Origin of the sequence: Phormidium tenue FACHB-1050, from assembly GCF_014696925.1 — a bacterium.
Classification (GTDB): Bacteria; Cyanobacteriota; Cyanobacteriia; order Pseudanabaenales; family Pseudanabaenaceae; genus Pseudanabaena.
Genome location: NZ_JACJQY010000042.1, coordinates 1 through 51,105 on the forward strand (window position 1 = coordinate 1; position 51,105 = coordinate 51,105).

A 51,105-nucleotide genomic window follows, 5' to 3' on the forward strand; every position below is an offset into this window, starting at 1 on the left:
TCTGACAGCCAAGGTCGTGTCGTACCTAGCTGGGCAGACGTAATCAACCGCGCAAACTTGGGTATGGAAGTAATGCACGAGCGCAACGCTCACAACTTCCCTCTCGATTTGGCTGCTGTTGATGTAGCTCCTGTTGCAATGGCTGCTCCTGCTATCAATGGTTAATCGACTAATCTAGTCTTCTCGAAATAAAAAAGCCTCTCCGCAAGGAGGGGCTTTTTTATTGAGATAGCTAGAACAAATCAAAACCCAAAAGATAGGTGGCGGCGCGAAGCGGCGCTACTCATCTTTTGGGTTTTATGTCCTAAAACTTACATTGCTATAGCTTTATACCAAAACTGGCGACAGCTAACTGACCATTGATTAACCATGTCTATCTGAGATAACTTGATTGTACTTTTTGCGACTACAATCAAGATCAAAAAATGTGAACAATAGTTTCATAAGACTAACCTCATTAAACTAATTATTTTTGATTGATCGCTTTAATCGATCACTATTTTCTAAACTATGCAATATCACTCTATCAAAGGATTTCGAGCCAGTTTTCTAGATACGATCGCCGATCCATTCTATGCTCCAGAAGCTGACTGTATTCGCTACTTTCCTGATGGTTTGCTGATAGTTGAAAATGGCAAAGTCAAAGATTTAGGTAACTACCAAGAACTGCAAGCTAAATATGCAGATATTCCGATTACAGAGTATCGCGATCGCCTAATTGTCTCAGGATTCATTGATACGCATATCCATTTCCCACAGACAGAAATGATTGCGTCCTATGGCGAGCAGTTATTAGAATGGCTAAGTACCTATACATTCCCGACAGAGCGAAAGTTCGCTGATCGTAACTATGCCCTAGAGATTGCCTCTATTTTTCTCAATGAGTTATTGCGAAATGGGACTACAACTGCCTTGGTGTTTACCGCTGTATTCCCACAATCAACGGATGCTTTTTTTGAAGAAGCACAGCGACGTAATTTGCGGATGATTGCTGGCAAAGTAATGATGGATCGTAATGCTCCAGAGTTTTTAAGAGATACAGCATTATCTTCGTATCTAGAAACTAAGCAGTTAATTGAGAAATGGCATAAGTGCGATCGCTTACTCTATGCTGTTACCCCAAGATTTGCGCTGACATCAACCACAGAACAATTAACTAATATCGGTAAACTCTTGCAGGAATTTCCTGATGTTTACCTACATACGCATCTTTCAGAGAATGTAAAAGAAGTGGAAGCGGTTGTTGCTGAGTTCCCTGAAAGCGATGGATATCTAGATGTCTATGATCGTGCAGGTTTAGTGACTGAAAGATCTGTATTTGCTCATGGAGTCCAACTTACCGATCGCGAATTTACCAGATTATCAGAAGCAAAATCGGCGATCGCCTTTTGTCCAACTTCCAATCTATTTTTGGGGAGCGGACTATTCAAACTAGGGAAAGCTAAATCTTTAGAAACTCCTATAAAAGTCGGTTTAGGAACCGATGTGGGTGCAGGAACCAGTTTTTCGATTTTAAAAACTGCTAGTGCCGCCTATCAAGTTGCCCAGTTGAGATCTCAAAAGTTGTCAGCGTTTCAAGCATTATTTCTGGCGACTTTGGGGGGAGCAAGAGCGTTATGTCTTGAGGATAAATTAGGTAATTTTGAGATTGGGAAAGAAGCTGATTTTGTGGTGCTAAATCTGCGCTCAACACCAATTATGGCGTTAAGAAATCAATCTTCAGAAGCGATCGCCCCAACACTTGCCGAAATCTCCGATCAACTATTTGCGACGATCATTATGGGTGACGATCGGGCGATCGCCGCGACTTACATCATGGGCGAATTAGCTCACGAAGCATAAAGGGTGCAACGCGCCCTTTATGTTGCCTAAAACTCTGCACTTTGAGGAAATCGAGGAAAGGGAATTACATCTCGAATATTTCCCATCCCTGTAATGAACTGCACTAGGCGCTCAAAGCCAAGCCCAAAACCAGCATGAGGCACAGTGCCATAGCGACGTAAATCTAAATACCACCAATAATCTTCAGGATTTAGACCAACACTGCGTATTCTGGCTTCCAATACATCAAGGCGTTCTTCTCGCTGAGAACCGCCAATAATTTCTCCAACTCCAGGGGCAAGAATATCCATAGCTCTTACTGTCTGGCGATCAGTTGCTGTATCTTCATTCACCCGCATATAAAATGCTTTGATGCCCAGTGGATAGTCCATGACAATCACGGGCTTTTGAAAATGTTCTTCTGCTAAAAAGCGCTCATGTTCCGATTGCAAATCTAATCCCCACGACACTGGAAACTCAAAGGTTTTACTGCTCTTTTCGAGAATGGCGATCGCCTCTGTATAGGTAATTCGCTCAAATTTTTCATCAATGATTTTGCGAGCATTGGTCATTACTTGATCGTTTACCCGTTCTTGGAAAAACTCCATATCTTCTGGGCAAGTTTCCAAAACATAATTGAAAATATATTTGAGAAAATCTTCGGCTAGATCAGCATCACCTTCGAGATCGCAAAAGGCGACTTCTGGCTCAATCATCCAAAACTCGGCAAGGTGGCGCGAAGTATTTGAGTTCTCAGCGCGAAAAGTAGGGCCAAAAGTATAGACGTTAGAAAAGGCGGTTGCCATGATTTCGGCTTCTAGTTGACCACTGACTGTCAAAAAAGCTGGCTTCCCAAAAAAATCTTGGGAAAAATCAACGGGCTTACCCGCTGCCGCTACTTTATTTAGGTCAAATGTGGTGACCCCAAACATCTCGCCCGCACCTTCACAATCGCTAGCAGTGACAATTGGTGTATGTACCCATAAAAACCCCCGTTCTTGAAAAAATTTGTGAATTGCAAAGGCACAAGCATTTCTCACGCGAAATACAGCCCCAAACATATTTGTACGGGGACGCAAATGCGCGATCGTGCGAAGAAATTCGATCGAGTGACGTTTTTTCTGCAAAGGATAAGTCTCAGGATCGGCGACACCAAAAACAGCGATCGCTGTAGCTTGCATTTCCACCCTTTGTCCTTTGCCCATGGACTCAACTAAAGTCCCAGTCACCTCAATCGACGTGCCTGTAGTGATTTGCTTAATTAGAGTTGCATAGTCATCAATCGTTTGCGGCAAAACTATTTGAATTCCCTGTAGCGATGAACCATCATTTAGTTCTAAGAAAGTAATTTCCTTCCCTTCACGCTTTGTCCGTACCCAACCACGGACAATATAGGATTGACTAGTTAAACCACTACGTAATAAATCAATGATTCTTGCAGATGACATACGCTAGAAATAATTGCTAGAAATAACTGTAAATAGTTTGTAGAGCAATGAAACCAGCGATCGCATAGCTCAGGCAAGTATCCTAACATTTTGGCGGATGGTACTGTCAGAAATCTGAGATGTTCCCATTTAGAACTCCCCCCCTAAATACCCCTATATATAGTTAAGCTCTCACAAATCAAAATGTAGTACTTGAAAAGTGAATGTGCTTAAACCAAACTCAAAAAACAGAATAAAAAGTAGTATCTTAAAAAACCTTATAATTAAACGAAACCCTAATGAGTCGTCTTCAGTCGAACTAATTTTGATATGCCATTTCTCGGATTAAGGGCAGGCGATTGCTGATGTAGTTACTGAGATCGTTTTGTTGATGGGAGTCGAGGGATGAGCGTTGTTGAACCTGATCAACCAACCAGCTCATTAGCCCATCATCATCAAGATTTAGGAGTAGATTTGGCTGTGCTTGGCTGACTGAGTCCCAGAAGAGGCGTATGATAGCAGGTGTCATGACTATTTACCTTAACCTTAATATTGTTCTAACATTTTATAGGTTAATACATTTGCTCGTTAGTACTGTCAAAAATCACACAAAATGAAATAAAAGACACCTCTCTTAAGATTGATTGATAAATATTGATGAATATTGATCAAAATTGATCAAAAAATATACAAAATGCATCATTAGTTCATTCTCACCATTTTTTTCGCTACAGAGGTATTTTTTATGGCTAGACAAGTAGAAATTTGGAACGATCGCGCTGAAATTGCCTCAAGAGCATTGTTATTGTGTCAACTTGCCTATGATGAAGCAATTTCTAAAGACGCACGCTTCACCATTGTTGCCGCAGGTGGGAGTACACCCCGTGTTTTGTATGAACTCTTAGCAAATAAAGAATGGGACTGGTCAAAGGTACATGTTTTTTGGGGAGATGAGCGCTATGTACCTGTTAGCGATCCGCAAAGTAATGAGGGGATGACTCGCCAAGCATGGCTTAATCATGTCGCTATTCCTGAGTCAAATATTCATGCAGTGCCAACTGATGCTGATGATCCTGCGATCGCCGCCGCAAAGTATGAACAGCATATTCAAGAATTTTTTGGTGTCAGTGGAGGAGAATTTCCCCAATTCGATCTGATTTTGTTGGGAATGGGGGACGATGGACATACAGCCTCGCTATTTCCACATACCAAAGCTCTCAAAGTTGGCGATCGCCTTGTAACCGTTGGCGAAAAAGATGGACAACCTCGGATCACTATGACTGTTCCTTTAATTAATCAGGCGAAAGAGATTATTTTCATGATCGAAGGTGCTGCTAAGGCAAAAGCTTTAACTGCGGTGTTAGCGCCTCAAGGTGATGTTAATCAATATCCATCACGACTGATTACTGGTAACACTATTTGGCTATGCGATCGCACAGCTATGAAGTCCAAATAATCAAGCTCATTCAGGCTTCAAGTAATATGAAGGTGGATGCATAGCGCCCACCTTTATGACAGTCAATAAAATCGTGTCCAAACTAAATTCTGAACAGTATGATCGCCTAAGACGTGAAGCCAAAGCGCCCTACCGTGGACTCCGCATATTTATTTATATAGCTTTTTCAGGTTCGGGATTTATTGGTGCAGTGATCTTTTTCACAAGATTAATTGCTAGAAATGGAGATTTGGAGACTAACTTAGGAAATTTAGCTATACAAATTGGGGTATTAGCTTTGATGCTATGGCTATATCGTATTGATAAGAACAAGAATTGATATGAATTTGATCTTTTTTGTAAGTATTATGTCAATTGCTATAATGTCTAAATCATTTTAATTTTGATTTCTTTGCAATTCCAAAAAAATTTGCAATTAGTTTAAACTAATAGTTTTCCATTTTAGAAACACTTCAATTTCATATTGGGTTTGGGACGGCTTGATATGCAAAGTTGCAAAAATGCAATAGAGGAGATGGTAATTGCAGAAATTGATTTACAAATCTCTCACTTACCTCAATACCGACGTGATCAGATTAACTTAAGTGAAGTCGCAGCTTATGCGCTCAATCGTCTGCCCCCGATGTATGCCACATCGAAAGTAGGATGGCTGAGGCAACGCAAAAAAGCAGCTACCGAAATGCGATCGCAAATTGAATCCGCAGTGCGACGGGCGCTCGTAAGTGTCAAGCCTGACGCACTGAGAGACGCAAGACCTCTACCATCGCAGGAGGTGGCTAGTCATGCGCGATCGCTTGCGGCACTCCAACAAGTTTTAGGCGCAGAAAATGCCTCTTGGAAGGATATTCCTACCGCTTTAGAGAATGCCTTGATTACAGTCAAGCTCAAAAGTGCAGTGAGTAATACCTACATAGTTACAGGTAAACGCGAGGCAATTGCTGGCCGCGATGAAACTGCTTTGGGTCGAAAATCTTCAGAAATATCTTGGAAAGGTAGACAGGTTCAAACCTCAATCAATTCTGATCGGGATGAGCAGAAGGCTAAAGATTTTCAAACCTATATGGTTGATGTCAATTATCAATTTAGTAATGTACTAGAAAAATTAGTATTGTCACTTGCCTATCATCAAATTCAGAAATTACATCCTGCGATCGCTGAAACCGTCGATCTAGGAGAAGCTACAGCCTATGTATTAAATAGACTACCTCCAATGTATGCAACCTCAGAAAAAGGCTATAAATCCTTGAGACTAAGGGCGCGAGAAGTCTATGGCAAAGAAGTTGTGGCAGTTCTCAAAGAGGCGATCGCTGTTTGTGTAGAATCTCCAAATTTAGAAAAAATCCCTCTACCTTTGGCTCGTTTTGAGGCAGAACTAGAAGAATCTCTGGAGCAAGTGAGTTGGATTTTGCAACGTGATGATATTAATTGGCGCAATGCTCCATTTATTGTTGAGGAATGTCTATATAAAGTTGTTAACAATGAAATGGAATGGCGTAAACGCAGCGATTATAACTATCCATATTCTACATAGGGCGATGCCCCACTCTCGTGAAGTAATTCTCATTATAAAATCATTTTTTAGCAAGTTTTTTGAAAGCTCGCCAACGGCGAGCTTTCAAAAAACTTACTTTGCTTAGGACATAAAACCCAAGAATCGAGTGGCGGCGCTTTGCGCCGCCACTCGATTCTTGGGTTTTGGTTTGTACTAGCTAACTCTTTTTTTGCTATACCAAAATCGTTCTTGTAATTAGAATTGCTAACTCTCGTAACGGGACATCACCACAATTATCTTGATGGGCTATATTTCATGATTTGTAGTATTGATTGTTTGGAATTAATTAGGCTTGAATTGTTGACGTTATATTTGCCCATACATTTCTTCTTAGGATACCTTTTCATTAATTGATCCAACATTGCTAATCGCTCTTGTAAAGCATCTTTATCATTAGGATTTATATCAATCCATTTAGTGTATGCATCGAAAGCATCATACCAATAAAGATTTTCTGCAAAGATTCTCGCCTTTTCTAAATGTGTAGAAGCAGCTTGTACTTTCTTGATGACTGAAGGATTACTTTCTCGCTTGACAATTGCTCTAATGTCTATTTGATTAGTAACGTCACTCTGATCATGAGCGCTAGGTTGCATATAACGAATATGCCAACTATAGATTTTATTTACTTCCAGTGAAGGTGCATTTGCTGGAAGCTCAAATCGATATAGACCAGACTTGACTTTAGGAGTTACTTCTGACCGAGAACGAAAAATTGACTTTGCATTACGAGCAAAGCCAACTCTAATGAAAAAATCCATATAAAAATTATTGCTATTATAACTTACTGGCTTTGAATTTTTTGATGCTAGTGATTTATGCTCGACATACCAATAAAAAGTTGGTCGCTCTGAAAGTGTTCTTGCTCCATCGTCTGGAGCGATGAGATCGATAGAGACGAGATTAGTTAAATCTCCACACCTTACCTGTCCTTCAGGAAATTGATTTGGTAATGTGCCCAGACCATAAGAACTATTACTTTTTGATTGTCCTGTAACTTGCCCACACCAACTAATCGTGCTGAGAAATATTGTCACAAAGACTAATTTAGGACATTGGAATAGAGGTTGCCAAATGTAAAGTTTCATCTTTGCTTATTCCCTAATAGTAAATATAGTCTTTTATAAGCAAGCGAGGTACAAAGGTTTGTTTCACAAACCCGTACTTCACTAGACTGATAAACGCTATATTCTTTATTTACTAACTACTATTGGCAAATTATACCAATTTAAAACTTTTGCCTAAGTAAGTAGACATAATTAAATATAAACCTCTAAAACCTGTACAGCTTGATAGGTGAGCTATAGATGTTTTAAATTTGTTGCTTAATTACGCCAAATCACTTAGATATAGTTGCAAACCAGAAGAGGAATGGTGGCGCTTCGCGCCGCCATTCCTCTTCTGGTTTTTGATTTTTCCTAACTAATACCCATTTATGAAAGTGTGACAATACTTTTATAAATTAAAAAACAAAACCCAATAATTAGTGGTGCGGCGCTTCGCACCGCACCACTAATTATTGGAGTAAGGAAGTATATGGGTTTATATTGTTCCCGATCGCAGCTTAGTCCAAAGCTCCTTATATTGTGTAAGTGTTGATGGAGACAAAGGAGCGATTAACTCACTTTTAGCGAGGATATCCTGTGAGAAAAACTTGATCGGATCAGCTTTGACACTAGCAGGAACTTGATCTAACTCACTAGATGCGCTAATTGCCTCAGTCAGAGATGTAATTTGAGCGGCAATCTCAGGCGTTAGACAAAAATTCATCCATTCCGCCGCCGCGATCGCGGCTTCGCCCTTAGGTATTACCCAAAGATCACTCCAGAGAGATGTGCCATCTTGGGGGATTACTACTCTCAGATTAGGGTTTTGTCTTTGGGCTTTATGCATATCACTCGTCCACCCCACTGCGGCGAATGTATCGTCTGCTAGTAGAGACTGCAAATAATTATCAGAAGAATAGGTTAAGACCTGCGAGTTAAGGCTTTTTAGTTCTTGTGTCAGTGTGGCAAAAACATCTTGACGTTCAACTAAGTTTTCTAGTTGATAGGATTGCCCCATCTTTTTTAAAACTAAGCCGATCACTTCACGGGCATCGTCGGGTAGGGATAGCTTTAGTTTTAATTCTGGCCGCCATAGGTCTGACCATTGAGTAATCTTAAATTTCAGTTTGTCACTACGGTAGGCGATCGCTGTTGCTCCCCAGCGATAGGGAATGCCCCACACTTGATTATTGCGCGTAACACTCTGTCGCCAAAGGGGAGATAGTTTTTGCCATTTCGGAATTTTTTCTAGTAGATTGGGAGTGATAGGTTGGATTAAAGAATTAGCGATCGCTCGATCTAGCCAACTGTCGCCAATACTGATGAGATGTGGTGCTTTTTCTTTAGCGATATTGGGATAATTTTGTAGTTCTTGCCAAAGTTTTGAAGGGGCATTTTCAGCTTTAAATTCAATTTTTGTTTTAGAGGCGGACTCAAATTGATTAATAACTTTACTGGGTATGGCTCCTAGTAAACCCGTGATCCTTAAGTGATCGCGCTGATCAAAAGGATTTGATACTTGACATCCCCCAAGTGCAGCGATCGCCGCCCCACCTACAACTAAAAACTTACGTCTATCCATGACCTAATTTTATACCCATATCCCATTAATACCAAAACACAAAATGGCTATGCCATTTTGTGTTTTAAAACCCTTGCTGGGTTTGGTTTTTAATTTACAAAAATAAAGCGGCGCTTTGCGCCGCTTTGACCCACAAGCAATTAAAAAAGGAGCAAAGCTCCTTTTTTAATTGCTTAGTTTTTACTTTACAAATGGACGCATCAGCAAATAACCAGCGCCAAACGAAGTTAGCACGATCGCTATGATCGTTGCAGTTAAGACCCAACCACTTAAGCCTGTAGACTCATTTGCCTCCTCCATCGACTCAGTACGAAGAGGTCGAGAAGATATTTCTTCACGAATTTCTAACTTGGGCAATACTTTTGTTTTTGGGGTCGATGTAGGAGCGGGCGCTTCAAAGGCTGCAAAAGAACTATCGTAATACAGAGCTTCACTAGCCATCGAATCGCTATCCATGGGTTGTACTGGCTCAGTAGCAAGTTGTCTCGCCCTAGAAATTGCTTCCTGAATAGCGTTGGTTGTCTGCTGTACAGCAACTTTACGAGGACTAACCTGTGTGGGCTTTTCCACAGAGCGGGGCTTAGCGGCAGGAGGACGACCTTGAGGTTGAGGATTACTTCTTGATGGTGCAGTATTAATTTGTGAAGAAGCACGGATACCTGCTAAAACATCAGTTAGCTTAGAATCAGGTAAATTAGACTGGGTGAGAATTGCTTGAACTCGATCTGTAGATTGGGCGATCGCTTCAAACTCTTGCAACAGCATTTGATTTTGCTTAGTTAGTTGCTCATTTTGCAACTGAAAAAATGAGAGCTTTGCTTGAGTAGATTGCAACTCCGCAGCCAATTCTCGATACACAGTCACAGGTACTGAGGCTTGATAACCAGAGTGAGAGGTCTGATAACCAGAGTGAGAAGTTGTAGGTTTAAAGACTGGATTGGCTTGCATAGGCGACAGCACCGATAGACCGTAAAAATTTAGTCGAGACTATACCATATGATTTACTACTTTTTTGCACTAAAATCCAAAATACATAGCGCTCCTAAATGAGTTGTAAGATTTTGAGTGTTGTGAGAGTGCGCCCTGAAGGGGCGCACTCTCACAATCTATTTAGGATTGCTATAGTTGACAAGCTAAGCTCGCCAACTATGTTTTGGATTTTAGTGCAAAGCGAGAGTTAGCTAGTACAAACCTAAAACCCAGAAGATAAGTGGCGGCGCTTCGCGCCGCCACTTATCTTCTAAGCAAAACTTGATTTGCTATAGCCGCCCAATTTGTTTAGTTTGCTAATTTTAAAGCTTTAAAGCCATGCTTTTATTACAATTCAGTACTTCTCACTATTGCCGTAAAGCTAGGCTGGCTCTTGGCTATAAGCAAATTCCCTATCAGGTTGAAAATCTCACCCCTGCTTTGCACATTTTACGAGTTAAACCTCTTTCGGGTTCACATACTGTGCCTGTACTATTGCCTCAGCAAAAAAACTGTCCCGCAGTAGTCGCCGACTCTACCGAAATTATTCGGTTTCTGGAAGCCTATCAACCTGATCCACCTCTGTATTTGGAAAATGATATGCAACAAAAGGAAGCTTTACGATTGGAAGATTATTTTGATGAATTTATTGGTACGGCGGCGCGGTTTGTGTACTACCAGTTTCGTGCTAATGAGGGCAAACAGATCGATTCTTCTTGGATGAGTCAAGCTGTGATTGCGATTGTCCGATCGCAATATGACATTAATGCCGACTCAGCAAAGATTGCTGCTCTGAAAATTGCTGATGCGATCGCGATGCTCAGTGAATTTTGGCAAGATGGCTATTTGGTGGGCGATCGCTTTAGTGTTGCTGATTTGACTGCGGCAGCTTTGTTGTCGCCATTAGGTTTAATTCCTACTTATCGGCAAAATTATCCTTGGCTATTTGAGCGAATCACCGAAATTCATCAGCTTTGTAATGAACCATTACCCAAAAATTGGCAAGCTGGACTTGATGGTTTATCAAGTTATAGCAATGCAAAAGTGAACTAGTACAAACCAAAACCCCAGAAGAAGAATGGCGGTGCGAAGCACCGCCATTCTTCTTCTGGGGTTTTATGTCCTAAGCAAAACTTGCTTTTCTATAAGGTAGTGAACAAGATGACAAGGGTGGCGCAAAGCGCCGCCCTTGTCATCTTGTTCATAAAAGTGGGGCTTTTAAATTTCGTTACTTTTGAGATTTTGTGCTTAAACATTTTCGGTGTTAGCTGATTGATGTTAACTTAGAGGATATTTAAAAAGTCTAAAAGCTGAATTTTTCCAATACTTCAGAGTCTAAAAAACAGGTTTTCAGATAGGTTGTTAAAGGCGATTAGTGCGAGTAGTTTTATGACTGTCAATGTTAGCGAATCTTTGTTTGAGCAGATTCTCGAATATCTTCGAGCAAGGACTGAAGCGAGCGATCGCGTTGCTGAAAGTTTGCTCAAAACACTTGAAACTCTGACATCTAGCAGTACTACAAGTTCTGTTACTAAGTCCAATAGCGATCGCGACGCTGATCTAGAATTGCAGTTTGGACAAAAACTATTTGACGCTTGGAAAGAGCTAGCTGACCTACAAGTGGGCGAAAACTATTGGAGCTATCCAGTCATGTTTGAAGACCTTGCCGAAGCAATGGAGATATCTGTTGATCGCTTTGTGCAGTATTTATCAAATGTTCAGATTGGCAGTTTGCAGCTTATTCAAGGTCGTGGCTACAATTATCAGGTAAATGGACAGCAATCTGCTTCCTTGACTTTCCATTCTGCCCCAACTCTCAAAAAAGCAGCGATTCCCAATGTTGCTGATAAAAAACAAGGTGCGGATCATAAATCTCTAAGCAAAACTTTTAAAGTAGGCGATCTCGTAGTTGTAAATGCGAACCGTCAACAGTATGCCAACCATAAAGGTGTAGTTGAGCAAGTGATTAGTGTTAGCTGTCGTGTCAAATTAGACAATGGCTGGACAGCCTTTTTACCTAATCATTGTTTGGATCACATTCCATAAATTGCAAAAGGGGTGCTTAGCGCCCCTTTTGCAATTTATGGAAGAGTCGCGCCGAGACTCTCACTAGACTATAGACCTAATATAAAAAGCATTGAGAATATGACCTTTGAAGAAGCGATCGCTCAGTTTAATAGTGGTGATTATTATGCTTGTCATGACACTTTAGAGGCGATTTGGAATGATGCTTGGCAAAGCGATCGGGCTTTTTATCAGGGTATTTTGCAAATTGCTGTTGGTCTATATCATCTCAAAAGTCAAAATTGGTATGGTGCGGCAATTCTCCTAGGTGAAGGTACGAGTCGTTTACCAGCCTACCTTCCCGATTATCAATCCATTGATGTGGAAACTTTATTGGAAGATAGTTTACTCATCTTGCGAACAGTGCAACTGAGTGGAAAAGAAGGTATAGGGAATCTCTTGAAAAATCTTGAGAATGGAGATTTGAAAACCCCGAAGATCTATATGCTCTAAGAATTATGGGATTTACTCAAGAACCAAATTCTTGTGACGTGGCTTTGCCACGTCACAAGAATTTGGTTCTTGAGTTTGCTACGCATTCCTAATCTTGTTATCCCAATCCACGAAAGTGTGACAACACTTTCGTGAATTAAAAGCTCAACCCTTACAGGGTTTTAAAAACACAAAATGGCGCAGCCATTTTGTGTTTTGGTATTACACCAATTCACGAAAGTGTGGCAACACTTTTGTGAATTAAAAACCTACTCCAGTAAGGATTTTCAAAGCACAAAATGGCTACGCCATTTTGTGCTTTGGTATTAGATGATAGAAGTATTGCTTTGCGATGCTTCTATCATCAAGGTTTATTAATGACTTGGGAACTCTCCGATCTGCTACGAGCGATCGCAACCACTATTGTGATTGGCATTCATGCTTCTCATCACTGGTGGTTTGGTGTAAATGATGTAACTACTATCACTCCTGAAATCTTTATTGATACAATCATTAACCAAGTAGGACGCTTTACCGTACCGTTATTTGTGATTTTGTCAGGTTTTGCCCTAGCTAAATCGGAAGAGAATCGTCCATTTAATTTAAAAATATTTATCCAACGCCGCCTCTGGCGGATTGTACCGCCCTATTTTCTATTCACTTTATTCAACATTGTCGGGCAATCGCAATTTCTTACAGCAGATTGGCTAGAGCGGGGACAACAGTTTTGGCAAGCCATCTCTACGGGCATGGGTGACTATCACCTCTATTTCCTCGGAATTATCTTCCAATGCTACATAGTTTATCCATTGCTACGGCGCTTTAACTTTTCTTTGCAAAGACTGATTGGATTAGTTCTCATTACTTTTGCTCTGGTGAGTTTGCGGTGGGGATCGGCGATCTTTGGATGGCTGCCAAATATGACAAATTTTCTGCCTAATGGCGATCATGTAATCTATTGGTTATCCTACTTTCAAATAGGAATTTGGTTAGCTAAAGATCACGGTTGGACTAGCCTATTTGTAACAAATTGGCGATCGCCTTCATGGGGATATTTATTTGCGATCGCTGCAACTATTGAATTAAGCGAATTCTATTGGACCGCAATACTCAAAAACTCAGCTGAAGCAGTCGGTCATTATACCCGTCCCACTGTGCTTTTCTTGACTTTCTCTTTCTTATTATGGTCAATTTCTTGGCAAAATCCAGAATCCAAAAGTGAGAGTCAGAGCTTTGTACTGTCTCCCACTTTTGGAATTTGGCAGGCAATTCAACCGCAGATTAAGACATTATCTAGGGCAAGTTTTACTACTTATCTAGTCCATGTTTGGGTGCTACGGGCGATCGCACCTTTAGAAATCGTTGGAGGAATTCTATTTATTCCGTTAGCAGCAAGTTTATCTTGGTTGGCAGGGCTAATCCTATGGCAAATTTTACAGCGTAAAGCGTTGAAGTAAAGCCAAAACACAAAATAAAGACTACGGATGATTATTGTATAAAATACACGTAAAAATAAGACCGATCTAGAGTCAGTAAATATCATCTGTCGCCCTACCTAAGTGATTTGGTATAACAATACTGGCGACAGCTATAGTCACAAAAAAAGTAGGAGCAGTTCATGAACTGCTCCTACTTTTTTAGAAATAGATTTTAGATTTGAGGGACAAAACGTTCCTTAACAGGAAGCGGAGTGTACTCAGAAATAATGCGACGGAACTCTTCACCGTCGAGAGTTTCATTCTCAACTAGAAGGTCAACCACGCGATCAATCGCTGTGCGATTTTCATACACAATTTGAAGAGCTGTTTGATAACATTTCTGCACGATTTCGCGAACTTGCTGATCGATCTTGGCGGAAATATCTTCCGAATATTGAGAGCCACCACCCATGCTGCGTCCGAGAAATACCTCAGAGCTTTGACCTTCGAGGGCGAGTTGACCAATATTCGACATGCCAAAACGAGTGACCATTTGACGAGCCATGCCGCTTACTTGTTGTAAGTCACCACCTGCCCCTGTAGTTACTTCCGCAGCACCAAATACCGCTTCTTCCGCAGCACGCCCACCAAGAGCCGCCGTGATCCGTGCGAGGATTTGACCACGAGAGATGAGAGTTTGTTCTTCGTCGGGAGTGAACCATGTCAAGCCAGCCGCTTGACCTCTGGGAATTAGAGTTACCTTCTGAACAGGATCGTGATCCTTCATCAAAGTACCGACGATCGCATGACCAACTTCGTGATAAGCAATCAAACGCTTGTTACGACTATCAACGAGAGCTTTACCTTCCAGACCAGCAATAATTCTATCTACTGCATCATCAATTTCCGCCATCGTCATCGCATCCTTACGACGACGAGCAGTTAGGATGGCAGCTTCATTAAGCAAGTTAGCGAGGTCAGCACCTGCAAATCCTGGGGTACGTCTTGCGATCGCTTCTAAAGAAACTTCAGGGCTAATCTTTTTATCGCGAGCATGAACATTCAAAACTTGCAGACGACCTTTGATATCAGGTGGATCAACACCGATTTGTCGATCGAAGCGACCGGGACGTAACAGTGCCGAGTCAAGTACATCGGCGCGGTTAGTTGCGGCGATGACAATTACGCCAGAGTTGCCTTCAAAACCATCCATTTCCGTGAGGATTTGGTTGAGGGTCTGTTCTCGTTCGTCGTTACCGCCACCGATACCAGCGCCACGTTGACGACCGACAGCATCAATTTCATCAATAAAGATGATGCAAGGTGCATTTTCCTTTGCTTTCTTAAACAAGTCACGCACGCGGGATGCACCGACACCGACGAACATTTCGACGAATTCAGAACCTGATACGGAGAAGAAAGGTACACCAGCTTCACCAGCGATCGCTTTGGCTAGCAAAGTTTTGCCAGTTCCAGGAGGACCAATTAGCAAAACGCCTTTAGGAATCTTTGCGCCAACTGCCGTAAAGCGTTCGGGCTTTTTCAAGAAAGTCACAACTTCTTGCAGTTCTTCCTTTGCTTCTTCGATGCCAGCGACATCATCGAACATTACGCCCGTCTTTGCATCCATCGCAAAACGAGCCTTGGATTTACCAAAGTCCATTGCTTGTCCAGGTCCACCCATTTGATTAGAGCGACGGAACAAGAAAAATAAACCAGCAATCAAAGCGATCGGGAAAATTAAGTTACTGATAAAGCCCCAGATTGCACCATTGTTACTAGGTGGATAAATAGCCAAATCTACACCGCCTTCGTTGATCTTATCCATCAACTCAGGTGCATAGAGCGGCAAATCAACTCTAGCGCGTTGCTCTTTACCTTCAATTTGGGGATCGCTTGCTACGATTACCGCCGTGCGACCACCATCAAAAATATCAACCTTGCGTACCCGATGTTCATCAAGATATTCAAGGAATCTTCCGTAGGCGATGCGGGTATTAGCCGCGTTCACAGTAGGGCGACTAGGGGCAGGACGAGCAATTAAAGTTTGCCATCCAAAAAAGCCGATGATCGCTATGGGTAGTAACCACAGCAGTGCAGTTCTCCAAGAGGATTTCATATAGCAAAGAGCCTGATGTTCAAAATAATTTCTTAACTAAACTTAACTTACCATGTTCCTTAATCAATGGGATCGCGCGATCGTAAATATCTACCAAAAGAAAAACACCCCCATTTGGGGGTGTTTTTCTTTTGGTAGATATTAGGTTTTAGAGTCGCAACTCTTTTCTGCCATTTTGGACAATTTTGATCATGTCAATTAGCTGAGATTCAAGATTACCTAATACGCGATCGCTATATTCATCAGCACCACGCTGCATATCTTGGACTTCACCCGTTACCCGTTGATGCAATAAATCGAGATCTTTTTGGGCTTGACGACGCATTTGGTTAACTTCATTAAGAGTTTGCGATTTCACCTGTTCGCATTCCTCTTGGAGTTCGCGACGAATTTGACTGGCTTCCTGCTCCGCTTGAAGAATTATTACTGACTCTTCCAATAGCTGACTTGCTCTTAGCTCAGCCGACTTAATTAAATCCTCAGCGTATTGTTGAGCTTCAGCAACAAGATCTTGTTTGTAGAGCAAGATCTCTTCAGCTTTAGCGATCGATTCAGGTACAGACAATCTCACGCGATCGATCTGCTGACATAGTTTTTCTTCATCGATGACGGTATGACCCATCACGCGAGGGCCACTTTCCAGCACCATTTCTTCAAGATGGTCTAGCTCTTTGTGTAAGCTCATGTAGTAATCGGCTCTTGGTAAAGGCGCAGGGGAGCCGTTGTAATTACCATTATTAGATTTAGTACTAGCAGTTGAGTTTTCTGTCAGCATCAGATTTGTGTAGGAGAAATTTCAATGCTTTGATGTTCTAAGCTGAATTGACTTGCGAAATGAGCTTAAGCGAATCAGTCTAGAAATAATTAACCAACATTGTAAATGACTTTTTGCGAAAGCTGTTACAAGATGAACTTTTTTTGATGAGATGAGTAAAGCCCATCTCATCAAAATTGTTTTAAGCGGCAATTTGCGACAATACAGCCCGAGTCGCGGCTAATGTCGCTTCCACGTCACCATCAGTATGGGCAAGGGATGTAAAACCAGCCTCAAACTGCGAAGGCGCAAGATAAACACCATGCTCTAACATGCCACGATGGAATTTAGCAAACTTAGCTGTATCGCTAGTTTTGGCATCTTCATAGTCATAAACTTGTTGACTAGTAAAAAACATCCCAAACATCGCCCCAACAATATTACCCGTGGCAGCATGTCCAGTTTCATGGGCGATCGCCAACATACCTTCAGCTAATTTCTTGGTAATCTGTTCGAGATATTCGTAAGAACCAGCCCGTTTGAGAATTTCCATCGTTTTGATCCCTGCGGTCATCGCCAAAGGATTACCCGACAATGTTCCAGCCTGATACATTGGACCAGCAGGAGCAACCATCGACATAATATCTTTGCGCCCACCATAAGCTCCTACAGGCAAACCACCACCGATGACCTTGCCCATAGTGGTTAAGTCAGGAGTAACACCAAAACGAGCCTGTGCGCCACCGTAGGAAAGACGGAATCCTGTCATCACTTCATCGAATACTAACAAAGCTCCATTTGCCTGACAAAGATCTTTTAAGCCTTGTAAAAATCCGTCTTTAGGCACAATACAGCCAGCGTTACCAACTACTGGTTCAATAATTACGCCAGAGATTTGATCAGGGTTTTCGGCAAATAATGCTTTGACTGCTTCAAGATCGTTATAGGGAGCAGTGAGGGTATTCGCTGTCGTGGATTTAGGCACACCAGGGGAATCGGGCAAGCCGAGAGTTGCCACGCCCGAACCAGCCTTAACCAAGAACATATCCGCGTGACCGTGATAGCAGCCTTCAAATTTAATGATTTTGTCCCGACCTGTAAACGCTCTCATCAAGCGCAATACAGACATACAGGCTTCTGTACCAGAGTTCACAAAGCGCACCATTTCTACACTAGGCACGGCATCGATGACCATTTCGGCGAGTTGGTTTTCAAGAACGCAGGGAGCGCCGAAACTTGTACCTTTTTCGAGGGCTTTATGTAGTGCTTCGATGACTTCGGGATGGGAATGTCCCACGATCGCAGGACCCCATGAGCCGATGTAATCAATGTATTTATTGCCATCAATGTCCCACGCATAAGCTCCATTGACACGATCAAACACGATTGGTTCACCACCAACTGATTTAAAGGCTCGAACGGGAGAGCTTACACCGCCAGGCATTAGCTCCTTGGCTTTAGCAAAAATTTCTTGAGATGCTGTTGTTTTAAAGGTAGATAAATTCGCAATCATTTTTTAACAAAGATTTTTAGGGTTTGTGAGTCTCTATAGAATCAATTTAACTCAGCAACGATCCAAGCGTCACAGAAATCAAATAGAAAGTTGCATTGGTACGGAGAAATTTTTGAACGCGCCACGAAGCTGTGCTTTCAAAAATTTCTCTGGCTTCTTATTCAGCACAAAGCGCCGCACATGATTTTTTTGTTTAAAATTTCTTAAATAAAAATGATTATAGATTGTTTTGTCGCAATAATACTTAAAATTTTTGCATTTATGAAAAAGCATTCGATCTTTCGTATATGATGCAATTAGATAGGGGTGAATCATGTTAACGATATTTATAAAGTTCATATTCTTCATAAACCTGTAAAGGTATCCGTTAACTCTAACTAAGCACCTATCAAACTTAAATAACTGAGATTTGATCGATCCAATGAGAATTCTCCTAGTAGAAGATGATGCTAACTTAGCTGACACGTTAGCCGAAGTGTTAACAAGTCAACATTGTGTTGTAGATATTGCGAGAGACGGTGAAGAAGGCTGGGAAAAATCTCAAGCCGACGATTATAACCTGATCTTGCTAGATGTCATGCTACCAAAGCTGGATGGAATTAACCTATGTCGTCGTTTACGGGCGCATGGCAATAACATCCCAATTTTGATGGTGACTGCGCTGGATATGAGTTCTGACAAGGTTCAGGGGCTAGATGCTGGTGCTGACGATTATCTCGTCAAACCGATTGATCCACCTGAGTTGATGGCTCGTATTCGCGCCTTGTCGCGCCGCGCTCAGATTGCAGAACCCACAGTTTTGCGTTGGGGGGAACTGCAACTCGATCCTGGTATGCATGAGGTTTCTTATGCAGGACAATCTGTGCATTTGACTCCGAAAGAGTACAACATCCTAGAGTTGTTGCTCCATCATGGTCGTCAAGTCCTAAAGCGGATCACCATTGTGGAACATGTGTGGTCGCTTACTGATCCACCCAGAGAAGATACGATCAATGCCACAATCAAGAGTCTGCGGAACAAGTTGAAGGGTGCTGCTGCGCCTCACAATTTGATCGAGACGATTCACGGTGTTGGCTATCGTTTGAGCCAACTCTCATAAATAAAGTAAATAAAGAAAAAGGAGTGCTTTGCACTCCTTTTTCTTTATTTAGTAAGTCCAAATTCTTGCAAGGCAGGTAAGAAATTATTGTTTTCGTGGTCGGATGTACTGAGCTTAATTAGGGCAAAACGTTGCAGTGGGCTGATGTTTTGCCATTGGGTTAGGGCGATCGCTATGTTTAATTCCTGCGCGTGCTGCAAAACGCTGAGGGGAATCACGTTGGTTTGCATCCATGCAGGATCTTGTTCAATGAGCAAATCACTAGGATATATGTTGAAATTTTGAAAAACTTGCGATCGCAGATGTTCTCTATATTCTTTGATTTCTTTGCTAGTAGTACAGGGCAAATCAATTAGTTTTTGGCGCTGTATGGTGGAAAAACTTAGCCAATGTTGCAGTTTGAGTTTAATGCCACAGGTGTCTAGCTTGTAGCGTACTTGCATAGGAATACAGCGCAAGGTAGCTACGAAATCGGCTTCAAACTGAAAAAATTGCAACATAACAAAAACCCCAAAGACTAAAAGCGGCGCAAAGCACAGCTTTTACTTTAGACTTTTTCGGTGTCTGAGATATTTACAGTTAGCTTCATAGTTCCTAACCTTACAGAAAATTCACCTGAACTATTTGGAACTGTCAAAACTTGAGCAATTTTGCCAAATTTAGGAATGCGAACGCGATCGCCAATTTTTAACTGCACCTCAACTTTTTCTTCAGGCTTTACTGGGACATGGCGCTTGGTGAGTTCTTCGATTCTCTGCTCAGTACGTTGCACATCTGCAACTAGCTGTTCACCCAATTGTTCACCTTTTTGCAATTTGCGAATCACGCGACCGACTTCCTTTTGGGCTTGGGCGATCGCTGCATTTACCTCCTTTTCTTGGCGTTCACGTAGTTCTTTAGCCTGCGATCGCATTAGTTCGGCACGATCCAAAATTTCTTTATGTAGGCGTTCTGTTTCAGCGAGTAAATGCGCGGCTGCTTCAGTTTTTTGAGTTTGTTCACGGCGTTGGGCTTCCAGTTCGGCGATTACGTCATTCATTTCCGCAGAACCAACGCCGACACGCACTTGAGCAGCTTCGAGAATATCCTGTGGCAAACCTAACCGACCTGCGATCGCAAGGGCATTAGAGCGCCCAGGGATACCCCACAACAAGCGATAGGTGGGTGCAAGGGATGCATCATCAAACTCTACGGAAGCATTTTCAAATTTAGGATTTTGGTATTTCAGAGCCTTGAGTTCGCCGAAGTGAGTTGTGGCGATCGCAAGTCTTGTATGTTCACCCAGATATTCCAATAAAGCCGTAGCGATCGCGCTGCCCTCAGATGGATCAGTACCTGCTCCCACTTCATCTAATAGCACCAAAGATTGAGAGGAAAGCGAGTCTAGAATTCGACCAATGCGGCGAATATGCCCCGAAAAAGTCGATAGATTTTGCTGCAATGACTGCTCATCACCAATATCGGCAAGTACAAGATCAAACCAAGGCATTTCTACAGGTTCTTTGGCGGGAATGAACATCCCTGCCTTTGCCATCAGAGCTGCCAAGCCAAAAGTTTTTAAAGTTGCGGTTTTGCCGCCTGTATTGGGTCCTGTTATGACAACTACGGAGATCTGCGGTGAAATCAACACATCCACAGGCACAACTTCGCGACCTTCCTCGTTTTGTTGTTGCCATACCAGTAATGGGTGACGCAACTGACGCAAGACGATCGCCTCACTCTCCAGAAAATGTGGTGGATTCGCTCCTAGCCAATAGCCATACCGCGCCCGCGCTACGGCTAGATCAATCTTGGTAACGATAATTAGCAATCTTTGCAAATCTTCCGCGATCGCTGTAATCTTGGCACTCAGTTCCGCCAAAATAATCTCGATTTGGGCTTGCTCCATTTTTAACAGTTGTCGCAAGCGATTATTGGACTGCACAATCGAGTTTGGCTCTACAAACAGCGTCATCCCTGTGCTAGAAGTATCATGAATTACCCCAGGGACGCGATCTCGTTGGGGCGACTTTACCGATAAAACATAGCGATCGCTCCGTTGGGTAATAATCTGCTCCTGCAAAGAGCTAGCATTACGCTGCATGATATTTTGCAGCTTGGTAATAATCTGATCGCGCACTGAGGTTAACTCATGGCGAATTTCCCCTAACCGCACCGAAGCTCGATCTAAAACATTTCCACCTTCATCAATACAGCGATATATTTCCTGCTCAACATCAGGATAAGTCCGCAATTCGCTAGCAAGTATTTGTAAATTTGGGCAGTAATCAGCATTGTCTAACTGACGGCGCAAGTTTCGCGCTCCTGCCAAAGTCGTCGCGATCGCCCAAAGCTCAGCAGCCGACAAAATCCCCTGTTTCTCTGCTCGAAATACTGCTTCCGTAATATTTTGAATCCCATCTAGAGATACGCCTGCACTTCTCTCTTCAAGGGCATAGGCTTCTTTAGTTTGGGTGAGTAACTCTAATGTGTCTTCATAGCGATCGGGTATTGGTAAATGTGCCGATGCGATCGCCCCCAGCTTTGTCGTTGTAAATGTTGATAAATGCTGACATAAACGATTCCATTCCAACAGATCCAACGTCTCAGCTTGCATGACACCTCAAAATAGCTTTTTACTCATCAAGAGAAGTCAGCAGCGCTGACTTCTCTTGATCATACTTTTCTATTGTGCCAAAAAATTAAAGAACAAGGGGCTTAAGCCCCTTGTTCTTTATAAAGGTAAAGATTTATTTGTTAATAAGCATCCTTACGATGACAGCAACTTAGCAAAAGAATTATTAACTCTTGATCTTTAATTTCGTAAATAACACGGTAATCATTTACCCGAATGCGATATGTATTTTCATACCCCTTGAGTTTTTTAACTCCGTTTGGACGAGGGTTTTCAGCCAAAAGCTGAATAGCAGTGATAATTCGACTTTGAAATAATTTTGGAAAAACGCTCAGTTGTTTCTGGACAGGCTGCGGAATAATAACTTGGTAGCTCATACCTGACCGACTAGATACTCATCAAGCGTAAGATAATCTCCAGATGTAAAAGCTTGCTTTGAAGCAATAATAATTTCTTGCTCTTCTATAGAAATTTCATTGTCTTCAGAAATTTTCTTGTCTTCATAACGATTTCTGACAAACAGAAGAAAATCCAATAGATTATCCAGCAGTATATCGGGGGTTTTTTCGATTTCTTGAATAAGCTTTTCTTTCGTAGTCATAGCTTGGACTGTTTTCTCTAAATCATAGCAAATACAAAAAAGGGGAGCGCATCGCGCTCCCCTTTTTTAAATTACAAGCGAGAAGCTAATCTCTCAAAATCAGCTTGAGTACTTGATAGCATTCTGCTGCGGCTGTCTTGAGCGCGATCGCCACTTAAATTTGGGACGAGGTTACGGGCTTGCAGTGCCATGTGTAACTGTAAATGTGCGACATATTCACTCAGATCGCCTTGCACATCAATTTGCTTGAACGCTACAGATTTATTAGTCACCGCATTACCTCTCATTTGATTATGTGAATGTAAACTAAATGTAAATTTTTAAGACCAATCTTTCGTTTTGTTTAGATTAAGACAAGTCTTTTCTATAACTTTCGATATAGAACTTATCATACAGGCGATCTCGGTAGATGTGTCTAGATACGAAGCGTAATCTTTTGAAGCAATACTTAATAATTGCTGGGTGCAGGGCGAAGCCCTGCACCCAGCAATTATTATAAAAATCGGTTTTTTGAAAGCCCGCCTTTGGCGGGCTTTCAAAAAACCGATTTTGGTGTTTCCAGCGCCTTCGGCGCTGGAAACACCAAAATCGGTTTCATAATGAGAATTGCTGCCCTGTACCATTAATCCTTGACTAGGAAAGGAGTAAAGTCTACAGCTTAAAAAAGCTGCGAATAGAATTTAGATATAGCGGCTCATTGGTAGAGGCATTATTGTTATGTCCGCCATTGGGGATAAGCACAATTTGTTTTCTGGTTGGAGTTGCCTCATATAAGCTTTGAGACATGACCGCAGGAATCAGATCATCCGCAGTACCGTGGATATAAAGGACAGGTACAGAAAGCGATCGCACCTTAGCGATCGAATCAAAACGTTGATGAATTAATAAATCTATGGGGAAAACTCGATATTTAGGATCGAGTTGAGCCATATCACTCATGGATGTAAACGAAGCATCAATAATCAATCCCATAGCTTTAGGTTGTTTAAGCCCCAGATCGATCGCGATCGCCCCACCTAACGAATGTCCATAGATCATAATTTGACTTGGCTGATAGCCTTTTTGGATTAAATAATCCCAAGCTGTTTGAGCATCTGTATAAACCGATGATTCACTAGGAAATCCACCTTCACTTCTGCCATAGCCCCGATAATCAATCAATAATACTGAGAAGCCCATTCGCATTAAGCGATTGGCATGTTTAGCATTAGCACTAATGTTTTTCCCCTTGCCATGCAAATACAAAATTACTTGGCGATCGCTTAAATTTGCTTTTTCTTCCTGTTTGGTATTAGGTAACCACCAACCATGAACATTTTCACTCGTACCATCAGCATTCTTAACTGGAATTAAGACATCCTCATACTTAGCATTAAATTTAGCGGGAGTAGTTGTAATTTCCTTTTCTGGCGAAAAAATCAGCTTCGTTTGTCCAAACCATAATCCTGCACAAACTGAACCATAAAAACTGGCGATCGTAATTCCTGCAATCGACACAGGACGCAACCAACGCTTGGGCGATCGCTTCCCACTTTGAGCAGATTTCAATGATTCTAGCGATGATTCAGTTATTGAATTTTTAGATTCCATAGTGTCAGTGAAGGTATTTGTAAAATTTCAGGTTAAGTAGCTGAGCATAATTAAAAACCAGATTTCAAACCTGTGGCGATCGCGGCGCGTGCGCTACAGGTTTTTGGATTTTATCTTTAGAAAGCCCAAAAAGGATGTTGCAAATATGCACCACTGCTGTAATATAGTTAAGCACTAAAAAAGCAATTGCGGTCATGGTGGAATGGTAGACACGCCATCTTGAGGTGGTGGTGGCGAAAGCTGTGAGAGTTCGAGTCTCTCTGACCGCATAAAAGAAAAAGGAGAGCGCAAAGCGCTCTCCTTTTTCTTTTATGCGGTCAGGATTGAGACTGTTCTGAGATTGTAGTAGCCTTGAGTCTTAGTATCTAGACGGTTCTAAAATCCATGTCTCGCCAAGTTAATTGTCAAGAAGAATGCACCAATGGCTGTGTCCTCGGGGATAAATGCCCACATTTAGAATATTTAGCTAAAGCTCGTAAGCTTTTAGCTGAAACCTCAATTGATAAGTTGATTGAAATTTCTGACTCCCGTTTTCTGCCTCCAGATGCTCCTATCAATAAATAAAGTAAAGACTCGCAAAGCGAGTCTTTACTTTATTTGAGCTTTTCTTTGGCAAGTTTCCAGAGATTATCTAGCTCCTCGGCAGTGAAACTATTGATGGGGCGATCGCTTAAAGTTTCAATCTTATCGATGCGCTGAATAAATTTGCGGTTAGTAGACTGTAAAGCCTCTGAAGGATCGAGATCATACCAACGCGCCACATTGATCAACGTAAATAATAAATCCCCCAATTCCGCCTGTTGATTTTCCTTAGACTCATGTTCTAGTGCATGGCGCAGCTCATCTAACTCTTCATGAAACTTTGCCCATACTCCATCGGCATTGTCCCACTCAAAACCATTTGCGGCTGCTTTTTGGGAAATCTTCATGCCAGCCGTTAAAGGTGGTAGCGATCGCGCATAGCGCTTGAGTTTATAGCTCAGTTTTTGAGTATCTGCTAAATTTTCACCCTTTTCCTCAGCTTTAATCCTTTCCCAGTTTTGATGAATTTCGTCCATGCTGTCGGTCTTGACATCGCTAAATACATGAGGATGACGACGAATTAACTTTTGGGCGATGCCTTCGGCAACTTCGGCGATCGCAAATTGATTATTCTCACTAGCAATCTGGGACTGCAAGACCACTTGCATTAACAGATCACCTAGCTCTTCGGCGATCGCTTTACTATCACCACCCTGAATTGCATCCACCACCTCATAGGCTTCCTCAATCACATAGGGAATCAAGCTTTTAGGCGTTTGCTCCAAATCCCAAGGACATCCACCATCAGGCGATCGCAACTTGGCTACCACGTCAATTAAATGTTGTAGGGCGATCAAGTTCGCCGAAGTTTCAACGGTTGGCTCAAAAGTCATAAGATTTGTTTAATGTTAAGAAAAGTAACAAAATGCTATAATAGTTTGTATAAAAAATACTGCTTTTAACACACTATACACAGCACCAATCTTGCTGCTAGAGATCTGCCCCATGAGTAATACTGCTAGTCCTGATCCTGAAATGCTCAGACAACTTCTAGAGCCATTACTAGAAGATTTCACCTATTGGTTTGATCGCTCTCAAAAGCTCCTCTCCAGTGAACGCATAGATTTTTTGCAAGAGACAGAACAAAGAAATTTGCTGGAACGAGTGGAAAATGCTCTTAAAGAAGTTGCTGTGGCGATATCCTTATTCCGCGTTACAGGACATCAAGTTGGCGTAGACATGGCAACAATGAAACCTTGGCATCAACTACTTATGGAGTGTCAAGCTGTAGGGATGCGCTACTATCGTAATCAAGCAATTTAAAACTTTAATTTTGATCCCTGATTTCCCCTTTTAAACCTTAGTTCACTTAATTTACATATTTTTTCAGGAAAGTAGATATGGTACAGATCCTTTATATACTCGCTTTTACGATCCTCTCCATTTTTGCGATTAGTAATCTCATTCGCAGCATGATCGCGCTTTCCCAAAATGACTCACGCAGCTACCAAGATAATCGTAGTCGCCGAGTATCGCCTCAATATGCCCATCCTGAATTATGGGATAAAGATGGCAAATATATCGATGAGCCATTAATGGTAATCAAATCGATTAATGTTGATGATGCGCGTTCAAGACTAGATGCCCTCTATAACTCGTCACCTAGTGGCGACAAATAGTAAGGTTAAATTACATTGCTTTGCGCTCAAATACCAATGCACAAATATTTTGAAATTCTTACAAAGTACTCCCTTCCTACCAAAGAAATAGACATATAAAACCAAGAATTGGCGTTGCGGCGCTTCGCGCCGCAACGCCAATTCTTCGCTGGGAAGGGAGTAAGAATTTCAAAATATTTTTGCTTTGGTTTGTTTTTCATTGAGGTATGGATGATCCATAGGCTATTAGTTTGTACTGCCTGTGCCAGCACTTGGCAAAATGGCAAAAAGGTAGGTGTTAGTGGTGGTGAAATATTGCTAAACGAACTTTCTCAGTTACATCAAAACTGGGGAGCACGATCGCAATTTGAAATTCGAGCAGTTTCCTGTATGAGTGCATGTAGCCATGCTTGCGCCGTAGCCTTCGCTTCTGAAGGCAAATATTCTTACTTGTTTGGGGATTTACCCAGTGATGTGGACAATATGGCGACCACTGCATCGGCAATCTTGTCCTGTGCCGAAATATATTGCGATCGCCCTGATGGGATGTTGGCTTGGAAAGAGCGTCCTGAACCACTAAAAAGTGGTGTAATTGCCCGTATACCCCCTTTATAGAAAAAAAGAGCGCTTAACGCTCTTTTTTTATGATTTTTATCATGGGATTTGCTGCTAAAAAAGCCTTAAAATCAAGGGGCTAAAAGAAATTCTGGTAATGTAGACAGATCTCTGTACATCCAAAATAAAACTCAAATTTGTAACACCCCATGCAAGGCACGCTCAGAGAAATTGACGTACATACCATTATCAACCTGATCGAGTTTGGACAGCGAACTGGCGAGTTGTTAATTGAATCTAGTACAGGGAAATTCTGGTTTTTATTTTTTGATAACGGAGAATTAATCTACGCTACCGATACTGATAGCAACTTGACTCGTCTGCACGATTATTTGCATGGATTAGGTTTAGACCATGCCCTCGATCAGTTATCTAGCTCGAAACTGGGGATTAATGTTTTAGAGTATGGACAAATTTGGGCGCTTCTAGAAGCCAAGATTCTCACTCCTGATCAGGCTAAGTCAATTCTGGAAAGCACAATCCGAGAGGTGCTTTTTGATATTATCGGTCTCTATCAAGGCACATTTGTTTTTGAAATTAGTGCTGCACTCACGCCAAAGTTAACCAGATTCAAGTTTTCGCAGTTTAGTGCGGAATATTTACGCCAACTGCAAACATGGAAGAAATTTTATCCAGTTTTACAGTCTATAGATCAATGTCCTGTATTACTTACTGAAGCATCTTTGCCATCTTTAAGCTCTTGGATCGATGGCAAGACGACAATTCGTCAGTTGTCGCGATATGCAGGGAAGGATATTAGCCAAGTTGGACAGATGATCTATGATGCGATCGCTCAGGGGCTAGTGGCGATTACGCCATTAGCAATGAGTGTACCGCTACAAGTAAAGGTACAGTCGCCCAGAATTTTATGTATTGACGATAGTGTGACCATTTGTCGGGCTGTTGAGTATATTTTGCATAATCATGGCTTTCAAGTTATGGCGGTATCTAGTCCGATTAAAGCTTTAAGTCTAATTTTTCAACATAATCCTGATCTGATTTTGTGTGATATCACGATGCCAGAGATTGATGGATATGAGCTATGTGGAATGCTGCGTAAGTCGAGTGCGTTTGCAAAGGTTCCCATTATCATGCTAACGGGCAAAGATGGATTCATCGATCGCGTTAAAGCTCGGATGGTGGGAGCTACGGAATATTTAACCAAACCGTTTGGAGAAAAGGAGTTACTAACAACGGTAGAAAAATATTGCAAACGCTAATTGAGAAAGCTCAATTTTTGTATAGCAAATCAAAACCCAAATAGTGTGAGGCGGCGCGAAGCGCCGCCTCACACTATTTGGGTTTATTAGCTCTCATCCGAAAAACCGATACTGGCTCACTTAAACCTTTTAAAAATACAGAACTCTCTTCGCAAATGTAATGTTTTATCGCCTCGATCGCTTGGGCTTGATTTCGTAAAGTTGCCGTGAATACAATGTCATTGCCGTCACTTAGTCCTTGGACTCTTGCTGCTGTGTTAACGGTTGTCCCAAAGTAGTCCGAGCGATCATTGAGGTTAACGCTAATACAAGCACCCGCATGGACACCAACTTTGAGAATTAGTTGCTGCTCCGCAGATTCAAAACGACGATTAAAATCTTGCATTTTTGACTGCATGGCGATCGCGGCTTTGAGTCCATCATCTGGCGAAGTAAATGTTGCCATAATTGCATCACCGATCGTCTTAATTACGGCTCCATTATGCTGATCGACGATTTCAAAGAGAAAGTTAAAATGTTGACGTACCAGACTATAGGCTTGGGAATCACCTTTTTGACTATACAAAGCAGTCGAACCTGCTAAATCAGTAAAGAGAATTGTGACTTGTCGAATCAGTAAACTTTCATTGGGAGGTATGGTCTCACGGGGAAATAGCTCGCGAAACATTTGTAAGGTTAAGAGCCGATGTCCTGAAACTACGCCATATTTTGCATCGTTATGAGCGCGAAATACTGGGTCATTTGCTGCCTTTGGTAGCGATCGCAATCGTTCATCGATGCTAAAGGTGACTCGTACTTGTTGGTCAGCATCAGATTCATGCTTATGATGACATACGGGACAAACATGCCATGTTTTAAGCTCGCCCAATTGAGTTCCCGCAAAATCAACTCCCTGACATTTGGGGCATTGAATATCCCAATTCAGAGTCACAATTCCTTCCTTCAGCGACATTACTAAAAGCTTTAAGGTCTCGCGCTCTGAGAGTTTTAATTGTTCAGCAATGAGACGAGGATTGGTATGGTAGAGAAATCGACTATCTTGCCCCTGTAAAAAATCGATGAAATTACTTTGCTCAATCGTGCTAACTCCATACTGACTTAAGGACTTAACAGCTTGGGCGATCGCCTGATTAGTCTTGTTTTTTGATGAATTAAAGAGATTTAGCATAGTTACATTTTCAATATCGCTAAGGCGATTAATTTGGCTGTTTATGAACTGATGCGTCTCAAATGTAGTTCTCAAAAAATGAGATTAAAGCCGCTTTGTGTGCGGCTTTAATCTAGAGAACGCTAGCTAGCAAAGCTTTTTGAGCATGAAGACGGTTTTCGGCTTCATCCCAAATGCGTGACTGTGAGCCTTCCATTACTTCATCAGTAATCTCTTCACCACGATGGGCTGGCAAGCAATGCAGAGCGATCGCTTGTTGATCAGCTAAAGCCATTAGTTCTGCATTCAACTGATAGGGCTGGAAAATGGGAATGCGATCTTCTGCTTCTGACTCTTGCCCCATACTTGCCCATACATCGGTGTAAAGGACATGGGCAGCCCGTGATGCTAATTTAGGATCTTCGGTGACAATAACTTCCGAATTTTCAGCCAAAGCTTTGGCTTGAGCCACAATGGTGGGATCGGGCATAAAGTTTTTGGGTGAGGCAATCCGCACATTCATCCCCACAAGGGCGCAGCCAATCATCAGGGAATGCGCCATATTATTACCATCACCGAGATAGGTGAGGGTTAAACCTTTCAAAGAGCCGAAGTTTTCCATCACGGTTAGCAAATCCGCAAGCACTTGGCATGGATGCTCTAAATCGCTGAGGGCATTGATAATCGGGATCTTCGAGAATTTGGCAAAGGTTTCTAATTCTGCTTGCTCAAAGGTACGAATTGCCAAAACATCTAAATAGCGATCGAGAACTCTGGCAGTATCTTCTATGGGTTCGCCACGACTGACTTGGGTCACATTTGGATCGAGGTCAATCACATGTCCCCCCAGTTGATGCATGGCGACGGTAAAGCTAACTCGCGTTCTTGTTGAGGCTTTGCGAAACAGCAATCCAAGAGTCTTACGCTGAAAGTCAAACTGGACTTCTCCTGCTTTGAGTTGTTTTGCAAGTGTCAGCAATTCCTGAATTTCGCTTGGTTGCAAATCTGCCAAACTAAGAAGATCGCGTCCCTGAAGGTTTCCCATTGTTGTTAGTTAGAAAAGATCTTGTAATGACTGTATCATCAACTTACAGCGCTTTACCCTGATTAAAAATGGCTTTTCTGGGAAAGTAATGCAAAGCAGTGTTTTCCTGAAAAAGCGATGGGTTTAGCGCTTCTGCTAAGCAATATAGCAATCTTAACTGAGTTGTGAGAGTGCGCCCTTTCGGGGCGCACTCTCACAACTCATCCCAATGCAATTAAACCTAGTTTCTAGGTGAATTTATGAAGTTAACCTCCTTAAAACTAAATACATTCAAGTTTTCTAAGCATTATTACCTTTGGCTATTAGGGGGGATTGCGGGTTTAGTTTTTGGAAGTGAGATTGTAGCTCGACTAGGCGGCGAGATTCTATGGTTTCAAGAGATGGGCTATTTGCCCATGTATTTATTACGGCTCGGAGTACAAATTGGATTAGGAGTTGCGATATTCGCGATCGCCTTAGTCTATCTCTTCAGAAATTTGCAGATTGCTGAATCACTGAAATATGACGATCTACCTAATGAGTCTGAACGGCGAAAATCAAAACTACGCAAACGATCATCTCTCCCAAAACAACTAAATAATCAACCATTAACTTCATCCAAATACATACCCACATCTTTTCGATTACGATGGCTTCTACCTCTAGTTTTGGGCTTAAGCCTCCTAATTTGCTCACTCCTAATTCATTATGGACAAGTAGCACTTCTTCAATGGAAACCATCAGCGCTCCAACCAAGTATTGCCCCGATCGCACCATTACTATTTAGACCCGAACTACTTGGTCAATTGGTAATTCAGATATTTACGGCCAGACTCTCGGCAGTTTTGACTATTGGGGCGGCTATTTCTTTGCTAATTTATCCCAAGTTCTTGCTAAAGGCGATCGCTGTTGTCATTAGTGTGTTTACCGCATGGGTGACTTCACGACAATGGATGCGGATTATTCCTTATTTTCAACCCACTAGTTTTGAGCGAACTGAACCCCTTTTTAATCAAGATCTGAGCTTTTATATATTCAATTTACCAACCTTGGAAGTTGTGGAATTTGGACTAGTCGGCATCTGTCTATATGGTTTTATCGCAGTTCTCCTAACCTACTTGCTATCAGGAAATAGCCTGAGCGAAGGTAAGTTTATCGGCATTTCCCACGATCAACAGCGCCACCTCTACGGACTTGGAGGAGTGTTGATGGTAGTAATTGGATTTAGTTATTGGCTCAATCGCTATGAACTCTTATATTCACCGCGTGGGGTTTCCTATGGTGCTAGCTATACCGATACGGTGGTGCAATTGCCAGTCTATACAGGGCTAAGTATTCTCGCCTTCGCGATCTCCATTTACTTAATTCTGCGGTGGGTCAGATTTCATCGTCAACCTGTAAGTCGTAAGCCAATAGTATTCTCCCTAGTTGTATATCTGGTGATGGCGATCGGGCTAGGTGTCGGTTTACCGATCGCCGTGCAATCTTTGATTGTTCAACCTAATGAACTTGCCCGCGAACAGCCCTACATCCAACGCACAATCTCCTTTACCCGTCAAGCATTCGGACTCGAAAGTATTAATTCTCAGGTTTTTAATCCGCAAGGTAAGTTAACCGAAAAATCCATTCAAAATAATGACTTGACGGTTCGCAATATTCGGCTTTGGGATAAACAACCACTACTTGCCACCAATCGTCAACTTCAACAAATCCGTCTGTACTATAGTTTTCCTGATGCGGATATTGATCGTTATACGATTAATGAAGAAAAACTATCCAAAACTGCGGCTAGTCAGCAACAGGTACTCATTGCCGCGAGAGAGTTGGACTATACGGCAGTTCCTGAAGAAGCACAAACTTGGGTAAACCAGCATTTGATTTATACCCATGGCTATGGCTTTACCCTCAGTCCAGTCAATCGTGTTGGTGCGGGTGGACTACCTGAATATTTTATTAAAGATATTGGCATCACCGAAGGCAGTCCTCTCACTACTTCTAGCGAGGCTGTGCGAGAGAGTATTCCGATTGGTGCGCCACGTATTTATTATGGAGAGAATACTAATACCTATGTGATGACTGGAACCAAGGTTAAGGAACTTGATTATCCTAGCGACAATGATAATGTTTACAACATTTATGATGGAAGAGGTGGAGTTTCCCTTAATTCCTTTTGGCGGCGGATGTTGTTTGCTAAATATCTAAATGATTGGCGGATGGCGGTGACTCCCGAATTCCTGCCCGAAACTAAGTTATTATTTCGGCGGAACATCATGCAAAGGATTCAGGCGATCGCTCCTTTTTTACGTTATGACAGTGATCCCTATCTAGTAGCAGCCAAAGCAAGTGCCCAAGCAGAAGATCCTAGCTCTCTCTACTGGATTGTCGATGCTTATACCACCAGCGATCGCTTTCCCTATTCTGATATTGGCAATGAAGGAATTAATTACATTCGCAACTCGATTAAAGTTGTGATCGATGCCTATCATGGTCATGTGGATTTCTATATTGCTGATCCTAGTGATCCGATTATCCGAACATGGGCAAGGATTTTCCCTGATTTATTTAAGCCCCTCAGCTCAATGCCTGAGCCACTGCGGCAGCATTTACGTTATCCTGTGGATTTATTCTCAATTCAATCAGAACGCTTGATGACCTATCACATGACTGATGCTCAAGTGTTCTATAACCGTGAAGATCAATGGCAAATTCCCAATGAGGTCTATGGTGATAAACCTCGTCTGGTGGAACCCTACTATTTAATTACAAGTTTACCTGAAGTTCCCTTTGAGGAATTTATTCTCCTATTACCTTTTACGCCTATGGAACGGACAAATCTGGTGGCATGGTTGGCAGCGCGGTCAGATGGAGAGAACTATGGCAAGCTGCTACTCTATACTTTTCCCAAGCAAATTCTTGTCTATGGAACCGAACAAATTGAAGCCAGAATTAACCAAGATCCCGTAATTTCTCAACAAATTTCGCTCTGGAATCGTCAAGGTTCACGAGTAATTCAAGGCAATCTACTGATTATTCCCATTGAACAATCTCTGTTGTATGTAGAACCACTCTATTTAGAATCAACTCAAAACAAATTGCCGACTCTAGTGCGTGTAATTGTCGCCTACGAAAATCGGATCGTGATGGCGCAGACTTTACAACAGGCGATCGCTGCCATCTTTAAGCCAGACCAAGAGATTACACCGCCCATCATTCGCCCAGTCGAAGCACCAACGACACCACCCTAAAAAGATTTGTGCTGTGCTTAGCACAGCACAAATCTAGAACATACTAAGAAATAGAGGTTGCTATGCAACCTCTATTTCTTAGATTTTTACGCCAGACTTACGAGCGATCCAAATTTCCCAATTCCGCAGAAAACTCGATCGTGCCTTAAATATGGTGGATATCGATGGTTTAAATACTATCTCTTCACAAGGTGGCTGTACCAAAATTGTGAATAAGCCCAAACGGTTCCCCACGATCGTATCCGTAAATAGGCGATCGCCCACCATCGCCACTTGGGCAGCTGGTAATTCCATAGCTTCGAGAACTTGACGTACCACACGACGCGATGGTTTGCCAGCACGACTGCGATAGGGAAGGTTCAAGCTTTCAGCAACTCTCTGAATGCGGCGATCGCTAAAATTATTACTCGCTAACCAGATGGGATATTGTGAACGCATTAACCCCACCCAAAGACGAATTTCTTCTGATACTTCAAATTCGTCATCACCGATCAATGTATTATCCACGTCCAAAATCAAGCCTCGTAACCCGTAGGTTGCCATGAGATGAGGCGTGATCGCGTAAATGGGTGCTGACAAAACTAGGTCAGGAGCAATAAGTTGCCAAGCTTTCACAAATATTTTGAAAATGTTAATTAAATAAGTAAGAACATCTTACCGCGCTTTTAGGTAGAACAGTTGAGCTTAGCTCAACTGCTCTACCTAAAATATCCTGAGCGGAGATCGGGATATTTTACTGTTTGGGTGTTTTTTGCTGAATTTTTTTGTCGATTACTTGCAATGCTTTTTCGTGTTCCTCTAAAGTCCGACTAAAGACATGACTGCCATCAAACTTAGCCACAAAAAAGAAATAGTCAGTAGTCGCTGGATCTAGAGTTGCCTTGAGACTCGCTAATCCAACTGAAGCGATCGCCCCAGGGGGCAAACCTTCATTTAAATAAGTGTTATAAGGTGAAGCAGTACGTACTTGGTCTAAGGTGAGAGGATTTTCAGGCGTTTGGCGAATATTTAAGCCGTATTCAACTGTGGGGTCGGATTCTAAACGCATATTTTTTTTGATGCGATTCCAGAAAACGCCAGAAATAATCCGTCGCTCTGATTCAATTACCGCTTCTTTTTCCACAATACTTGCCAGAGTCACCCAATCTTTGAGACTGATTTTGACCTTCGGTTTACCAGCTTGATTTTCTTGATAAAGCGGTAAAGCCACTTCTTCAAAGCGATTAAGCATCAAATCAATAATCCGATCAGGTGTCGCTTCTGAGGGCAAGATTTGATAGGTGTCAGGAAAGAGAAATCCTTCTAGACTAGGAATATCTTCTGGCAGCCAAGGGCGGCGACTCGGACTGATCCGCTGAGCCGCAATCACAAAATCCTTAGCCGCAAAAAAACCTTGCTCCTCGAACAAGCTTGCCATTTGCGCGATCGACCAACCTTCAGGAATCGTAAATCTTACTTCCGAAGATTTGGCTGTCTGGATTTGAGCTACAACTTCTGGTAATGATTGATTGGTAGCGAAGTCATAGGTTCCCGAACGCAAGGCTACTGACTCACTACTTCGCAGCGACTGCCACGTTACCCACAAACGCAAAGCTAAAGCAGAACGAATTACGCCTGCGGATTCTAGCTCTTGGGCGATCGCTTGTGTTGGCATCCCATCGGATATAGTTAATCGGATTTTCGCCCCAAAATTGCTAGGTGCTGCACTTGCCCAAATCCACCAAGAACTGCTGACAATACCAGTAACAAGGATAGTTAAGGGAACGGCAACACCATAAAATAGCCAGTTAGAACTCTTCTTCGGCATCTTCTGTGCTGAGGACATGGTCTAGATATTGCTCCACATAAGGCTCAAGGGCTGCCATTTCCTCAGGTGTAAGGACTTCAGGCTGACCGTCATCTCCAACTTTAGCAATAAACATCAGAGGATCAAGGGATGTAAATACAGAAAAAGCTTGCTCTTCATAGTAGAAATGCGCTAGTTCTTGAAATTCACCGCAGTTGCCATCTTCTTCGGTATCAATCTCAATGATATCTTCTTCAGTTGGCTCAGGTAATTCACCTTCAACAGTCAATGTATGTGCTGAACGTTTTAGTGAAAGATTTTGTTCTGCTAAAACCGCCTGAGCTACTGGGAAAATTAGATCAATTTCCTCTTCGGTGACATCGACTAATTCAGTTTCTTCTTCGTCATCGGTTTCTTGCCATGCAAAGATTTGCACGGAAAAGTCTACTGGTTGCAGCAACAAATATTCGGTGCTGTCCACTTTAAACGCGGTTTCGACAGTGCAAGGCAAGCTCTTACCTGCGTCATCCTTAAGTACGATCGTCGATCCTTCCATAGATTGCTGTTTTGTATCCTATAGCACTACTAGCTCAGAGAAACCCTCTTGTATAAGGCTTTTGGCGCTTTTAAGCATTATGACAGCAAAAGGGACAGTTTATAGAAAAGTCTCGCTTCGCGATATTTTTCTATGGGGTTGGTTGACGCTTGAGAGCTAGCCATTGTTGCAAGATTAGGGCAGCCGCCTTGCGATCGATCATTTCCTTGTTATGTCTTGTGGAAATGCCCTGCGATCGCATCATTTCTTCGGCTTCGTAGGAGGTTAAGCGCTCATCGACAAATTCTACTGAGATCCCTAATTGTTTGGCAGCACCATTAGCAAATTTTTGAACATGTTTTGCTTGATGACCGAGAGAACCATCCATGTTGTAGGGCAATCCCACCACAAGCGTGTCAATATCCCGCTCGACTATTAGCGATCGCAGAATTGCCATATCTTCATCCCATGATTTACGAGTAATTGTGGTGATGCCATGCACAGATATACCGAGGCGATCGCATCCTGCTACCCCAATCCGTTTTCTACCGACATCTAGCCCTAATGCTGCATATTGCATAAATTAATTTTATAGCTGTCGCTAGTCATGTTAAAGCAAAATCCAAAAGAGAGTTGCGGCGCAAAGCGCCGCAACTCTCTTTTGGGTTTGTGTGTCGTGCAAAGCTCGACACACTATTGATTTTGAAATGGTTGAACTTTTTGAATTAAAGTTTGCGATCGCGCAATGATCGTCGTCCAGTCATCCTCCGCGATCGCCTCTGGTGAAAACAAATGACTAGAAATGCCCACTGCGATCGCCCCAGCCGCCAGAAATTGATCAGCATTTTGAATCGTAATCCCGCCCGTCGGAATTAAGGGAATATCGCGCAACACGGGCTGTAAGCATTTTAGATACTCAACACCACCAAATACCTTAATGGGAAAAACCTTAACTGCGGCTGCTCCAGCCTGCCAAGCCGTAATTATTTCCGTCGGTGTCAGTGCCCCCGCAATTATAGGAATATTACTTTCGACACCCTTGGCAATCAGATCAGGATTGGTATGAGGGGTAAAGAGAAAGCTACAACCACAGCCAATCGCCCTTTCTACACTATCAACATCTAAAACCGTGCCTGTGCCAATTTTGCAATCAGGTAACTCCTGCTGCAATTTGGGAATCAGTGATTCGGCGCGATCGGTATTCCAAGCAATTTCGATCAGCTTAATCCCACCTGCGGCGGCGGCAAGGGCCATTTCCCGTGCAGTCACAACATTATCCGCACGAATAACGGCGATAATGCGATGCTGCTGCAACAAACTGATCCAAGGATTCACAGATTTTGTGCAAAAAGTTGCATTTGCGTTTAACTCCCAAAGATCATTACACAAAGCACAGTTTTTGCAAACCCAGTAAAAATGGCTACATAACGAGACAAGGGGCTTAAGCCCCTTGTCTCGCTATGGTTGCAAAAGTTTGGAAGTCCTCAGAGGCTGTCGTGCTTCATAATATGTTTTGGATAACAAATTATAGAGAATATCTATGGCTTTGAATGTTGGCGATCGCGCCCCAGATTTTAGCGTGGCTGATACCCACGGCAATATTGTGACCCTTTCTAGTCTCAAAGGTAAGCGGGTTGTTCTATATTTTTATCCCCGTGATAATACCCCTGGATGCACCAAGGAAGCTTGTGGTTTTCGCGATAACTACGCTCAGTTTCAAGCAAAAAACACATTAATTTTTGGTGTCAGCACTGATGATGCTAAGTCCCACCAAAAGTTTACAGAGAAGTTTGACTTACCTTTCCCGTTGCTTTGCGATGTCGATGCTCAAGTTGCCACAGCCTACGAGAGCTATGGCAAAAAACAAATGATGGGAAAAGAGTATATGGGTATCTTCCGCAATACCTTTGTGATCGATCCAGAAGGTAAAATCGAGAAAATTTATCTCGCTGTCAAAGCCGAACCCCATCCTGCCCAAGTTCTCGCGGATATCTAAGTAAAGAGGAGGCGCGAAGCGCCTCCTCTTTACTTGATAGCAACAAGCGCTGTAAAAAATTTCTGAGGTGTTAAACATTGAATCAAAGCAAAAGTAAGCCCGCTAACTCAACTAAATTAACCAATTGGGTAATTCGCGATCACCAATTTATTTGGGGCGATCGCACTTACCTGATGGGCATTTTGAATGTTACACCCGATAGTTTTAGCGATGGCGGTCAATATAATTCACGGGATGCAGCGTTAAAACAAGTCGCGCAAATGCTGCCTTATATTGACATTCTCGATATTGGTGGCGAATCGACGAGACCTAATGCCCAGCCAGTGAGTGCTGAAGAAGAAAGCGATCGCATTTTGCCGATCATCGAAGCAGTTCGGGCTGAATATCCCCAATTACCTATTTCCGTTGATACAGTCAAAGCAAGTGTCGCTCAAGCCGCGATCGCCGCAGGAGCTGATATGCTCAACGATGTGTCCGCAGGCAGATTTGATCCTGAAATGTTACCTCTAGTAGGAAAGCTGCAAGTGCCAATTTTTTTGATGCATATGCAAGGAGAACCACGCACGATGCAAGAAAATCCTAAATATCGCGATGTGGTAAAGGATGTGAAGCAATTTCTTGCCGATGCAATTTTGGTCGCCAAAGCTTGTGGCATCCCTAAGGACTTAATCGCGATCGACCTAGGGATTGGTTTTGGTAAAACCACCGAACATAATCTTGAACTTTTAAGAAATTTGCCAACCTTTCAAGAAATTGGCGCACCCTTGCTAATGGGAGTATCACGTAAAAGTTTTATTGGTAAACTTTGCGATCGCCCCGATCCTAAAGATCGCCTATTTGGAACAATTGCCGCATGTACAGCCTGTATTGCGGGTGGCGCAGATATTCTACGAGTGCATGATCCCAAGGAAATATTTGATGCTTGTCAAATCAGTGATGCAATATATCGATAAAATAGAAACATAGAGCTTGAGAACCTATCGATATATTGCATAATCCGTATGCATAAATGCCAATATCAAAAAGTATCCGTAACAGTCCATCAGTTACAATAGCCAGACGGGATGTAGGCTTTAATACAATCCAGTAAAGTTTGTAATCATTTTTTAGAGGGCAAGACGTGCCACAGGCTAAGCATTTGCTGATTGGTTCCACCCGATCAGGCAGTGGAAAATCAGCAACAATTTTGGGATTAACATATAACTTGCAAGCTAAAGGTTACAAGATTGGCTATGGTAAGCCAATAGGTACTTTTACGACCAAAGAATTACCCGAATCAGCCGAACGCACTGAAGCTGATGTGGAATTTATTCAGCAAGCGCTAAATTTGCCGCAATCCCTTTTGCGACCCACTCTACTTAATCTCGACAGATCTGCCCTCCAACGCCGTCTATCTGGTGAAGATAAAGCTGATTACAGCACTAAGTTGGATGAGTATAAAAAATTAATTGAAGGCGATCTCGTACTTTTAGAAGCTCCGGCCAATACGGCTGAAGGCGCGATTTTTGGGCTTTCCCTAGAGGAAATGGCAGATCAGCTCGAAGCGCCTATTTTGTTAGTCATGCGATTTGGCTCGTTGTTAGTGGTTGACCATATCTTGATGGCAAAACGACGCTTTGGCGATCGCCTATTAGGAGTGGTGATCAATGACATTCCTGATGAGCAGTATGAAACATCGTTGGAGATTCTCCATCCTTATCTTGAAAATCAAGGCATTCCCGTATTTGCGCTCATGCCTGAGAATCGCACTTTGCGAAGTGTCAGCGTCGCGGAAATTATCGAGCAACTGGGGGCAAACGTCCTCTGCCGTCCTGAAAATATTGATTTAGGCAAAATCATGGTTGAGGAACTCAAAATTGGGGCGATGGATGTCAACTCTGCCCAAAGCTATTTCCGCAAGTCCTTTAACAAAGCTGTAATTACTGGCAGTAGCCGCATCGATCTCCAGTTTGCAGCTCTAGAAACATCAACAAACTGCTTAATTTTGACAGGTCGTCCTTTTATTAGTGATGATGTCGCCCATAAAGCCATGGAATTAGGTGTGCCAATCCTCTCAGTCAGCAAAGACACTCTCAGCACGGTCAGTATTATCGAGGGCTGTTTAGGACAAGTACGCTTGCATGAGGGTGTGAAGGTAACCAGCATTTGCGACATGATGGCAAAACACTTTAACTTCGATCGCTTCCTAAAGTTAATGAATATTAAAGCTCTAGCTACAGCTTAAAAAGAAAGAGAGAGCGCAAAGCGCTCTCTCTTTCTTTGGGGTTTTTACATTTCCTGTAATGTTTTCCAACCAGGTAGCCAAAGCGATCGCCTTTTTAGAGCCTTAGCATTGAGCCAAAACCTTACAGAATCATCACAAGCTGCTTTGATCTCTGCAAAAACTAAATCTCCTTCATTTTTGCGATTGACTACTACAAAATGTCGCCACCCGAAGGTTTCTTGCATCGCTGTCCATTTAGACCCAATTAGATGCGGAAATTTTTGTTTTTTGGTCATATCACCTCATAAAAAATGCGGCTAGCCGCATTTTTTATGTCTAATCAATATCGTCGTCGTCATTGTCATCGTCGTCATCATCGATGTAACTAGGGTCATCGCCTAACATCAATTCACTTAGTTCTTCAGCTTCATCATCAAACTTTAAGCTCGACTCAGTACCTTCTCTAGCTATTAAGCGCCCTGTGGACTCTAGCCAATCAAGAATAGAAACTTCTTGTTGTGTAGGGATGAGTGCTGCGGGTTGGTTGCGGCGCTGAACGCGCAAAGCGGGGTTGTTAATCATAAAAAATATCAAATAAAAATCTTTAGTCTCTTTCAAGCAGTGTGCAAAGCTCACTACTTGAAAACACTTCTTGCAAATTTAGAAACCTGCGGGCAAACCTAAGCCACCAGTGAGGTCTTCCATTTTTTGTTTCATTGTGCCAGTAGAAAGCTGATAAGCGTCCTTGAGGGCTGCGAGTACCAAGTCTGATAAAACTTCTGCGCCTTCATTCAAAGCTTCAGGAGCAATTTCCACACTTTGAGGTTCTTGGTTGCCGCTTAGGGTGATTTTTACCAAACCACCACCAGATTCACCAGTTAAACGCAATTCATCTAATTCTTCTTGCAGCTTTTTAGCGCCTTCTTGAATTTGCTGGGCTTTTTGGAAGGCTTCTTTCATTTTGCCTAAACCAAAGCCAAATCCTTTTCCCTCTTTTCCCTCTGGCATAGCAGTATCAGTTTTAATCCTAAGTTTTCCTGTACATTATGTCACTAATCTGCACGATCGGGTAAGTACGGTCATTGCTAACTATCAAGCTTCTTTCCTAGTTAGTTGTTTAGGACTTCGTTACCAAAATCTTGTTTTTTGCTAAATTTATAAAAGTCCACAGTTGCGCCCCAGATGGCTGTGCCTGTTTCAGGATCGACTCCGCGATCGCCACTCCAAAATTCATCAGCGCTAACTTCAAAGCCTAAAACAACTTGGCGCGATTCGTTTAAATATTGAAAACAACATTTCGCATCCTTGGGCATTTCGGCTTTGTAGCGACTATTAGTAAATGAGACATCTAATAAACAACCAGCGAGGGGTTCGATGTCATTAATGGTGATTTGATTGAGCCGATCGCGATCGCGTCCAGCCCTAGTCCATGCCACAGGATCTTTAAAGCCCCAATATTTGACTTGAATTTTGCCGTCATTTTCTACAAATTGCAAAATACGCTGACGATATGGGCGATCGAGGATTAGCGCATTGGCTTGTTCGGCAAAGATGGCGATGCTGCCTAAAACGTTAAATGGGATGGGACGTTGCCACCAGACTAAGTTCACAAACCAAACAGGCTGATCTAGCGATTGTTCGCGGTTGCCAAATTCACCTGCCATCCATGAAGTAAGGGTTAAAAGTTGATTGGAAGTACTCATGATAGATTTGGATGATGCTACAGGGTTAATTTTTAGATCACATGGCAAAATAAAGGTACACCTCTCTGGATTGATTCGGCGATTGCAAAACTGACTACTTAACATCTTCTATAGTAAGTAGATATAGAGACAATTAATCTGCAATACAAATATTAAAAATGCACATTCAACAAGTTAAAATCAAAAACTTTCGATGTTTTGAAGATCTTACGGTCAACTTAAATCCAGATGTAAATATATTTGTTGGCAATAATGGCTCTGGTAAAAGTGCAGTATTAGATGCGATCACCTCATTGGTAAAGCGTAAATCTAGAAAAAAGATAATATTTCAAATAAATATAATAGAAGTTAACGAAACTTAGACAGATAACCTTAAAAATATAGACTTAATAACTAATATGAATTTCAAAAATAATTCTTTTTTCTCTAGCGATGCTTTGACTATGTTAGAGCGTTTATCCTCAGATGTAGTCGCACTAACTTACTTAGATCCACCTCATGGCAATTCTTATGGGTTACAGGATGATATTAAAACGAATAAGCAGGTTTTAGAAGATTTGCATACATCCTATGAGTCTTATATATCAAAGGTTGTCCAGCAAATTCATCGTATCCTGACCTATGAAGGTAGTCTTTTTGTTCACTGGTCGCAAAATTCCAAATCTATTGATATAAGGTTAATAATAAATCAAGTTTTTGGTAAACAACCAAATTATGAAATCAATTGGAATAAAAGAAATCGCTATAATGATTTTATTCTAGTTTACAGTAAATCAGATAATCCAATTCGTAATAAGCTTTATCGTCCACTATCTACCGAAACAATACTCTTGTATAAAATGGAGGATGACAGAGGTGTTTATAGAACAACTCCTTTAATTACAAATTCGGAACGTCCATCATTACAATTTAATTGGCGTGGCTACCAACTACCACCACAGAAATCATGGTATTTTGACTTTGATAAGCTAGAAAAACTTGCTCAAGAAAATCGAATTGACTTTCCTCATAGTTTTAACAATTTACCAAGATTAAAAAATTACCTTGCAGAACATATCGGAGAAGAAATTGGTACAACATGGAATGATTTACATGAAATTATTTCTTCTTCCCGTGAGCGTACAAACTACCCGACTCAAAAGCCACTTATATTGATGGAAAGAATTATACAATTAGCATCTAATGAAGGAGATCAAGTGCTTGATCCTTTCTGTGGCACAGGTACGACTTTAGTTGCAGCACAACTATTGAAGCGTAATTGGTGGGGAATTGACAATTCATTGGATGCCCAGCAAATCACTATAAAACGTTTACTTACATCAAATAATTTACAGTCAAATAAGGATTACAATGTTCTAAATGCAAGAGAAATTTTAGAACTTCCTATTGTAGGTAAATCTGTTTATGTAGATTTAATTAAAAGAGTTAGTGACATTACTAAACTCAAGAATGAAACTGTAAGATTACAGCAATCTGTTGATCAGCTTACTAATTTTGTGTTGAATATAAAAAAACAGATCAACATTAGCGAAGACGATAATAATAGCGAACGAGTTGAAGATGCTGTTAAACAGATTGAGGATTGGATTACAAACTCAATCTCATATCAGTCAATATCGATAGATCACTATATTAGTGCTGTATGTTTATGGCTGACGATAGATAGATGGGAACAATTAGATATAGCTAGTCAATCTTTTTTACCACAAGCTGAATTATTATTTGAAAATATTGAACAAACCAATAGTCAAGATTACTCTCCTTTTATCCTCCAGTATTGTCGAGCCTTAGAGAATGAACTTTTAATTAAGTTATTTACTGCTTATACAGATGACTTATATAACCGATGCGAAGATATTAATGCTTTTTTAGCTGATGATCTTAAGAATGAGAAAACCAACAAATTTGCTAAGCTCTTAAAGCAACGAAAAAGCACCTATACGTTAGGGGATATGAACCATATAATGGGATTTTTAAAAGCAAATGGTGAAACATTAAATAAAAGCTTATTGTTACAGGACTTTCGAGGCTTTACTGTTAAATATTTTGGTGAAAGTATTGTTGATGTAAAGTATCTTAATCAAATTAAGAGAATCAACGAAGATTTTCGATGTAAAGCTGCTCATCCTTATATTTTAGATATTGAGATTGCTAAACGATGTCGTGATCAAGTACGAGAATGTATTAACGAACTGATTTTAAATTATCGTGACAATCCTAAAATTTAAGATTTGAATTAATTATATTATTGGTATATTTCAATGCATATTCAACAAGTTAAGATTAAAAACTTTCGATGTTTTGAAGATCTAACAATTAACTTAAATCCAGATATCAATATATTCGTTGGTAATAATGGTTCGGGTAAAAGTGCCGTATTAGATGCTATTTCTGCTGCAATGTATCCCTATATATCGCAAATTCAACGAATTGCAAATCAAAATGAGGATAAGTCGCCTATTTTTAAAAGCGATTTATCAGTTCAAAAAAATAATCTTAAACAGGAAAACAAGCGTATCACCCCAGAATTTCAGGCTTTAGTTAAAGGATTTCCAGAATGGTTTATTAAATATAATAATATTTTTTCGCGTGAAGATGGGAATGTTTTTACTGATGAAAATAGTATAGGATTTGGAGCAGATTTTGGTAGTCCAAAACTTAGTAAATTGCTTCGATCAATAGATGATAAATATAAAAATGAGAGAGAAGACAATACGCTTGACCTCATAATTTATTATAAAGAAAATCGAAACGGTATTATTAAGATTAAAGATGTTTTCAATCAATCATCTAATAAATTTAATGCTTTCAAAAATGCTCTTAACGCATCCGCGAATTTTACGGATTTAGCTGACTGGTTCTTTATTCGTAGATTTCACGAACTGAGCATAGTTCAAAAAACAGGAAATACCAAGTTTGAACTCCCCGATTTGAAACAAATACGAAAAGCAATTTCCACTATCATTGCACCAAATGCGACTGTTGATTTTGCTCAAGATACATCAGCTAGGTTAATGGTTGAATGGGAAACAGAAACAGGTGAGAAAATTGAACTATCACTTAATCAATTAAGCTCAGGCTATCGCAATATGTTAGCGCTTGTAATGGACTTTGCAAGACGTTTAGCACAGGCAAACCCACAGATGGAAAATCCGTTAGAAGCCGAAGCCGTTTTAATGATTGACGAGTTAGATTTACACCTCCATCCAACTTGGCAACAAAAAATTATTCCCGACCTCCGCAAAGTATTTCCTAATACTCAAATCATCGCCACAACCCATAGTCCCGAAATTGTTACTACTGTACAACGTCATCAAGTCAAGATTTTAGAAGATTATCAAATCAAAGAATGTCCCTCACCTACTAGAGGCATGAAAAGCTCTGATGTTGTGCGCTATGTTTTAGGGCTAGATAATCTGCGACCAAATACCGAAGAATCAAGGACATTAACAGCACTTTTTGAAGCGATCGATAATGGCAATTTAGAAGAAGCAAAACGACTGCGAGATAAGTTACAAGACTGGAAATCATTTGATCCAGATATTACTAGAGCCGACATGCAAATCCGTCGATTGGAGCGTGAAATGACCGCATGAAAAATGTGCTTAAATCTCCAGAACCAGTTGAGTTTCAGAAATACAAAAATAAAAATAATTCTCAATCTAAAACATGGAAAAGTTTCAAACGAACTGGTGCTTATAATTCTGTCCGTCAAACACTTGTAATTGATCAAAAAGGACTTTGTGCTTATTGTGAAATCGATCTACATCCCAATGATCGTTGTGTCGAGCATTTTATTCCGCGAAATCAATCCACTCCAGAAAGAAACTATGATCTAGATTGGCAGAATATGTTAGCCAATTGCAGAGGGGGGATGGAAAATATTGATGTTTCTGAAGAAGAAAATGAACGTAGAATCTCACAACCACCTAACAGAGTTGCCTGTTGTAGTGCTGCTAAAGCTGATTTTATTCCCGATGGCAAATTATTAAATCCTCTTGAGTTGCCCACATTAAGATTATTTCGTTTTAGCAGTTTAGATGGTGAAATTAGACCTGACGAAAATGCTTGCAAAAATGCTGGTATTCCCATTGAGTATGTGCAATTCACCATTCAAAAGTTGGGACTCAATGTTCAAAGATTGAAAAATGAAAGAGTAGCTATAATTAGCGAAATAACCCAAGAACTTGATGATCGAGATGATGGGTTAATTAATCCAATTTTACTAAAAAAGCAAATTGCTGCCGAACGTTTCGGTGATGGCAAACATGACTGGCCAGCATTTTTCACAACTATTCGTTGGATTCTAGGAGAAGGTGCAGAAAAGCATTTAACCACTATTTCTTATATGGGGTAGTTGGTGGCTTTAGGTCAAAACTTGTCCAGCAGTTAAATTTAAATTTGGAAATGTGGGTGAAGCGATCGCATCATTACCACGAAACAAATTAATTTCATACTCCCCCTCTACCAACGTACAGATCGAAAGAGTAGGTTGCTTAGGCTTACCGATATGTCGAATCCCACCCAAACCTAAATAATCGGCAATCCAATATTCAGGAATACCTAGCGCTGCGTAATCCTCGACTTTACGAGCATAATCATTTTGCCAATTACTACTCACAACTTCCGCGACAAACTTGATTGAGCTACCTCTTGTGATGATTGATTGTTCTTGCCAGAGAGATTCTTTCGCAACTTCCGTCCGATCTACAACCATCACATCAGGACGAAAAGCCGTCGTACTTGCACTAGAGGGACGAAATAAGCCCCTTTGCAACACAAACCAAGGCAAACCTAATTGATCGATCTGCACACAGATTTTTGCCGTGATCAAAGCCGCAACTTCCTCATGCTGCCCTGTTGGTTCCAAATCGAACACCTCACCATCAATCAATTCATAGCGATTATCACCACCATAACGGGCAATAAACTCATCTAGGCTGACAGGTTGATGCTGTACTTGTGCGATCGCAAGGGTCATAGCTCATCTAGCCCCAATTAGTATTTTCAGCTTACCAAATTTTAGCTATAACTGAGACTTCATCGCAAAACTTGCATTGTTATGGTATCTAATCAGCGTTAGCCAATATAGCGATACCCAAACGATGCAAAAATAGTAGATCGATTCTACTGGAGAAAGATTAGGTGTCGGACAAATTTGATTACGATTTGATCATTATTGGCGCTGGTGTTGGTGGACATGGCGCAGCCCTCCATGCCGTCGCCTGTGGCTTAAAAACGGCGATCGTCGAAGATGGCGTAATGGGCGGAACCTGCGTTAATCGTGGCTGCATCCCCTCCAAGGCATTGCTAGCAGCTTCGGGACGAGTGCGTGAAATGCGGGCAAAGTCTCGCCTTAAGGCATTAGGCATTGATGTGGGTGAAGTAAATTTTGATCTCGGGGCGATCGCTAGTCATGCCGATAACTTAGTACTGAAATTGCGCGGTGACTTGACCAATAGCCTCAAACGATTAGGTGTAGATATTTTGGAAGGTCGTGGTCGTGTCGCAGGTGTACAGAAAGTTAGTGTTGGCAGTAAGACCTACACCGCCAAAGACATTATTCTTGCTACTGGTTCCGAGCCATTTGTGCCACGCGGTATTGAAATCGATGGCAAAACTGTCTATACCAGCGATCAGGCTGTGCGTTTAGAAACCTTGCCCCAATGGGTCGCGATTATCGGTAGTGGTTACATCGGGCTAGAATTTGCGGATGTTTATACAGCGCTTGGTTCAGAAGTAACCATGATCGAAGCTTTAGATATTTTGATGCCAGGGTTTGATCCTGATATTGCCAAGATTGCCGAGCGTGTACTTCTCAAACCTCGCGATATCGAAACGAGAACTGGTGTATTCGCCACCAAGATTACCGCAGGTGCTCCCGTCAAGATTGAACTTACCGATGCCAAGACTAAGAAGGTAGTGGAAGTTCTGGAAGTAGATGCTTGTTTGGTGGCGACAGGACGGATTCCGCTTACCAAGGATCTTGGTTTAGAAAGCGTAGGTATTGCGCCAAATCAACGCGGATTCATTGATGTAGATGACACAATGGCTACTTCTGTTCCGCATCTTTGGGCGATCGGTGATGCGACGGGCAAGATGATGTTGGCTCATGCGGCTTCGGCGCAGGGTATTGTTGCTGTTGAGAATATGTGTGGTCGTGCTTCTACGGTTGATTATCAAAGCATTCCTGCGGCTGCCTTCACCCATCCTGAAGTTAGCTTTGTCGGCTTGACGGAACCACAGGCAAAAGAGAAAGGTGCGGCGGAAGGCTTTAAGGTTGCTACAGCAAAGTCTTACTTTAAGGGCAATTCCAAGGCGATCGCAGAGGGAGAAACTGAAGGCTTAGCCAAGATTGTTTACCGAGAAGATACGGGCGAACTTTTGGGCGTGCATATCATCGGTATCCATGCTTCGGACTTGATTCATGAGGCTTCAGCGGCAATACGCGATCGCCAAACAGTGCAGAAGTTAGCGACGATTGTTCACGCTCACCCAACGCTTAGCGAAGTCTTGGATGAGGCTTATAAACGCGCAGCACACATTTAACTGATGTTGCGTGGAAGGAATTCTTGCGATGGCGTAAGTCTAGGGCAAGCCCTGTGGCGCAGCCCCTACAAGATCTAAAATTTACAGGTAGGGGCAATCCCCCCGTGGTTGCCCTGTTATGCTAGCAGCAAGAGGTTCATTATCTGAGTTCCACGTAACATCAGATTTAATCAAAAAAGTATCCTAATGGGGAGCTTTTTTAATTAGTTCTAAATAGGTAAGGCGGCACTTTGCGCCGCCTTACCTATTTAGGTTTTGCATATCAAGTTTAAGGAATCTATCTACTGCTTGATACATCCAATATAAAGGCATTTTAGGATCAGCATTAGTCTTCTGAAATCCCAAGGCTCCTGCTAATGCTGCATAATCAGGATGAATGATTAATGTGTACATATCCCAGAGGTTGGGAAAATCCTGTTGTATTCTCTGGAGAGTTTGTTGCGAGTCTAGCAAGAGACTGGGCTGAGAGGTTTGGCGATACTCACTATCAATTACCCAACTTCGCACAAAGACAGACCGACAAGTTTCATCACCAGCCAAAGCCATTTGAAACGGATCAACATCCGCAACTTGACTCAGGTGCAGCCCTCGACTGGGAGGCTCAAAAAATTTAATTTCGGATTCGCGTTTGGTGGGATAGAAAGCATAAAACCCAACGGGATTATGATTGTCGGCGCGACGTAATACCCGCAAGCCTGTTGCATATTGACTAGCCCAATCGCGCAGAATATTGGCAATGCGATAGGTAACCGCATCATGATTGCGATTGAGCCAGTTGTAGTTGCTAGCTAATAAATTAGCGATCGGAATTGCATCACTACGAGGATCAAAGGCATCGATCGCAAAATCAACATTGCTCTCCGCACTATCACCTTTGAGCAACTCTGGCAAAGCTTGAATTTTGATCTGAGTACAGTTACCGTCAAACTGCTTTTGGATTAATCCCAGATCAACCAACTTATTGAGCATCATTCCTGCTGAGCGATCGCCACCACGATCTTTATCGCTATAAAACACATCTGAAGCTTCCAGACAACTACATTCCACCCATCCTTGTGGAAATGATAGTTCTGAAAGCGGTGGTTTTGGGAGGGCTTTTTGAGATTGGCAATCTTTTAGAAACAAATAAAGCGCTAGGCGTACAAAACACTCGGCTCTACGCCTTGTCATCCCAATTCGGCGCAGTAGCTCTGTCACATAACGCTGCTGGATAGTTTTGGGAAGCCATTGATCAAGGGCTTCAGGGCGGATTGTGGAAGATATGGACATATGAGCTACCAATGAGGACAGCGCAAAGCGCTATGAGGCTTTTGTCTGTTTTTTCTAAATATAGCAAGATTTTTCCGAAAAAACTTCGCCCTACTTCGATCTACTTCTTTAATCTTCGTGGCGATCGCTGCTTACTCGGTCAAGTCATTCTCATTACATAGGTACAGACGGCATGATGAGCTTATGAGTTTTCGGAGCAGCCAATGATTTCCGTCTATCAATGCAAATCAGCTTTTCAAAATCTACTCCGTCCATTAGTCCAACAATTGGCAACATGGCAAATTTCCCCAAATCAAGTAACAATATCCGCGATTTTGTTGTCGGGGGTGACAGGGCTAGCACTTGTCCAAAGTACACAATTCGCCAGTTCCTTTCTACCCACAACTCAACAGGTTCTATGCTCTTTACCGATCGCCTTATTAGTCCGTATGGCTCTTAATGCGATTGATGGAATGCTTGCCCGCGAACATGGTCAGAAATCAGCCTTGGGATGCATTCTTAATGAAATGGGAGATGTCTTATCCGATGTTTTTCTCTACTTACCATTTGCCCTAGTTGCAGGTGTTTCTGCTCCCTTGATTGTCGGGATTGTGATTTTAGCGATCGCCTCGGAAATGGTCGGGGTCTTGGGCTATGAGATTAACCACAAACGTCACTACGAGGGACCAATGGGCAAAAGCGATCGCGCCTTAGTTTTTGGAGTCATTGGCTTGATATTAGGTTTTGGAATTGAGCCTACTCAATGGCTAACGTTTCTTTTAGCGGGAGTTGTCTTGCTTCAGATTTGGACAATTACTAATCGCATTCAAGGAATGCTACAGGAGGTCGAACCATGGAAATAAATATGGGAATAAACATCGCGACACCAGTGCTATACACGCTTGCGGGAATTTTTGGACTACTAGCGATCGCCACAATGATTACTTTCGGTTTAGCATTGAGTCATTGGGATACAGACTATAGCGAACTGAAAGCCCGCATCAAATCATGGTGGGTGATGGTCACAATTTTCAGCCTTGCTATCTTGTTGAAGCACCCTGTTCCCATTGTCTTTTTCATGGTTCTCAGCTTTATTGCCCTTCGTGAATATCTTTCTCTAATCCCTACCCGCTTTAGCGATCGCCGCGTTTTACTCTGGGCTTATCTTGCCATAGTCCTCCAATATTTCTGGATTTATATCGGTTGGTATGGAATGTTTTTGATCTTCATTCCCCTCTATATGTTTCTACTCCTGCCGATGCGAATGTTGCTTAATGGCGAAACTGAGGGCTTTTTAAATGCGATCGGCACGCTCCACTGGGGACTGATGCTGAATGTCTACACAATTAGCCATCTCTCATATCTAATCATGCTGCCACTTAGTGGGAATCCAATCGCAGGCGGTACAGGTTTATTAGTCTATCTATTACTACTGACTGAAATCAATGACATTTCTCAATACATCTTTGGAAAGCTGTTCGGTCGTCACAAAATTAGTAATTGCTCAACGTAGGAAAATTGACAAAAAGGCAAAAGCTGATAAATTAAAGAAATGAAGGAACTACCCAACCTAAAAGACCTAACAGACGAGGCAAAA

53 protein-coding genes, 1 tRNA gene and 1 pseudogene are annotated in these 51,105 nt (G+C 41.9%); 27 read left to right on the top strand and 28 right to left on the bottom strand.

What is annotated here, in order from left to right; genetic code table 11:
- Positions 1-165: pseudogene (locus H6G05_RS19825) on the top strand (photosystem II q(b) protein); the annotation flags it as partial.
- Between the two features lie 345 nt (positions 166-510).
- Positions 511-1,842, top strand: a complete 1,332-nt coding sequence (gene guaD / locus H6G05_RS19830; protein ID WP_190580710.1) for a guanine deaminase — start codon at positions 511-513, stop codon at positions 1,840-1,842.
- Between the two features lie 26 nt (positions 1,843-1,868).
- Here the strand turns inward: guaD and asnS are convergent, their stop codons facing one another.
- Both asnS and H6G05_RS19840 read right to left on the bottom strand, forming a co-directional pair.
- On the bottom strand, positions 1,869-3,269 hold the full coding sequence (gene asnS / locus H6G05_RS19835; RefSeq protein WP_190580712.1) for an asparagine--tRNA ligase: 1,401 nt from the start codon (positions 3,267-3,269) through the stop codon (positions 1,869-1,871).
- Between the two features lie 298 nt (positions 3,270-3,567).
- Positions 3,568-3,777, bottom strand: a complete 210-nt coding sequence (locus tag H6G05_RS19840; protein WP_103667564.1) for a hypothetical protein — start codon at positions 3,775-3,777, stop codon at positions 3,568-3,570.
- Positions 3,778-3,993: 216 nt separating this feature from the next.
- Here H6G05_RS19840 and pgl point away from each other — a divergent pair, with 216 nt between their 5' ends.
- The 3 genes from pgl (at position 3,994) to H6G05_RS19855 (ending at position 6,235) form a co-directional block, all read left to right on the top strand.
- The gene (gene pgl, locus H6G05_RS19845; RefSeq protein ID WP_190580714.1) at positions 3,994-4,704 is read left to right on the top strand and encodes a 6-phosphogluconolactonase; all 711 of its coding nucleotides are present in this window, start codon (positions 3,994-3,996) and stop codon (positions 4,702-4,704) included.
- 55 nt (positions 4,705-4,759) lie between these two features.
- The gene (locus tag H6G05_RS19850) at positions 4,760-5,023 is read left to right on the top strand and encodes a DUF3493 domain-containing protein (protein WP_190580716.1); all 264 of its coding nucleotides are present in this window, start codon (positions 4,760-4,762) and stop codon (positions 5,021-5,023) included.
- Positions 5,024-5,188: 165 nt separating this feature from the next.
- Entirely contained in the window at positions 5,189-6,235 is a 1,047-nt protein-coding gene (locus H6G05_RS19855) for a late competence development ComFB family protein (protein WP_190580718.1), read from the top strand.
- Positions 6,236-6,489: 254 nt separating this feature from the next.
- Here H6G05_RS19855 and H6G05_RS19860 read toward each other — a convergent pair whose 3' ends face one another.
- The 3 genes from H6G05_RS19860 to H6G05_RS19870 form a co-directional block, all read right to left on the bottom strand.
- The gene (locus H6G05_RS19860; protein WP_190580720.1) at positions 6,490-7,344 is read right to left on the bottom strand and encodes a DUF928 domain-containing protein; all 855 of its coding nucleotides are present in this window, start codon (positions 7,342-7,344) and stop codon (positions 6,490-6,492) included.
- Between the two features lie 454 nt (positions 7,345-7,798).
- Positions 7,799-8,884: an extracellular solute-binding protein gene (locus tag H6G05_RS19865; RefSeq protein ID WP_190580722.1), complete on the bottom strand. Its 1,086-nt coding sequence runs from the start codon at positions 8,882-8,884 to the stop codon at positions 7,799-7,801.
- A gap of 180 nt (positions 8,885-9,064) precedes the next feature.
- On the bottom strand, positions 9,065-9,832 hold the full coding sequence (locus tag H6G05_RS19870) for a hypothetical protein (protein WP_190580724.1): 768 nt from the start codon (positions 9,830-9,832) through the stop codon (positions 9,065-9,067).
- Between the two features lie 360 nt (positions 9,833-10,192).
- Here H6G05_RS19870 and H6G05_RS19875 point away from each other — a divergent pair, with 360 nt between their 5' ends.
- The 4 genes from H6G05_RS19875 (at position 10,193) to H6G05_RS19890 (ending at position 13,806) form a co-directional block, all read left to right on the top strand.
- Complete coding sequence (locus H6G05_RS19875) at positions 10,193-10,906, top strand: glutathione S-transferase family protein (RefSeq protein WP_190580726.1); 714 nt, start codon at positions 10,193-10,195, stop codon at positions 10,904-10,906.
- A gap of 336 nt (positions 10,907-11,242) precedes the next feature.
- The gene (locus tag H6G05_RS19880) at positions 11,243-11,899 is read left to right on the top strand and encodes a hypothetical protein (RefSeq protein WP_190580728.1); all 657 of its coding nucleotides are present in this window, start codon (positions 11,243-11,245) and stop codon (positions 11,897-11,899) included.
- Positions 11,900-11,998: 99 nt separating this feature from the next.
- Entirely contained in the window at positions 11,999-12,370 is a 372-nt protein-coding gene (locus H6G05_RS19885; protein WP_190580729.1) for a DUF309 domain-containing protein, read from the top strand.
- A gap of 278 nt (positions 12,371-12,648) precedes the next feature.
- Positions 12,649-13,806 (top strand): acyltransferase, encoded by a 1,158-nt coding sequence (locus tag H6G05_RS19890; protein WP_190580731.1) that lies wholly within the window; start codon positions 12,649-12,651, stop codon positions 13,804-13,806.
- 193 nt (positions 13,807-13,999) lie between these two features.
- Here the strand turns inward: H6G05_RS19890 and ftsH are convergent, their stop codons facing one another.
- The 3 genes from ftsH to hemL all read right to left on the bottom strand — a co-directional run bounded on the left by ftsH (position 14,000) and on the right by hemL (position 18,153).
- Positions 14,000-15,886: an ATP-dependent zinc metalloprotease FtsH gene (ftsH, locus tag H6G05_RS19895; RefSeq protein WP_190580733.1), complete on the bottom strand. Its 1,887-nt coding sequence runs from the start codon at positions 15,884-15,886 to the stop codon at positions 14,000-14,002.
- A gap of 148 nt (positions 15,887-16,034) precedes the next feature.
- Entirely contained in the window at positions 16,035-16,661 is a 627-nt protein-coding gene (locus H6G05_RS19900) for an ATP synthase subunit B family protein (RefSeq protein WP_094536308.1), read from the bottom strand.
- Positions 16,662-16,842: 181 nt separating this feature from the next.
- The gene (hemL, locus tag H6G05_RS19905) at positions 16,843-18,153 is read right to left on the bottom strand and encodes a glutamate-1-semialdehyde 2,1-aminomutase (protein ID WP_199310669.1); all 1,311 of its coding nucleotides are present in this window, start codon (positions 18,151-18,153) and stop codon (positions 16,843-16,845) included.
- A gap of 421 nt (positions 18,154-18,574) precedes the next feature.
- On the opposite strand from hemL, the gene H6G05_RS19910 reads away from it, so the two are divergent.
- The gene (locus H6G05_RS19910; RefSeq protein WP_142655597.1) at positions 18,575-19,252 is read left to right on the top strand and encodes a response regulator transcription factor; all 678 of its coding nucleotides are present in this window, start codon (positions 18,575-18,577) and stop codon (positions 19,250-19,252) included.
- 44 nt (positions 19,253-19,296) lie between these two features.
- On the opposite strand, the gene H6G05_RS19915 is transcribed toward H6G05_RS19910, so the two are convergent.
- The 6 genes from H6G05_RS19915 to H6G05_RS19940 form a co-directional block, all read right to left on the bottom strand.
- Positions 19,297-19,752, bottom strand: coding sequence for a nitrate reductase associated protein (locus H6G05_RS19915; RefSeq protein WP_190580735.1), 456 nt, complete (start codon positions 19,750-19,752; stop codon positions 19,297-19,299).
- Positions 19,753-19,799: 47 nt separating this feature from the next.
- Positions 19,800-21,848 carry an endonuclease MutS2 gene (locus tag H6G05_RS19920; RefSeq protein WP_190580737.1) on the bottom strand — a complete coding sequence of 683 codons (2,049 nt, stop codon included), beginning with the start codon at positions 21,846-21,848 and terminating at the stop codon, positions 19,800-19,802.
- A gap of 140 nt (positions 21,849-21,988) precedes the next feature.
- The gene (locus H6G05_RS19925; protein WP_190580739.1) at positions 21,989-22,243 is read right to left on the bottom strand and encodes a type II toxin-antitoxin system RelE family toxin; all 255 of its coding nucleotides are present in this window, start codon (positions 22,241-22,243) and stop codon (positions 21,989-21,991) included.
- The gene (locus H6G05_RS19930) at positions 22,240-22,467 is read right to left on the bottom strand and encodes a DUF2281 domain-containing protein (protein WP_190580742.1); all 228 of its coding nucleotides are present in this window, start codon (positions 22,465-22,467) and stop codon (positions 22,240-22,242) included. The genes H6G05_RS19925 and H6G05_RS19930 overlap by 4 nt, the downstream gene beginning before the upstream one ends.
- A 71-nt stretch (positions 22,468-22,538) precedes the next feature.
- Complete coding sequence (locus H6G05_RS19935; protein WP_322096407.1) at positions 22,539-22,739, bottom strand: hypothetical protein; 201 nt, start codon at positions 22,737-22,739, stop codon at positions 22,539-22,541.
- A 379-nt stretch (positions 22,740-23,118) separates the two neighbouring features.
- Positions 23,119-24,057 carry an alpha/beta hydrolase gene (locus tag H6G05_RS19940; RefSeq protein ID WP_199310671.1) on the bottom strand — a complete coding sequence of 313 codons (939 nt, stop codon included), beginning with the start codon at positions 24,055-24,057 and terminating at the stop codon, positions 23,119-23,121.
- A 188-nt stretch (positions 24,058-24,245) separates the two neighbouring features.
- Between H6G05_RS19940 and H6G05_RS19945 the strand changes: the two genes are divergently transcribed.
- Positions 24,246-24,326 (top strand) — tRNA-Leu (locus H6G05_RS19945).
- Positions 24,327-24,441: 115 nt separating this feature from the next.
- The gene (locus tag H6G05_RS19950) at positions 24,442-24,621 is read left to right on the top strand and encodes a hypothetical protein (protein ID WP_190580744.1); all 180 of its coding nucleotides are present in this window, start codon (positions 24,442-24,444) and stop codon (positions 24,619-24,621) included.
- A 29-nt stretch (positions 24,622-24,650) separates the two neighbouring features.
- Here the strand turns inward: H6G05_RS19950 and mazG are convergent, their stop codons facing one another.
- Positions 24,651-25,472, bottom strand: a complete 822-nt coding sequence (mazG, locus tag H6G05_RS19955; protein WP_190580745.1) for a nucleoside triphosphate pyrophosphohydrolase — start codon at positions 25,470-25,472, stop codon at positions 24,651-24,653.
- Between the two features lie 112 nt (positions 25,473-25,584).
- Between mazG and H6G05_RS19960 the strand changes: the two genes are divergently transcribed.
- From H6G05_RS19960 to H6G05_RS19975, 4 genes are all read left to right on the top strand, one after another.
- Complete coding sequence (locus tag H6G05_RS19960) at positions 25,585-25,902, top strand: DUF2605 domain-containing protein (protein WP_190580747.1); 318 nt, start codon at positions 25,585-25,587, stop codon at positions 25,900-25,902.
- Between the two features lie 77 nt (positions 25,903-25,979).
- Positions 25,980-26,258, top strand: a complete 279-nt coding sequence (locus H6G05_RS19965; protein ID WP_190580749.1) for a DUF2973 domain-containing protein — start codon at positions 25,980-25,982, stop codon at positions 26,256-26,258.
- Between the two features lie 210 nt (positions 26,259-26,468).
- Entirely contained in the window at positions 26,469-26,852 is a 384-nt protein-coding gene (locus tag H6G05_RS19970) for a DUF1636 domain-containing protein (RefSeq protein ID WP_190580751.1), read from the top strand.
- Positions 26,853-27,001: 149 nt separating this feature from the next.
- Positions 27,002-28,072 carry a response regulator gene (locus H6G05_RS19975; RefSeq protein WP_190580753.1) on the top strand — a complete coding sequence of 357 codons (1,071 nt, stop codon included), beginning with the start codon at positions 27,002-27,004 and terminating at the stop codon, positions 28,070-28,072.
- Positions 28,073-28,145: 73 nt separating this feature from the next.
- Here the strand turns inward: H6G05_RS19975 and H6G05_RS19980 are convergent, their stop codons facing one another.
- Both H6G05_RS19980 and argF read right to left on the bottom strand, forming a co-directional pair.
- Positions 28,146-29,240 carry an adenylate/guanylate cyclase domain-containing protein gene (locus tag H6G05_RS19980; RefSeq protein WP_190580755.1) on the bottom strand — a complete coding sequence of 365 codons (1,095 nt, stop codon included), beginning with the start codon at positions 29,238-29,240 and terminating at the stop codon, positions 28,146-28,148.
- A gap of 112 nt (positions 29,241-29,352) precedes the next feature.
- Positions 29,353-30,264, bottom strand: coding sequence for an ornithine carbamoyltransferase (gene argF / locus H6G05_RS19985; RefSeq protein ID WP_094532903.1), 912 nt, complete (start codon positions 30,262-30,264; stop codon positions 29,353-29,355).
- 239 nt (positions 30,265-30,503) lie between these two features.
- Between argF and H6G05_RS19990 the strand changes: the two genes are divergently transcribed.
- Positions 30,504-33,488: a UPF0182 family protein gene (locus H6G05_RS19990; protein WP_190580756.1), complete on the top strand. Its 2,985-nt coding sequence runs from the start codon at positions 30,504-30,506 to the stop codon at positions 33,486-33,488.
- Positions 33,489-33,566: 78 nt separating this feature from the next.
- Here H6G05_RS19990 and H6G05_RS19995 read toward each other — a convergent pair whose 3' ends face one another.
- The 5 genes from H6G05_RS19995 to H6G05_RS20015 form a co-directional block, all read right to left on the bottom strand.
- Positions 33,567-34,124 carry a YqeG family HAD IIIA-type phosphatase gene (locus tag H6G05_RS19995; protein WP_339383126.1) on the bottom strand — a complete coding sequence of 186 codons (558 nt, stop codon included), beginning with the start codon at positions 34,122-34,124 and terminating at the stop codon, positions 33,567-33,569.
- Positions 34,125-34,221: 97 nt separating this feature from the next.
- Positions 34,222-35,313, bottom strand: coding sequence for an endolytic transglycosylase MltG (gene mltG, locus H6G05_RS20000; protein ID WP_242025680.1), 1,092 nt, complete (start codon positions 35,311-35,313; stop codon positions 34,222-34,224).
- On the bottom strand, positions 35,276-35,830 hold the full coding sequence (locus tag H6G05_RS20005) for a DUF3727 domain-containing protein (RefSeq protein WP_094532895.1): 555 nt from the start codon (positions 35,828-35,830) through the stop codon (positions 35,276-35,278). Before H6G05_RS20005 ends, mltG begins: the two co-directional genes overlap by 38 nt.
- A gap of 130 nt (positions 35,831-35,960) precedes the next feature.
- The gene (gene ruvX, locus H6G05_RS20010) at positions 35,961-36,389 is read right to left on the bottom strand and encodes a Holliday junction resolvase RuvX (RefSeq protein WP_190580760.1); all 429 of its coding nucleotides are present in this window, start codon (positions 36,387-36,389) and stop codon (positions 35,961-35,963) included.
- A 113-nt stretch (positions 36,390-36,502) separates the two neighbouring features.
- Positions 36,503-37,144 carry a bifunctional 4-hydroxy-2-oxoglutarate aldolase/2-dehydro-3-deoxy-phosphogluconate aldolase gene (locus tag H6G05_RS20015; protein ID WP_190580762.1) on the bottom strand — a complete coding sequence of 214 codons (642 nt, stop codon included), beginning with the start codon at positions 37,142-37,144 and terminating at the stop codon, positions 36,503-36,505.
- A 205-nt stretch (positions 37,145-37,349) separates the two neighbouring features.
- Between H6G05_RS20015 and bcp the strand changes: the two genes are divergently transcribed.
- The 3 genes from bcp (at position 37,350) to H6G05_RS20030 (ending at position 40,029) form a co-directional block, all read left to right on the top strand.
- On the top strand, positions 37,350-37,805 hold the full coding sequence (gene bcp, locus H6G05_RS20020) for a thioredoxin-dependent thiol peroxidase (RefSeq protein WP_190580764.1): 456 nt from the start codon (positions 37,350-37,352) through the stop codon (positions 37,803-37,805).
- Positions 37,806-37,882: 77 nt separating this feature from the next.
- Positions 37,883-38,758, top strand: coding sequence for a dihydropteroate synthase (gene folP, locus H6G05_RS20025; protein ID WP_190580766.1), 876 nt, complete (start codon positions 37,883-37,885; stop codon positions 38,756-38,758).
- 167 nt (positions 38,759-38,925) lie between these two features.
- On the top strand, positions 38,926-40,029 hold the full coding sequence (locus H6G05_RS20030) for a phosphotransacetylase family protein (protein WP_190580767.1): 1,104 nt from the start codon (positions 38,926-38,928) through the stop codon (positions 40,027-40,029).
- 44 nt (positions 40,030-40,073) lie between these two features.
- Here H6G05_RS20030 and H6G05_RS20035 read toward each other — a convergent pair whose 3' ends face one another.
- The 4 genes from H6G05_RS20035 to H6G05_RS20050 all read right to left on the bottom strand — a co-directional run bounded on the left by H6G05_RS20035 (position 40,074) and on the right by H6G05_RS20050 (position 41,711).
- Positions 40,074-40,304 (bottom strand): TIGR02450 family Trp-rich protein, encoded by a 231-nt coding sequence (locus tag H6G05_RS20035; RefSeq protein WP_190580769.1) that lies wholly within the window; start codon positions 40,302-40,304, stop codon positions 40,074-40,076.
- Between the two features lie 40 nt (positions 40,305-40,344).
- The gene (locus H6G05_RS20040; RefSeq protein WP_094532883.1) at positions 40,345-40,590 is read right to left on the bottom strand and encodes a DUF3134 domain-containing protein; all 246 of its coding nucleotides are present in this window, start codon (positions 40,588-40,590) and stop codon (positions 40,345-40,347) included.
- A gap of 78 nt (positions 40,591-40,668) precedes the next feature.
- Positions 40,669-41,016, bottom strand: a complete 348-nt coding sequence (locus H6G05_RS20045) for a YbaB/EbfC family nucleoid-associated protein (RefSeq protein WP_190580772.1) — start codon at positions 41,014-41,016, stop codon at positions 40,669-40,671.
- Between the two features lie 101 nt (positions 41,017-41,117).
- Complete coding sequence (locus tag H6G05_RS20050) at positions 41,118-41,711, bottom strand: chromophore lyase CpcT/CpeT (protein WP_242025684.1); 594 nt, start codon at positions 41,709-41,711, stop codon at positions 41,118-41,120.
- A 158-nt stretch (positions 41,712-41,869) separates the two neighbouring features.
- Here H6G05_RS20050 and H6G05_RS26055 point away from each other — a divergent pair, with 158 nt between their 5' ends.
- Genes H6G05_RS26055 through H6G05_RS20070 form a run of 4 tightly spaced genes read left to right on the top strand, consistent with a single transcriptional unit; the run spans position 41,870 to position 46,068 of the window.
- The gene (locus H6G05_RS26055; RefSeq protein ID WP_242025686.1) at positions 41,870-42,073 is read left to right on the top strand and encodes an AAA family ATPase; all 204 of its coding nucleotides are present in this window, start codon (positions 41,870-41,872) and stop codon (positions 42,071-42,073) included.
- A 36-nt stretch (positions 42,074-42,109) separates the two neighbouring features.
- Entirely contained in the window at positions 42,110-43,939 is a 1,830-nt protein-coding gene (locus tag H6G05_RS20060; RefSeq protein WP_190580775.1) for a DNA methyltransferase, read from the top strand.
- Positions 43,940-43,972: 33 nt separating this feature from the next.
- Positions 43,973-45,307, top strand: a complete 1,335-nt coding sequence (locus H6G05_RS20065; protein ID WP_190580777.1) for an AAA family ATPase — start codon at positions 43,973-43,975, stop codon at positions 45,305-45,307.
- Complete coding sequence (locus tag H6G05_RS20070) at positions 45,304-46,068, top strand: retron system putative HNH endonuclease (protein WP_190580779.1); 765 nt, start codon at positions 45,304-45,306, stop codon at positions 46,066-46,068. The genes H6G05_RS20065 and H6G05_RS20070 overlap by 4 nt, the downstream gene beginning before the upstream one ends.
- Before the next feature lie 9 nt (positions 46,069-46,077).
- On the opposite strand, the gene H6G05_RS20075 is transcribed toward H6G05_RS20070, so the two are convergent.
- A complete protein-coding gene (locus tag H6G05_RS20075) occupies positions 46,078-46,692 on the bottom strand; it encodes a Uma2 family endonuclease (protein WP_190580781.1) in 615 nt (204 codons plus the stop codon).
- A gap of 164 nt (positions 46,693-46,856) precedes the next feature.
- Between H6G05_RS20075 and lpdA the strand changes: the two genes are divergently transcribed.
- Positions 46,857-48,260: a dihydrolipoyl dehydrogenase gene (gene lpdA, locus H6G05_RS20080; RefSeq protein WP_190580783.1), complete on the top strand. Its 1,404-nt coding sequence runs from the start codon at positions 46,857-46,859 to the stop codon at positions 48,258-48,260.
- 240 nt (positions 48,261-48,500) lie between these two features.
- On the opposite strand, the gene H6G05_RS20085 is transcribed toward lpdA, so the two are convergent.
- Entirely contained in the window at positions 48,501-49,529 is a 1,029-nt protein-coding gene (locus H6G05_RS20085) for a hypothetical protein (protein WP_190580785.1), read from the bottom strand.
- A gap of 203 nt (positions 49,530-49,732) precedes the next feature.
- Here H6G05_RS20085 and H6G05_RS20090 point away from each other — a divergent pair, with 203 nt between their 5' ends.
- Together H6G05_RS20090 and H6G05_RS20095 are read left to right on the top strand one after the other, a co-directional pair.
- Positions 49,733-50,371: a CDP-alcohol phosphatidyltransferase family protein gene (locus tag H6G05_RS20090; RefSeq protein WP_190580787.1), complete on the top strand. Its 639-nt coding sequence runs from the start codon at positions 49,733-49,735 to the stop codon at positions 50,369-50,371.
- A 2-nt stretch (positions 50,372-50,373) separates the two neighbouring features.
- The gene (locus H6G05_RS20095) at positions 50,374-51,021 is read left to right on the top strand and encodes a phosphatidate cytidylyltransferase (protein WP_242025688.1); all 648 of its coding nucleotides are present in this window, start codon (positions 50,374-50,376) and stop codon (positions 51,019-51,021) included.
- Positions 51,022-51,105 lie beyond the last annotated feature (84 nt).

Coding starts and splice junctions, on each gene's coding strand:
- guaD (WP_190580710.1), top strand. CDS start 511: ATGCAATATCACTCTATCAAAGGATTTCGAGCCAGTTTTCTAGATACG.
- asnS (WP_190580712.1), bottom strand. CDS start 3,269: ATGTCATCTGCAAGAATCATTGATTTATTACGTAGTGGTTTAACTAGT.
- H6G05_RS19840 (WP_103667564.1), bottom strand. CDS start 3,777: ATGACACCTGCTATCATACGCCTCTTCTGGGACTCAGTCAGCCAAGCA.
- pgl (WP_190580714.1), top strand. CDS start 3,994: ATGGCTAGACAAGTAGAAATTTGGAACGATCGCGCTGAAATTGCCTCA.
- H6G05_RS19850 (WP_190580716.1), top strand. CDS start 4,760: ATGACAGTCAATAAAATCGTGTCCAAACTAAATTCTGAACAGTATGAT.
- H6G05_RS19855 (WP_190580718.1), top strand. CDS start 5,189: ATGCAAAGTTGCAAAAATGCAATAGAGGAGATGGTAATTGCAGAAATT.
- H6G05_RS19860 (WP_190580720.1), bottom strand. CDS start 7,344: ATGAAACTTTACATTTGGCAACCTCTATTCCAATGTCCTAAATTAGTC.
- H6G05_RS19865 (WP_190580722.1), bottom strand. CDS start 8,884: ATGGATAGACGTAAGTTTTTAGTTGTAGGTGGGGCGGCGATCGCTGCA.
- H6G05_RS19870 (WP_190580724.1), bottom strand. CDS start 9,832: ATGCAAGCCAATCCAGTCTTTAAACCTACAACTTCTCACTCTGGTTAT.
- H6G05_RS19875 (WP_190580726.1), top strand. CDS start 10,193: ATGCTTTTATTACAATTCAGTACTTCTCACTATTGCCGTAAAGCTAGG.
- H6G05_RS19880 (WP_190580728.1), top strand. CDS start 11,243: ATGACTGTCAATGTTAGCGAATCTTTGTTTGAGCAGATTCTCGAATAT.
- H6G05_RS19885 (WP_190580729.1), top strand. CDS start 11,999: ATGACCTTTGAAGAAGCGATCGCTCAGTTTAATAGTGGTGATTATTAT.
- H6G05_RS19890 (WP_190580731.1), top strand. CDS start 12,649: ATGGCTACGCCATTTTGTGCTTTGGTATTAGATGATAGAAGTATTGCT.
- ftsH (WP_190580733.1), bottom strand. CDS start 15,886: ATGAAATCCTCTTGGAGAACTGCACTGCTGTGGTTACTACCCATAGCG.
- H6G05_RS19900 (WP_094536308.1), bottom strand. CDS start 16,661: ATGCTGACAGAAAACTCAACTGCTAGTACTAAATCTAATAATGGTAAT.
- hemL (WP_199310669.1), bottom strand. CDS start 18,153: ATGATTGCGAATTTATCTACCTTTAAAACAACAGCATCTCAAGAAATT.
- H6G05_RS19910 (WP_142655597.1), top strand. CDS start 18,575: ATGAGAATTCTCCTAGTAGAAGATGATGCTAACTTAGCTGACACGTTA.
- H6G05_RS19915 (WP_190580735.1), bottom strand. CDS start 19,752: ATGTTGCAATTTTTTCAGTTTGAAGCCGATTTCGTAGCTACCTTGCGC.
- H6G05_RS19920 (WP_190580737.1), bottom strand. CDS start 21,848: ATGCAAGCTGAGACGTTGGATCTGTTGGAATGGAATCGTTTATGTCAG.
- H6G05_RS19925 (WP_190580739.1), bottom strand. CDS start 22,243: ATGAGCTACCAAGTTATTATTCCGCAGCCTGTCCAGAAACAACTGAGC.
- H6G05_RS19930 (WP_190580742.1), bottom strand. CDS start 22,467: ATGACTACGAAAGAAAAGCTTATTCAAGAAATCGAAAAAACCCCCGAT.
- H6G05_RS19940 (WP_199310671.1), bottom strand. CDS start 24,057: ATGGAATCTAAAAATTCAATAACTGAATCATCGCTAGAATCATTGAAA.
- H6G05_RS19950 (WP_190580744.1), top strand. CDS start 24,442: ATGTCTCGCCAAGTTAATTGTCAAGAAGAATGCACCAATGGCTGTGTC.
- mazG (WP_190580745.1), bottom strand. CDS start 25,472: ATGACTTTTGAGCCAACCGTTGAAACTTCGGCGAACTTGATCGCCCTA.
- H6G05_RS19960 (WP_190580747.1), top strand. CDS start 25,585: ATGAGTAATACTGCTAGTCCTGATCCTGAAATGCTCAGACAACTTCTA.
- H6G05_RS19965 (WP_190580749.1), top strand. CDS start 25,980: ATGGTACAGATCCTTTATATACTCGCTTTTACGATCCTCTCCATTTTT.
- H6G05_RS19970 (WP_190580751.1), top strand. CDS start 26,469: ATGATCCATAGGCTATTAGTTTGTACTGCCTGTGCCAGCACTTGGCAA.
- H6G05_RS19975 (WP_190580753.1), top strand. CDS start 27,002: ATGCAAGGCACGCTCAGAGAAATTGACGTACATACCATTATCAACCTG.
- H6G05_RS19980 (WP_190580755.1), bottom strand. CDS start 29,240: ATGCTAAATCTCTTTAATTCATCAAAAAACAAGACTAATCAGGCGATC.
- argF (WP_094532903.1), bottom strand. CDS start 30,264: ATGGGAAACCTTCAGGGACGCGATCTTCTTAGTTTGGCAGATTTGCAA.
- H6G05_RS19990 (WP_190580756.1), top strand. CDS start 30,504: ATGAAGTTAACCTCCTTAAAACTAAATACATTCAAGTTTTCTAAGCAT.
- mltG (WP_242025680.1), bottom strand. CDS start 35,313: ATGTCCTCAGCACAGAAGATGCCGAAGAAGAGTTCTAACTGGCTATTT.
- H6G05_RS20005 (WP_094532895.1), bottom strand. CDS start 35,830: ATGGAAGGATCGACGATCGTACTTAAGGATGACGCAGGTAAGAGCTTG.
- ruvX (WP_190580760.1), bottom strand. CDS start 36,389: ATGCAATATGCAGCATTAGGGCTAGATGTCGGTAGAAAACGGATTGGG.
- bcp (WP_190580764.1), top strand. CDS start 37,350: ATGGCTTTGAATGTTGGCGATCGCGCCCCAGATTTTAGCGTGGCTGAT.
- H6G05_RS20035 (WP_190580769.1), bottom strand. CDS start 40,304: ATGACCAAAAAACAAAAATTTCCGCATCTAATTGGGTCTAAATGGACA.
- H6G05_RS20040 (WP_094532883.1), bottom strand. CDS start 40,590: ATGATTAACAACCCCGCTTTGCGCGTTCAGCGCCGCAACCAACCCGCA.
- H6G05_RS20045 (WP_190580772.1), bottom strand. CDS start 41,016: ATGCCAGAGGGAAAAGAGGGAAAAGGATTTGGCTTTGGTTTAGGCAAA.
- H6G05_RS20050 (WP_242025684.1), bottom strand. CDS start 41,711: ATGAGTACTTCCAATCAACTTTTAACCCTTACTTCATGGATGGCAGGT.
- H6G05_RS26055 (WP_242025686.1), top strand. CDS start 41,870: ATGCACATTCAACAAGTTAAAATCAAAAACTTTCGATGTTTTGAAGAT.
- H6G05_RS20060 (WP_190580775.1), top strand. CDS start 42,110: ATGAATTTCAAAAATAATTCTTTTTTCTCTAGCGATGCTTTGACTATG.
- H6G05_RS20065 (WP_190580777.1), top strand. CDS start 43,973: ATGCATATTCAACAAGTTAAGATTAAAAACTTTCGATGTTTTGAAGAT.
- H6G05_RS20070 (WP_190580779.1), top strand. CDS start 45,304: ATGAAAAATGTGCTTAAATCTCCAGAACCAGTTGAGTTTCAGAAATAC.
- H6G05_RS20075 (WP_190580781.1), bottom strand. CDS start 46,692: ATGACCCTTGCGATCGCACAAGTACAGCATCAACCTGTCAGCCTAGAT.
- H6G05_RS20085 (WP_190580785.1), bottom strand. CDS start 49,529: ATGTCCATATCTTCCACAATCCGCCCTGAAGCCCTTGATCAATGGCTT.
- H6G05_RS20090 (WP_190580787.1), top strand. CDS start 49,733: ATGATTTCCGTCTATCAATGCAAATCAGCTTTTCAAAATCTACTCCGT.
- H6G05_RS20095 (WP_242025688.1), top strand. CDS start 50,374: ATGGGAATAAACATCGCGACACCAGTGCTATACACGCTTGCGGGAATT.